Origin of the sequence: Paraburkholderia sp. Ac-20342, from assembly GCF_017104985.1 — a bacterium.
GTDB lineage: Bacteria > Pseudomonadota > Gammaproteobacteria > Burkholderiales > Burkholderiaceae > Paraburkholderia.
In genome coordinates, this window is the sequence record NZ_JAAGPQ010000018.1 from 57,260 (window position 1) to 110,859 (window position 53,600).

49 protein-coding genes, 1 tRNA gene, 1 pseudogene and 1 riboswitch are annotated in these 53,600 nt (G+C 63.3%); of the genes and pseudogenes, 24 read left to right on the forward strand and 27 right to left on the reverse strand.

What is annotated here, in order from left to right; genetic code table 11:
• Window positions 1-162: 162 nt before the first annotated feature.
• Window positions 163-846 (reverse strand): annotated as a pseudogene (gene hda, locus G3N58_RS10080) (DnaA regulatory inactivator Hda); the annotation flags it as partial.
• 311 nt (window positions 847-1,157) lie between these two features.
• Here hda and purM point away from each other — a divergent pair.
• Complete coding sequence (gene purM / locus G3N58_RS10085) at window positions 1,158-2,225, forward strand: phosphoribosylformylglycinamidine cyclo-ligase (protein WP_167036058.1); 1,068 nt, start codon at window positions 1,158-1,160, stop codon at window positions 2,223-2,225.
• A gap of 165 nt (window positions 2,226-2,390) precedes the next feature.
• On the opposite strand, the gene miaA is transcribed toward purM, so the two are convergent.
• Window positions 2,391-3,335, reverse strand: coding sequence for a tRNA (adenosine(37)-N6)-dimethylallyltransferase MiaA (gene miaA, locus G3N58_RS10090; protein ID WP_205999080.1), 945 nt, complete (start codon window positions 3,333-3,335; stop codon window positions 2,391-2,393).
• A gap of 45 nt (window positions 3,336-3,380) precedes the next feature.
• Window positions 3,381-5,510: a DNA mismatch repair endonuclease MutL gene (gene mutL / locus G3N58_RS10095; protein WP_205999081.1), complete on the reverse strand. Its 2,130-nt coding sequence runs from the start codon at window positions 5,508-5,510 to the stop codon at window positions 3,381-3,383.
• Between the two features lie 218 nt (window positions 5,511-5,728).
• Here mutL and G3N58_RS10100 point away from each other — a divergent pair, with 218 nt between their 5' ends.
• Window positions 5,729-6,400 carry a VTT domain-containing protein gene (locus tag G3N58_RS10100; RefSeq protein ID WP_205999082.1) on the forward strand — a complete coding sequence of 224 codons (672 nt, stop codon included), beginning with the start codon at window positions 5,729-5,731 and terminating at the stop codon, window positions 6,398-6,400.
• A gap of 189 nt (window positions 6,401-6,589) precedes the next feature.
• Here the strand turns inward: G3N58_RS10100 and G3N58_RS10105 are convergent, their stop codons facing one another.
• Both G3N58_RS10105 and G3N58_RS10110 read right to left on the reverse strand, forming a co-directional pair.
• Window positions 6,590-7,408 (reverse strand): mechanosensitive ion channel family protein, encoded by an 819-nt coding sequence (locus G3N58_RS10105; protein WP_167036072.1) that lies wholly within the window; start codon window positions 7,406-7,408, stop codon window positions 6,590-6,592.
• 193 nt (window positions 7,409-7,601) lie between these two features.
• Window positions 7,602-7,976 (reverse strand): hypothetical protein, encoded by a 375-nt coding sequence (locus tag G3N58_RS10110; RefSeq protein WP_167036075.1) that lies wholly within the window; start codon window positions 7,974-7,976, stop codon window positions 7,602-7,604.
• Window positions 7,977-7,996: 20 nt separating this feature from the next.
• On the opposite strand from G3N58_RS10110, the gene G3N58_RS10115 reads away from it, so the two are divergent.
• From G3N58_RS10115 to G3N58_RS10145, 7 genes are all read left to right on the forward strand, one after another.
• Window positions 7,997-8,248 (forward strand): hypothetical protein, encoded by a 252-nt coding sequence (locus tag G3N58_RS10115; RefSeq protein WP_167036078.1) that lies wholly within the window; start codon window positions 7,997-7,999, stop codon window positions 8,246-8,248.
• A 392-nt stretch (window positions 8,249-8,640) separates the two neighbouring features.
• A complete protein-coding gene (gene katG, locus G3N58_RS10120) occupies window positions 8,641-10,857 on the forward strand; it encodes a catalase/peroxidase HPI (RefSeq protein WP_205999083.1) in 2,217 nt (738 codons plus the stop codon).
• Between the two features lie 411 nt (window positions 10,858-11,268).
• Window positions 11,269-12,405: a muconate/chloromuconate family cycloisomerase gene (locus tag G3N58_RS10125; RefSeq protein WP_205989660.1), complete on the forward strand. Its 1,137-nt coding sequence runs from the start codon at window positions 11,269-11,271 to the stop codon at window positions 12,403-12,405.
• 29 nt (window positions 12,406-12,434) lie between these two features.
• Complete coding sequence (gene catC, locus G3N58_RS10130; protein WP_167036084.1) at window positions 12,435-12,725, forward strand: muconolactone Delta-isomerase; 291 nt, start codon at window positions 12,435-12,437, stop codon at window positions 12,723-12,725.
• 77 nt (window positions 12,726-12,802) lie between these two features.
• Window positions 12,803-13,738: a catechol 1,2-dioxygenase gene (gene catA / locus G3N58_RS10135; RefSeq protein ID WP_167036086.1), complete on the forward strand. Its 936-nt coding sequence runs from the start codon at window positions 12,803-12,805 to the stop codon at window positions 13,736-13,738.
• A 243-nt stretch (window positions 13,739-13,981) separates the two neighbouring features.
• Complete coding sequence (locus G3N58_RS10140) at window positions 13,982-15,238, forward strand: GTPase (protein WP_167284237.1); 1,257 nt, start codon at window positions 13,982-13,984, stop codon at window positions 15,236-15,238.
• Entirely contained in the window at window positions 15,235-16,815 is a 1,581-nt protein-coding gene (locus tag G3N58_RS10145) for a dynamin family protein (RefSeq protein WP_205999084.1), read from the forward strand. Before G3N58_RS10140 ends, G3N58_RS10145 begins: the two co-directional genes overlap by 4 nt.
• A 48-nt stretch (window positions 16,816-16,863) precedes the next feature.
• On the opposite strand, the gene G3N58_RS10150 is transcribed toward G3N58_RS10145, so the two are convergent.
• Together G3N58_RS10150 and G3N58_RS10155 are read right to left on the reverse strand one after the other, a co-directional pair.
• The gene (locus G3N58_RS10150) at window positions 16,864-18,261 is read right to left on the reverse strand and encodes an ATP-binding protein (protein ID WP_205999085.1); all 1,398 of its coding nucleotides are present in this window, start codon (window positions 18,259-18,261) and stop codon (window positions 16,864-16,866) included.
• Entirely contained in the window at window positions 18,248-18,955 is a 708-nt protein-coding gene (locus G3N58_RS10155) for a response regulator transcription factor (protein WP_167036097.1), read from the reverse strand. Before G3N58_RS10155 ends, G3N58_RS10150 begins: the two co-directional genes overlap by 14 nt.
• A gap of 854 nt (window positions 18,956-19,809) precedes the next feature.
• Here G3N58_RS10155 and G3N58_RS10160 point away from each other — a divergent pair.
• The gene (locus G3N58_RS10160; protein WP_167036100.1) at window positions 19,810-21,573 is read left to right on the forward strand and encodes a hypothetical protein; all 1,764 of its coding nucleotides are present in this window, start codon (window positions 19,810-19,812) and stop codon (window positions 21,571-21,573) included.
• Window positions 21,574-21,655: 82 nt separating this feature from the next.
• Here G3N58_RS10160 and G3N58_RS10165 read toward each other — a convergent pair whose 3' ends face one another.
• Window positions 21,656-22,684: an alcohol dehydrogenase catalytic domain-containing protein gene (locus G3N58_RS10165; RefSeq protein WP_205999086.1), complete on the reverse strand. Its 1,029-nt coding sequence runs from the start codon at window positions 22,682-22,684 to the stop codon at window positions 21,656-21,658.
• A 534-nt stretch (window positions 22,685-23,218) separates the two neighbouring features.
• Between G3N58_RS10165 and G3N58_RS10170 the strand changes: the two genes are divergently transcribed.
• Window positions 23,219-25,024 carry a hypothetical protein gene (locus tag G3N58_RS10170; protein WP_205299337.1) on the forward strand — a complete coding sequence of 602 codons (1,806 nt, stop codon included), beginning with the start codon at window positions 23,219-23,221 and terminating at the stop codon, window positions 25,022-25,024.
• Window positions 25,025-25,174: 150 nt separating this feature from the next.
• Here the strand turns inward: G3N58_RS10170 and G3N58_RS10175 are convergent, their stop codons facing one another.
• Window positions 25,175-25,801, reverse strand: a complete 627-nt coding sequence (locus tag G3N58_RS10175; RefSeq protein WP_167036106.1) for an alpha/beta fold hydrolase — start codon at window positions 25,799-25,801, stop codon at window positions 25,175-25,177.
• Between the two features lie 402 nt (window positions 25,802-26,203).
• Here G3N58_RS10175 and G3N58_RS10180 point away from each other — a divergent pair, with 402 nt between their 5' ends.
• Window positions 26,204-26,560, forward strand: a complete 357-nt coding sequence (locus G3N58_RS10180; RefSeq protein ID WP_167036109.1) for an STAS/SEC14 domain-containing protein — start codon at window positions 26,204-26,206, stop codon at window positions 26,558-26,560.
• A 56-nt stretch (window positions 26,561-26,616) separates the two neighbouring features.
• Here the strand turns inward: G3N58_RS10180 and G3N58_RS10185 are convergent, their stop codons facing one another.
• A complete protein-coding gene (locus G3N58_RS10185; RefSeq protein ID WP_167284233.1) occupies window positions 26,617-27,921 on the reverse strand; it encodes an amino acid permease in 1,305 nt (434 codons plus the stop codon).
• Window positions 27,922-28,479: 558 nt separating this feature from the next.
• Between G3N58_RS10185 and G3N58_RS10190 the strand changes: the two genes are divergently transcribed.
• The gene (locus G3N58_RS10190; RefSeq protein WP_345889901.1) at window positions 28,480-29,178 is read left to right on the forward strand and encodes a helix-turn-helix domain-containing protein; all 699 of its coding nucleotides are present in this window, start codon (window positions 28,480-28,482) and stop codon (window positions 29,176-29,178) included.
• Between the two features lie 7 nt (window positions 29,179-29,185).
• Here G3N58_RS10190 and G3N58_RS10195 read toward each other — a convergent pair whose 3' ends face one another.
• The 10 genes from G3N58_RS10195 to ydfG all read right to left on the reverse strand — a co-directional run bounded on the left by G3N58_RS10195 (window position 29,186) and on the right by ydfG (window position 37,180).
• A complete protein-coding gene (locus G3N58_RS10195; protein WP_167284231.1) occupies window positions 29,186-29,533 on the reverse strand; it encodes a DUF4188 domain-containing protein in 348 nt (115 codons plus the stop codon).
• 800 nt (window positions 29,534-30,333) lie between these two features.
• A tRNA-Lys gene (locus G3N58_RS10200) sits at window positions 30,334-30,409 on the reverse strand.
• 210 nt (window positions 30,410-30,619) lie between these two features.
• Complete coding sequence (ybgF, locus tag G3N58_RS10205; RefSeq protein ID WP_205999087.1) at window positions 30,620-31,369, reverse strand: tol-pal system protein YbgF; 750 nt, start codon at window positions 31,367-31,369, stop codon at window positions 30,620-30,622.
• Between the two features lie 20 nt (window positions 31,370-31,389).
• Window positions 31,390-31,896 (reverse strand): peptidoglycan-associated lipoprotein Pal, encoded by a 507-nt coding sequence (gene pal, locus G3N58_RS10210; RefSeq protein WP_167036121.1) that lies wholly within the window; start codon window positions 31,894-31,896, stop codon window positions 31,390-31,392.
• Window positions 31,897-31,928: 32 nt separating this feature from the next.
• Window positions 31,929-33,221, reverse strand: a complete 1,293-nt coding sequence (gene tolB, locus G3N58_RS10215; protein ID WP_205999088.1) for a Tol-Pal system beta propeller repeat protein TolB — start codon at window positions 33,219-33,221, stop codon at window positions 31,929-31,931.
• A gap of 182 nt (window positions 33,222-33,403) precedes the next feature.
• Window positions 33,404-34,456 (reverse strand): cell envelope integrity protein TolA, encoded by a 1,053-nt coding sequence (gene tolA, locus G3N58_RS10220; protein ID WP_205999089.1) that lies wholly within the window; start codon window positions 34,454-34,456, stop codon window positions 33,404-33,406.
• Complete coding sequence (gene tolR / locus G3N58_RS10225; RefSeq protein WP_167036130.1) at window positions 34,453-34,899, reverse strand: protein TolR; 447 nt, start codon at window positions 34,897-34,899, stop codon at window positions 34,453-34,455. Before tolR ends, tolA begins: the two co-directional genes overlap by 4 nt.
• Window positions 34,900-34,909: 10 nt before the next feature.
• The gene (gene tolQ / locus G3N58_RS10230; RefSeq protein ID WP_007179119.1) at window positions 34,910-35,587 is read right to left on the reverse strand and encodes a protein TolQ; all 678 of its coding nucleotides are present in this window, start codon (window positions 35,585-35,587) and stop codon (window positions 34,910-34,912) included.
• Between the two features lie 187 nt (window positions 35,588-35,774).
• Window positions 35,775-36,227, reverse strand: a complete 453-nt coding sequence (ybgC, locus tag G3N58_RS10235) for a tol-pal system-associated acyl-CoA thioesterase (RefSeq protein WP_167284251.1) — start codon at window positions 36,225-36,227, stop codon at window positions 35,775-35,777.
• Window positions 36,228-36,433: 206 nt separating this feature from the next.
• Window positions 36,434-37,180 carry a bifunctional NADP-dependent 3-hydroxy acid dehydrogenase/3-hydroxypropionate dehydrogenase YdfG gene (gene ydfG / locus G3N58_RS10240; RefSeq protein WP_205999090.1) on the reverse strand — a complete coding sequence of 249 codons (747 nt, stop codon included), beginning with the start codon at window positions 37,178-37,180 and terminating at the stop codon, window positions 36,434-36,436.
• Between the two features lie 247 nt (window positions 37,181-37,427).
• Window positions 37,428-37,554, forward strand: a riboswitch (ZMP/ZTP riboswitch).
• A gap of 166 nt (window positions 37,555-37,720) precedes the next feature.
• On the opposite strand from ydfG, the gene glyA reads away from it, so the two are divergent.
• From glyA to G3N58_RS10275, 7 genes are all read left to right on the forward strand, one after another.
• A complete protein-coding gene (gene glyA / locus G3N58_RS10245; protein WP_205999091.1) occupies window positions 37,721-38,968 on the forward strand; it encodes a serine hydroxymethyltransferase in 1,248 nt (415 codons plus the stop codon).
• Between the two features lie 6 nt (window positions 38,969-38,974).
• Window positions 38,975-39,457, forward strand: a complete 483-nt coding sequence (nrdR, locus tag G3N58_RS10250) for a transcriptional regulator NrdR (protein ID WP_027799387.1) — start codon at window positions 38,975-38,977, stop codon at window positions 39,455-39,457.
• Between the two features lie 223 nt (window positions 39,458-39,680).
• Complete coding sequence (locus G3N58_RS10255) at window positions 39,681-40,247, forward strand: GspH/FimT family pseudopilin (RefSeq protein WP_167036139.1); 567 nt, start codon at window positions 39,681-39,683, stop codon at window positions 40,245-40,247.
• Entirely contained in the window at window positions 40,244-40,696 is a 453-nt protein-coding gene (locus tag G3N58_RS10260) for a hypothetical protein (RefSeq protein ID WP_167036142.1), read from the forward strand. Before G3N58_RS10255 ends, G3N58_RS10260 begins: the two co-directional genes overlap by 4 nt.
• A complete protein-coding gene (locus tag G3N58_RS10265) occupies window positions 40,693-41,505 on the forward strand; it encodes a PilW family protein (RefSeq protein WP_167036145.1) in 813 nt (270 codons plus the stop codon). Before G3N58_RS10260 ends, G3N58_RS10265 begins: the two co-directional genes overlap by 4 nt.
• A gap of 179 nt (window positions 41,506-41,684) precedes the next feature.
• Window positions 41,685-42,125, forward strand: coding sequence for a hypothetical protein (locus G3N58_RS10270; RefSeq protein WP_167036912.1), 441 nt, complete (start codon window positions 41,685-41,687; stop codon window positions 42,123-42,125).
• A 10-nt stretch (window positions 42,126-42,135) separates the two neighbouring features.
• Window positions 42,136-42,567: a type IV pilin protein gene (locus G3N58_RS10275; protein WP_205999092.1), complete on the forward strand. Its 432-nt coding sequence runs from the start codon at window positions 42,136-42,138 to the stop codon at window positions 42,565-42,567.
• Between the two features lie 169 nt (window positions 42,568-42,736).
• On the opposite strand, the gene G3N58_RS10280 is transcribed toward G3N58_RS10275, so the two are convergent.
• The 3 genes from G3N58_RS10280 to G3N58_RS10290 form a co-directional block, all read right to left on the reverse strand.
• Window positions 42,737-43,255 (reverse strand): DUF3318 domain-containing protein, encoded by a 519-nt coding sequence (locus tag G3N58_RS10280; protein ID WP_167036151.1) that lies wholly within the window; start codon window positions 43,253-43,255, stop codon window positions 42,737-42,739.
• Between the two features lie 61 nt (window positions 43,256-43,316).
• On the reverse strand, window positions 43,317-43,703 hold the full coding sequence (locus tag G3N58_RS10285; RefSeq protein WP_167036154.1) for a phage holin family protein: 387 nt from the start codon (window positions 43,701-43,703) through the stop codon (window positions 43,317-43,319).
• A 132-nt stretch (window positions 43,704-43,835) separates the two neighbouring features.
• Complete coding sequence (locus G3N58_RS10290; protein ID WP_007584918.1) at window positions 43,836-44,138, reverse strand: DUF883 family protein; 303 nt, start codon at window positions 44,136-44,138, stop codon at window positions 43,836-43,838.
• A 353-nt stretch (window positions 44,139-44,491) separates the two neighbouring features.
• Between G3N58_RS10290 and G3N58_RS10295 the strand changes: the two genes are divergently transcribed.
• Entirely contained in the window at window positions 44,492-45,130 is a 639-nt protein-coding gene (locus G3N58_RS10295) for a peroxiredoxin (protein WP_167036157.1), read from the forward strand.
• Between the two features lie 206 nt (window positions 45,131-45,336).
• On the opposite strand, the gene G3N58_RS10300 is transcribed toward G3N58_RS10295, so the two are convergent.
• Window positions 45,337-46,527 (reverse strand): acyl-CoA dehydrogenase, encoded by a 1,191-nt coding sequence (locus G3N58_RS10300; RefSeq protein WP_205999093.1) that lies wholly within the window; start codon window positions 46,525-46,527, stop codon window positions 45,337-45,339.
• A 94-nt stretch (window positions 46,528-46,621) separates the two neighbouring features.
• Between G3N58_RS10300 and G3N58_RS10305 the strand changes: the two genes are divergently transcribed.
• Entirely contained in the window at window positions 46,622-47,407 is a 786-nt protein-coding gene (locus tag G3N58_RS10305; protein ID WP_167036163.1) for an IclR family transcriptional regulator, read from the forward strand.
• Window positions 47,408-47,512: 105 nt separating this feature from the next.
• On the opposite strand, the gene G3N58_RS10310 is transcribed toward G3N58_RS10305, so the two are convergent.
• Entirely contained in the window at window positions 47,513-48,346 is an 834-nt protein-coding gene (locus G3N58_RS10310; RefSeq protein ID WP_205989674.1) for an EAL domain-containing protein, read from the reverse strand.
• Between the two features lie 539 nt (window positions 48,347-48,885).
• Between G3N58_RS10310 and hmgA the strand changes: the two genes are divergently transcribed.
• Window positions 48,886-50,232: a homogentisate 1,2-dioxygenase gene (gene hmgA / locus G3N58_RS10315; RefSeq protein WP_167036169.1), complete on the forward strand. Its 1,347-nt coding sequence runs from the start codon at window positions 48,886-48,888 to the stop codon at window positions 50,230-50,232.
• Window positions 50,229-51,527: a fumarylacetoacetase gene (gene fahA / locus G3N58_RS10320; protein ID WP_205999094.1), complete on the forward strand. Its 1,299-nt coding sequence runs from the start codon at window positions 50,229-50,231 to the stop codon at window positions 51,525-51,527. The genes hmgA and fahA overlap by 4 nt, the downstream gene beginning before the upstream one ends.
• Window positions 51,528-51,545: 18 nt before the next feature.
• On the opposite strand, the gene G3N58_RS10325 is transcribed toward fahA, so the two are convergent.
• Together G3N58_RS10325 and G3N58_RS10330 are read right to left on the reverse strand one after the other, a co-directional pair.
• Window positions 51,546-52,703 (reverse strand): MFS transporter, encoded by a 1,158-nt coding sequence (locus G3N58_RS10325; protein ID WP_205999095.1) that lies wholly within the window; start codon window positions 52,701-52,703, stop codon window positions 51,546-51,548.
• 258 nt (window positions 52,704-52,961) lie between these two features.
• The coding region (locus G3N58_RS10330; protein WP_205999096.1) for a crotonase/enoyl-CoA hydratase family protein at window positions 52,962-53,600 on the reverse strand (639 nt) is incomplete at its 5' end.

The window sequence follows — 53,600 nt, forward strand, 5'->3', positions numbered from 1 at the left end:
GACGGCGTATGAACCTGCCGGGTCGGCCAGGGACGCGCCGGTGCCCGGGCCTTCGTGCGCGGCGGCCGGGCCGGATGCGGATGAGGCTGGCGCAGCGGATGCCCCCCCTGCGGCCGGGCCGGTAATGGAGCCCGTGGAACCGCCGCGCCGCTCGTCCGCGCCGGGCGATGCGAGCATCGTGCGCAACAGCGGCAGCGTGACCGCGCGCTTCTGTTCGAGCGAGAAGCGGTCGAGCGCGTCGAGCAGCGCCATCAGGCTCGGCATGTCGCGGCGAAAATGCGTGAGCAGGTAGGCCGGCACGTCGTCGGCGAGCATGATGCCGCGCTCGCGCGCCGCGCGTTTGAGCACCGCGGCCTTGGCGTCGTCGGGCAGCGGCGCGAGATGAAACACGAGACCCCAGCCGAGCCGCGTGCGCAGATCCTCGCGCACGGTCATGCCGATCGGTGGCGCGTTGCCCGCGGCGACCAGCGCACTGGTCGGGTGCGCGCGTACTTCGTTGAAGAGGTTGAACACGGCGATCTGCTGCGCGGCCGACAGCGCATCGCAGTCGTCGATCGCATAGAGCGCGACGCGCGGATCGAAGCCGAACGCGGCGAGGCTGCTCTGCGGGCCGGCGAAGCGCGCATGGCCCGGCGGCGCTTCGTGCACGAGCGCCTGCAGCAGGTGCGTGCGGCCGCTGCCGGCTTCGCCCCAGACGTAGAAGGTGCGATCGGCGACCGGCCCGGCGGCGAGCGCGTTGTCGAGCTCGCGCAGACGCGTGACCAGCTCGGCGTTCGCGCCGGCGAAAAAATTGTCGAATGTCGAGGGCGGCGGGGTGCCGAGATCGAGCGTCAGTTGACGAAGCACAGTAGGTTAATGCCGAATTAATGCCGAAAATAAGGCTCGGGCCGCACCGGGCCCGAACCTCGGGGCCTGAAGCGTCAAGCAAGCCGATCAATCAAGCGGGTCAATCAGCGCTCAGTGGTTGCAGGGCGTGCTCGCCGGGTTGCCGGGCCGCGCGTCGCGCGAACGCGGCGGATGGAATCGCGCGTGGTGGCGGCACGGGAATCGGAGTGTCGTAGGACAAACTCGTTTCCGGCTGGGTCGAACGCGCGAATTCCAGCCAGGCGGCCGGCATCGGGTAAAATCGCATTTTACCGACCTTCGAGCTCTTCCCCATGAATCAACCGAAATCCACCCCGTCTTCAACCGATTCGGCCCAAGGTTTGTCGTATCGCGACGCCGGCGTGGACATCGATGCGGGCGACGCCCTCGTCGACGCCATCAAGCCCTTTGCCAGGAAGACTCTGCGCGACGGCGTGCTGGGCGGCATCGGCGGATTCGGCGCGCTGTTCGAAGTGCCGAAGAAGTACAAGGAGCCGGTGCTCGTGTCCGGCACCGACGGCGTCGGTACCAAGCTGCGCCTCGCGTTCCAGCTGAACCGCCACGACACGGTCGGTCAGGACCTCGTCGCGATGAGCGTCAACGACATCCTCGTGCAGGGCGCCGAGCCGCTGTTCTTTCTCGACTACTTCGCCTGCGGCAAGCTCGAAGTCGGCACGGCGGCCACCGTCGTCAAAGGCATCGCGCACGGTTGCGAACTGTCGGGCTGCGCGCTGATCGGCGGCGAAACGGCGGAAATGCCCGGCATGTACCCGGACGGCGAGTACGACCTGGCCGGTTTCGCGGTCGGCGCGGTGGAAAAGAGCAAGATCATCGACGGCAGCAAGATCGCTCCGGGCGACGTGGTGCTCGGTCTCGCGTCGAGCGGCATTCATTCGAACGGTTTCTCGCTGGTGCGCAAGATCATCGAGCGCGCCAATCCCGATCTGAACGCAGAGTTCGACGGCCGCACGCTGGCCGACGCGCTGATGGCGCCGACGCGCATCTACGTGAAGCCGCTGCTCGCGCTGATGCAGCAGATCGAGGTCAAGGGCATGGCGCACATTACGGGCGGCGGCCTCGTCGAGAACATTCCGCGCGTGCTGCGCGACGGTCTGACGGCCGAGCTCGATCAGCGCGCATGGCCGCTGCCGCCGCTGTTCTCGTGGCTGCAGAAGCACGGCGGTGTCGCCGATGCGGAAATGCACCGTGTGTTCAACTGCGGTATCGGCATGGCGGTGATCGTGGCGGCGGCGGATGCCGAGGCGGCGATCGGTTCGCTGTCCGCGGCGGGCGAGCAGGTCTGGAAGATCGGCACGGTTCGCGCAAGCGCGGCCGGCGAAGCGCAGACGGTGGTGGTCTAAGGGTTTAAGGTTTGAGCGGTTCGCGCGGCTTCCTCAGGGCGTCGCGCGGGCCGCGGTGGTTCAAGGTTGTTCAGGTCGGTTCGAATGTGCTTGAACTATTTGTTTGAACTTCGAAGAGCCGGTTCCGGATTCTTCAGATTCGCGTTTTCCTTCTCTCCCGGCTGTTCAGGCCAGTGCCTCGATCAACTCCACCACCCGCGCCGTTGCGTGCGGATCGCAGCAATCCACCACATTTCGCTCCGTCATGCTGCGCAGCCACGTAAGCTGGCGCTTGCATAGCTGACGCGTCGCGAAGACTCCCTTGTCGCGCATGGTTGGGTAATCGACCGCGCCGTCGAGGTATTCCCACACCTGCCGATAGCCGACACAACGCATCGACGGCATCTCGGGCAGCAGATCGCCGCGCGCGCGCAGCTTCGCGACTTCATCGACGAAACCGTGCGCAAGCATCGCGTCGAAGCGCTGCTCGATACGCTGGTGCAGTACGCCGCGCTCGGAGGGCTCCAGCGCGATCGGCACGAAGCGCCAGGCCGACGCGGCAGCGTCGACGCGCGCGGGCGCAGCAAGCAGCGTCGCCATCGGCTGGCCGGTCAGCATGAACACTTCGAGCGCGCGCTGGATGCGCTGCGAATCGTTCGGCGCGAGGCGCGCGGCCGTGACCGGATCGACCGCGGCGAGCCGCGCGTGCAGCGCAGGCCAGCCGTCGCGCGCGGCGTCGGCGTCGAGTGCTGCGCGCACGTCGGCATCGGCGGCGGGCAAATCGTTGAGCCCCTGCGTGAGCGCCTTGTAGTACAGCATCGTGCCGCCGACCAGCAGCGGTAGCCGGCCGCGCGCATGAATCTCGCCGACGAGCCGCAGCGTGTCGGCGCGAAACTGCGCGGCCGAATACGAGTCGGCCGGATCGACGATATCGATCAGATGATGCGGCGTGGCCGCGCGTTCTGCGGCGGTCGGCTTGGCGGTGCCGATGTCCATCTCGCGATAGACGAGCGCCGAATCGACGCTGATGATCTCGACCGGCCGCCGCGCGGCCAGCGCGAGCGCGGCGGCGGTTTTGCCGGACGCGGTCGGGCCGAGCAGGCAGGGGATCGGAGCAGGGTGTGACGTCATGGGCAAGCGGGCGCGCGTCGCAACGGTTTCATTCAACGCAGCGCGTTATTGCCCGCGCATGAACAGCCGATCGAGATCGGCGAGCGTCAGCTGATACCAGGTCGGCCGCCCGTGGTTGCATTGGTCGGCGCGTTCGGTTGCTTCCATCTGGCGCAACAGCGCGTTCATTTCGTCGAGCGTCAGACGCCGGTTCGCGCGTACCGCGTGATGGCAGGCGAGCGTGCCGAGCAGTTCGTGCTGGCGCTCGGTCAGCACGCGCGAGCCACCGAACGCGTGCAGGTCGGACAGTACCGCGCGCGCGAGCGCCTGCAGATCGGCGTCTTTCAGCAGCGCGGGCACCGCGCGGATCGCGAGCGTGGTTGGCGAGAGCACCGCGAGGTCGAAGCCGAGCGCGTCGAGCGTGTCGCGCTCTTCCTCGACCGTGCCGATTTCGACCGGGTCGGCCTGCATCGTCTGCGGGATCAGCAGCGGCTGCACGGCAATTGCGCGATCGGCGAGCGCGTTCTTGAACTGCTCGTAGAGGATGCGTTCGTGCGCGGCGTGCATGTCGACGATCACGAGCCCGTGGCGATTCTGCGCGAGCACATAGATGCCGTGAACCTGGCCGAGCGCGAAGCCGAGCGGCTGGTCGTCGGCGGCGTCGAACGTGCTTGCGCCGAACGGTGCGGCGGAAAACGGCGCGGCGGGCGCCGCTGTGCCATAGGGCGCGGTCGTTTCGGCGGCCGAATCGCGCGCCTCGAACAGCGAGGCCCCTTCGACCCGCCCGGCAAGCGGGTCCTTGCGGCCGAACAGCGCGTCGTAGCCCGCGAGCGGTTGCGCGACCGGCAGCGTGCCTTGCGTCATGCGCGCCTGGCGCATCCAGGTGTTGCCGGGCTGCGAGCCGCCGAATCCGCCGGAGCCGGTGCGGGCGCCGGTGCCGAAACCGGCTCCCGAAGCGCCGCCTGACATACCGGCACCCGAGCCGAAGCCGCCGCCCGCGCTGCCGGCACCGCCTGCGCTACTTGCACCACTTGCACCGCCCAACGGCGTCGCCCCAAACGAAGCCGGCTCACCCGCTGTCGGCTCCAGGTGTGCCGCATGTCCGCCCGCCGTCGTTTCCGGCGACGCGCCCGCGTGCCGCGCAAGCGCGCGCTGCACCGCGTGGAACACGAACTGGTGGATCGAGCGCGAATCGCGGAAACGCACTTCGATCTTCGACGGATGCACGTTCACGTCGACGCCTTCGGGCGGCAGATCGAGGAACAGCACGTAGGACGGAAAGCGCTCGCCGTGCAGCACGTCTTCATAAGCGGCGCGCACCGCGTGGGTGAGCAGCTTGTCGCGCACGAAGCGGCCGTTGACGAAGAAATACTGCTGGTCGGCGCGGCCGCGGCTCGCGGTCGGCAGACCGGCGCAGCCGTAGATCGCAAGCGGACCGGCGGCTTCGTCGAGCGGCAGATGGGCGGTCGCGAATGTGTCGCCGAGAATCTTCGCGACGCGCACGGGCGGCTCGCTCGCGTTCCAGTGCTCGACGGCCTTGCCGTTATGCAGCACCGAAATCGCGACGTCGGGACGCGCGAGCGCGGCGCGGCGAATCTGTTCGAGGCAATGGCCGAGTTCGGTCTGTTCGCTTTTCAGGAATTTGCGGCGCGCGGGCGTGTTGAAGTACAGCTCGCGGACTTCGATCGTCGTGCCTTGCGTGCCGGCCGCGGGACTCAGCACGCCGGTTTCCGCGTCGATGCGCACCGCGTGCGGCGCGTCGGCCGTGCGGCTCGTGATGCTCATCTGCGCGACCGATGCGATCGACGCCAGCGCTTCGCCGCGGAACCCGAGCGTCGCGACCGCTTCGAGTTCGGCGAGCGAGCGGATCTTGCTGGTCGCGTGGCGCGTCAGGGCGAGCGCGAGTTCGTTTTCGGGGATGCCGCAGCCGTCATCGGTAATCGAAATGCGTTTGACGCCGCCTTCGTCGAGCAGGATGCGCAGCGTTTGCGCGCCCGCGTCGAGCGCATTTTCGAGCAGTTCCTTGACCACCGAGGCCGGCCGTTCGACCACTTCGCCGGCGGCGATCTGGCTGATCAGTTGATCGGGCAGGGGCTGGATCGCGCGCAACGGACGCGGCGCGGGCGCGGTGCCGGACGTGTCGGGGTGCGCGGCCGAGGCGGGGGCGCCGGCAGGCGTTTCGGAAAATTCTGACATGGCGAAATTATAGCGACTCGGCGCCAGGGGCTCGCGGGCATGCCTCATGCGTGCCGATCGTACGGCCCGGTGCGGCAGATTTTTAATCGCGCCGAGGCACTTTATGTATCATGTCGCGGTCAATTCGCAACGGTTTGCGATACTGCATGCCGGCTCTCTCCGCAGGCCGCGCGGCGGCCGTTTTTCCACGCTCATATTCGCTCGATAAAGGACGTTCCTTGGATACGTTGCTACATTTCGTCAACCTTGTCCTGCACATCGACAAGTTTCTCGGGGACTTCATTCACGTGTACGGCGCCTGGGTCTATGCGGTGCTGTTCCTGATCGTGTTCGCCGAAACCGGGCTCGTCGTTCTGCCGTTTCTGCCGGGCGATTCGCTGCTGTTCATCGGCGGCGCTTTCTGCGCGACCGGGCAGATGAACCTCGGCGCGCTGATCCTGCTGCTGCTGATCGCGGCGGTCACCGGCAATACCACCAACTATCTGATCGGGCGCGCCATCGGGCCGCGCGTGTTCAATTCGCATATTCCGGTGCTCGAGCGCTTTCTCGATCGCGCCGCGCTGCAGAGGACGCACAACTTCTACGAGAAGCACGGCGGCAAGACCATCGTGCTCGCACGCTTCATCCCGGTCGTGCGGACCTTTGCGCCGTTCGTCGCGGGCGCCTCGACGATGACGTGGAGCCGGTTCCAGTTCTTCAACGTCATCGGTGCGCTGTCGTGGGTGCTGCTGCTCGTGCTGCTCGGCTACTTCTTCGGCAACATCCCGTTCATCCGTCAGTATCTGAACGTGATCGTGCTCGTCGGTATCGGCGCGGCGATCGTGCCGGTCGTGCTCGGCGGCCTGTGGAAGATGCTGCGCAAGAATGGCGCGAATGCGAGTAACCGCTGAGGTGAGGCGATATCCGCATACCGGTATCGGGTGATAGTGCCGGCCCGTTTCGGGGTACGGATCGGGGCATGAAAATCGGGGCATGAATCAGAGCATGAAAAAGGGGGCGCTAGTTTAGCGACCCCTTTTTCATGGTGCCTGCTGTACTGAAGCCGTATTTCCTGTCTGCGCGCCCGTCGCCTTTTCCGATCAATCGCGTGTGACTGCGCGCGGCGCCAGCGGCGTTTCCGGCGTCGGATAACCGGCTTCCTTGAAGGTCTCTATGATCGCGCGATTCGTGTCGAAATAGACCTGCCAGTAGTTCTGGTTCGACGTATAAGGGCGCACGCACAGCAAAGGCCCTTCCGGCGTGAAGCTCAATACCTCGATATCCGGCGCGGGGCTCTCGACGACATTGGGAATTTTCGTCACGGCCGCTTTGAGGCGCGCCATCGCATCGGCCGGGTCGACGCCATTGGCGATCTTCGCCGTCAGCTCGACCCGGCGCACCGGCAAGACGCTGTAGTTCGAGATCGTATCGGAGAAGATCTTGTTGTTGCCGACGATCGTCGTGACGTTGTCGGGCGTCACGATCGTGGTGCCGAACAGACCCAGTTCCGTGACCGTGCCGGTGACGCCGGCCGCGGTGACGAAATCGCCGACCTTGAACGGCCGCAGCACCTGCATGAATATGCCGGCCGCGAAGTGCGCGAGCAGACCGCCCCATGCCGTGCCGATCGCGAGACCGAGACCGGCGAGCAAGGCCGCGAACGAAGTGGTCTGTACGCCGAAGATCTGCAGGATCGCAAGAACGAGCAGCAGGTTCAGCAAGGCGCCGACAATCGAGCTGAGATAGTGAGCGAGAGTGGGATCGACACGGCCGTTGCGCACGACCAGCTTGCGCAGCAGCCCGGTGATGAGGCCGATGATCCAGCGGCCGACGATCCACAGGACGATTGCCCCGACGACCTTGGTGCCGAGGTCGATGCCTCGGGTCATGATGAAGACACGTACGGTTTCAAGATCCAAGATGTACCTCGTTGGATAAGTTGCCATGAACTGATTGAACGGCGCTGGTGCAATACAGCGGCAAATGCTTAGGCGACGGGCGCGACCGGCGAAACCCGGTCCTCGGGAGTTATAGCCGACCGCGCCCGCATGCGCAAGGACCGTTCCTGCTCGTGGCGAAGGCGCTCGGCGTGCGTCGGGCCGGCGCGTCGGCTCAGATACGCAGACGCGATTCCGAATACGGCGACGTGGAGATCACGATCGTCTTGCAGGCGTCGAGCTTCGTCGAGCGTCGGCGGCGTGCCACGTAGTGCCATGCGAACGCGACCATGATCGCCAGCACATAGGCGCCCGAGCGCTGGAAAAATGTTGCCGTTCGTGAAAATTGCCCGTAGCGGCTCTGCGCATCGGCGAACACGACGAAGGTCAGCACGATATCGAGGACAAGTGCGATCGCGGCGAGTGCGGCGAACACGCGCGGACCACTCAGCGTGGCGCCGGCGCCGAGCCGGTTGTACAGGCCGCACGCGAGCGACACGCCCGCAAGCAGGGCGAGATTGACAAGGATGTCTAACAGAAAGTGGGTCATATCGATCCAATGAAAGCGTAGTGCGCCGTGGCGTCGCCGAAACGTCCGCTTGTGCAACGTATCGGGCATGCCGTGTTGATCTGGCGGCGGCGATCATTACATATCTTCCTGTCTCGATAAATAAGCACGCGATGTCGATCGAGCACAAACCGCAACGCGGCTATGCAACGGACATTGGCAAAAATTTTGCGTCTGCAACATTTTTTGTCGCCCGTCTTTGTCGCCAATCATCACGTATGAAAACCGGACGTGAATTAACCGTCTACGGCTGATGTCCACGAAGCACTTCCATCGAGCTCTATGCGTACGGGCTATTTGAATTGAATGCCTCGGCTGCGAACCTGACACATCGCTGTCGCTCGTGCGCAGTAATCTCTTTCCTATACTGGCCCGGGATTGCGCATGGAAAGCCGCGCCCGATTGCTGCCTCTCGACGTATTCGCAACACGATCGGCCAATTGCGCGTAGAGTCAACGCCTGCGCATGATGTCGAGGTGTGATCGACGGCAGCGCAGCGAGCTATACGGCGTTAGTTTTTTTCTCTCGCCCGAATCGAATAAGTCAATTTCCGTTGCCGACCCGAAGCCAATATTATGTCTAAGGTACCCGGAGTTTGGCCGAGGCCGGGTAGGTAATCATTGAACACGGTTGAAGGAGATAACGCATGTCAAGCGAAGCAAAATGCCCATTCAAGCATACTGCCGGGAGTGGCACGACCAACCGCGACTGGTGGCCGAAGCAGTTGCGACTGGACCTGCTCAGCCAACATTCCACCAAGTCCAATCCGCTGGACAAGGACTTCAACTACGCTGAAGCATTCAAGAGTCTCGATCTGGCTGCCGTCAAGAAGGATCTCGCGGCGCTGATGACCGACTCGCAGGAGTGGTGGCCGGCCGACTTTGGTCACTATGGGCCGCTGTTTATCCGTATGGCATGGCATAGCGCCGGCACGTACCGCACCGGCGATGGCCGTGGAGGTGGCGGCCGCGGTCAGCAGCGGTTCGCGCCGCTCAACAGCTGGCCCGATAACGTCAGCCTCGACAAGGCCCGTCGTCTGCTGTGGCCGATCAAGCAAAAATATGGCCAGAAGATTTCCTGGGCCGATCTGCTGATCCTCACCGGCAACGTCGCGCTCGAAACCATGGGCTTCAAGACTTTCGGTTTCGCCGGCGGTCGCGAGGACACGTGGGAGCCGGACCACGACGTCTATTGGGGCGCGGAAACGACCTGGCTCGGTGGCGATCTGCGCTATGGCAAGGGTGCGGCTGCCGACCCGCAGACACAGAGCGCCGAGGCAGGCCGCAATCTCGAGAATCCGCTCGGCGCGGTGCAGATGGGTCTCATCTACGTGAACCCCGAAGGGCCGGATGGCAATCCCGATCCGCTCGCGGCGGCTTTCGACATTCGCGATACGTTCGGGCGCATGGCGATGAACGACGAGGAAACCGTTGCGCTGATCGCCGGCGGCCACACGTTCGGCAAGACGCACGGCGCTGGTCCGGCCAGCAACGTCGGCCCTGAACCCGAAGCGGCCGACCTCGAGAACCAGGGGCTCGGCTGGCGCAACAGCTTCGGCACCGGCAGTGGCCGCGACGCGATCACGAGCGGTCTCGAAGTGACGTGGACTACCACGCCGACGAAGTGGGGCATGGGCTTCTTCGAAAACCTGTTCGGCTACGAATGGGAACTGACGAAGAGCCCGGCCGGCGCGCATCAATGGGTCGCGAAGAACGCGGGCGAAACCATTCCGCATGCCTATGACGCGTCGAAAAAGCTGCTGCCGACGATGCTCACGACCGATCTCTCGCTGCGCTTCGATCCGGCCTACGAAAAAATCTCGCGCCACTTCATGGCGAATCCGGATGCGTTCGCCGATGCGTTCGCGCGTGCATGGTTCAAGCTGACGCACCGCGACATGGGTCCGCGCTCGCGCTACCTCGGCCCGGAAGTGCCGGCTGAAGAACTGCTCTGGCAAGACCCGATTCCGGCCGTGAATCATCCGCTCGTCGACGCGCAGGACATTGCCGCGCTCAAGCAGAAAATCCAGGCATCGGGCCTTAGCGTCGCGCAACTGGTGTCGACCGCGTGGGCCTCGGCTTCGACCTTCCGCGGCTCGGATATGCGCGGCGGCGCCAACGGTGCGCGTATCCGTCTTGCACCGCAAAAGGACTGGGACGCCAACCAGCCCGCGGAACTGGCGAAGGTGCTGAAGGTGCTCGAAGGCATCCAGAGCGAGTTCAACGGCGGCGCAGCGGGCGGCAAGAAGGTCTCGCTCGCGGACCTGATCGTGCTGGCGGGCGGCGTCGGTATCGAGCAGGCGGCACAGAAGGCCGGCCAGAGTGTCGAAGTGCCGTTCTCGCCGGGCCGCATGGATGCCTCGCAGGAGCAGACCGACGTGGAATCGGTCGGCATGCTCGAACCGGTTGCCGATGGTTTCCGCAACTACCTGAAGGGCAAGTTCGCGTTGCCGGCCGAAGCGCTGCTGATCGACAAGGCGCAACTGCTGACGCTGAGCGCGCCGGAAATGACGGCACTGGTCGGCGGTCTGCGCGTGCTGAACGTCAATGCCGGCAAGCATGCGCAGGGCGTCTTCACCGATCGTCCCGAAACGCTGAGCAACGACTTCTTCCGCAACCTGCTCGATATGAACACAGAGTGGAAGCCGCTCTCCGAGGAGCGGGATGCGTTCGAGGGACGTGATCGCAAGACCGGTCAGGTGAAGTGGACCGGTTCGCGCGTCGATCTGGTGTTCGGTTCGAACTCCGTGTTGCGCTCTCTCTCTGAAGTCTATGCAAGCGGAGACGGGCAGCAGAAGTTCCTTCGCGACTTTGTCGCCGCATGGGTCAAGGTGATGAACCTCGACCGGTTCGATCTCGCCTGAGCGGGCCCATGACCTCGCCGGGACGAAGCGTTCCGGCGAGGTCGGCAAGTACGCGAATCGACGCGAGTCCGACATGAAGCCGTGATGCCTTGCGGCACTTTGCTTCGGAAAACCACCAAGGGTTACAGCGCTTCATGCCTGTAACCCTTTGTTGTTCGTGGCGAGCGGTATGGATTCGACGACCCGCACTCAGCCTGTCGGAGAAGGGGGGAAGCCACTGGAACGGCTGCGAAAAGTCGTCCGGATCTCGATACCCGAAATATATGATCGATCTCGAAACCCCAGAGTAGCAGGCGTTCCGGCCCATACCATGCTTTCAAGGTATGAAAAACGACTGGAACAGTATTGGACGCTCTCAGTACGCCGCGTGTATAAAACACACACTGTGACCGCACTGAAGCAGCCTCCGCCATGACCACTCCGACGATCGAACGTATCGAAACCTGCCTCGTCGATTTGCCGACGATTCGCCCTCACAAGCTCTCGGTTGCCACGATGCACGGGCAAACGCTGATGCTCGTGAAGGTCTATTGCAGCGACGGCATCGTCGGCATCGGCGAAGGCACCACGATCGCCGGCATGGCCTACGGCCCGGAAAGCCCGGAAGCGATGAAGCTTGCCATCGACACCTACTTCGCACCGGCCATGCTCGGCCAGGACGCGACGCGCATCCAGGCGTTGATGGCGCATCTCGGCAAGCTGGTCAAGGTCAATCACTTCTCGAAGAGCGCGCTCGAAACCGCGCTGCTCGACGCACACGGCAAACGCCTCGGCGTGCCGGTCAGCGAACTGCTCGGCGGCCGCCGCCGCGAGCGCCTGCCGGTCGCATGGACGCTCGCTTCGGGCGATACCGCGAAAGATATCGCCGAGGCCGAGCATATGCTCGACATTCGCCGCCATCGGATCTTCAAGCTGAAGATCGGCGCGAAAGAACTCAAGACCGACATCAAGCACGTTGCCGACATCAAGAAGGCGGTGGGCGAGCGCGCCGCGGTGCGTGTCGACGTCAACATGGCCTGGAGCTCGACCCAGGCGGCATGGGCGATTCCCGCGCTGGCCGATGCCGGCTGCGAACTGGTGGAGCAGCCGGTTGCGTCCGTCGTGGCGCTGGCGCGCCTGATGCGCCGTTTCCCGGTCGCGCTGATGGCCGACGAAATCCTGCAAGGCCCGGAAAGCGCATTCGAGATCGCGAAGAGCGGTGCGGCCGACGTGTTCGCGATCAAGATCGAGCAGAGCGGCGGTCTGTTCGCCGCGCAGCGCGTCGCCGCGATTGCCGACGCCGCCGGTATCGAACTGTACGGCGGCACGATGCTGGAAGGCGCGTTCAGCACGATCGCCTCGGCGCATCTGTTCGCGAGCTTTGCGAACCTGCAGTGGGGCACCGAACTGTTCGGGCCGCTGCTGATTACCGAAGAAATTCTGACCACACCGCTGGATTACAGCGACTTCGAGTTGACCGTGCCGAATGGCCCGGGTCTGGGCATCGAACTGGACGAAGCGAAGCTCAGGCGTTTCACCCGCGACGGGCTGCTGAAAGTCACTCGATAACCCCGACAACCACCGATAGGGTGCCGACCATGCTTTACCACGTACGAATGGATGTGAATATTCCGGCCGACATGCCGGCCGATGTCGCCAATGAAATCAAGGCGCGCGAAAAGGCCTATTCGCAGGACCTGCAGCGCAGCGGCAAGTGGCGCCATATCTGGCGTCTTGCCGGCGAGTACGCGAACTACAGCATTTTCGATGTAGAGAGCAATGCCGAGCTGCACGACATTCTGACCGGCTTGCCGCTATTTCCGTACATGAAAATTTCGGTGACGCCGCTGTGCCGTCACCCGTCGTCGATTCGCGACGGCGACGCCTGAGCCAGCGGAGCAGGCCGCTCCTCCGGGCGCGGACCCGCACTGAGCCATTTCCCCTGATACACATGGAGACTGTCATCATGAACGTCAAAGTATTCCAGAGCAAGGAAGCGCAGGACCTGTTGAAGGCCGCATCGAATATCGACGGCAGCAACGGCAATGTACGTTTTCAACAGATCATTCATCGTCTGCTCGGCGATCTGTTCAAAGCCGTCGACGATCTCGACATCACGCCCGACGAAGTCTGGGCCGGCGTCAACTACCTGAACAAACTCGGTCAGGATGGCGAAGCGGCGCTGCTCGCCGCGGGCCTCGGCCTCGAGAAGTATCTCGACATCCGTATGGATGCCGCCGACAAACAGGACGGTCTCGACGGCGGCACGCCGCGCACCATCGAAGGCCCGCTCTATGTCGCGGGCGCGCCGGTGCGCGATGGCATGTCGAAGCTCGACATCAACCCCGACGAGGACGCCGGCCCGCTCGTGATTCACGGCACGGTCACGGGTCCGGACGGCAAGCCGGTTGCGGGTGCGGTCGTCGAATGCTGGCACGCGAATTCGAAGGGCTTCTATTCGCACTTCGACCCGACGGGCGCGCAGAGCGAGTTCAATCTGCGTGGCGCGGTGAAAACCGGCGCCGACGGCAAATACGAATTCCGTACGCTGATGCCGGTCGGTTACGGCTGCCCGCCGCATGGCGCCACCCAGCAGTTGCTGAACGGGCTCGGCCGTCACGGTAACCGCCCCGCTCACGTGCACATCTTCGTCACCGACGACAAGCACCGCAAGCTGACGACGCAGTTCAACATCGAAGGCGATCCGCTGATCTGGGACGACTTCGCCTACGCGACGCGTGAAGAACTGATTCCGCCTGTTGTCGAGAAGACTGGTGGTGAAGCGCTGGGTCTGAAGGGCGATGCATACAAGTCGATTCAGTTCGACGTCAGGCTGACGCCGCTGGTCCAGGGTAAGGACAACCAGGTCGTCAACCGGCGGCGTGCTTCGGCTGCGGCTTAACGCGGGACATAGCGGCGGCGCGTGAGCGTCGCCGCTTGTTTTTCCGGCGTAGCGAAGTTCGCACTGCGTTTGCAGCCATGTTTGCAGCCACATTCGCAGCCACGTTCGCTTCAACGCTTGCATTACCCGGCGCGCGCGAGTTCATTGCCTCGTGCGCGGCCGCTGTCAGATTACTATCGAAAAATCGGTGCCGGCATGCCACGCCATGCCGCCCGACGTTCAATAAAGAGGTGGGAGCCAACAGTGTCCAGTGAAATGCGTGAGCAGGCAGCACGCGATGTCCTTGCCGTACTGCCCGATCGAGCCAACGATCTGGCGCGGCTGCGCATCCTTGTCGATGGCGACGAGCCCGTCGTGACCGTCATTGGCAAATACAACCACGGCAAGAGCAGTCTGCTCAACGAATTGATCGGCCGCGATACCTTTGCGGTTTCCGACCGGCGTGAAACGGTGAGCCTCGCGGATAACGTGCATCGAGGCGTGCGCTGGCTCGACGCGCCGGGGCTCGACGCCGACGTGGGTACCGCCGACGATCGCCATGCGCTGCAAGCGGTATGGCTCAGGTCGGACATTCGTCTCTTCGTGCATGCCGCCAAGGAAGGCGAACTCGACGAAAAGGAAACGGCGCTCTTCGCCGAATTGAATGCCGACGGCGCGAGAACGCGGCGTCAAACGTTTTTCGTGCTCTCGCAAGCCGACCAGCTGGCCGACGAGGTCGAACTCGACAAAGTCTGCACGGCGATCGGCAAGCAGGCGCCGGGCACGGAGCTGAACGTCGTTTCGTCGATGCGCAATCGCAAAGCGCTCGAAGGCGGCAAGCAGCTTCTGCTTGAGAAAAGCGGCATTCCCGCGCTGCGCGCCGCGTTGCACTCGGCGCTCGAGCGCGTGCCGCAGGCGCGGGCACATGAAGTCGCGCTCGTGTTCGACGACATCCGCGAAGAATGTCGCGCGCTGCGTGCCGGGCACGAGACAACGCTCGCTGCGCTGCGCGAAACGCAGCAGCGTCAGGCGCTCGAATTTCGTCAGGGCCTGAAGGCGGTCATCGAGAAGGTGAGCGGCGACATCGAGGCGATGTTGAATGCGCTCGGCACCGATCACGCGGCGATACCGGATTCCGCGCAGGACGCTTATGCGATCACCGCCGGAAAGGTGGAGCGCGGGCACATTCAGATTGCCTACTCGCGTGCCTGCATCGAAATGGATGGTTTTCTGGTCGGGCACGGCGTGGATGGTTTGCCGCCGGAACAGGAAACGAGCTCACGCCGCATGAATTCGGTGATGATCGCCGTGATGGGCGTGTCCGTGAAATTCCGCAAGGACTTGCGCAGGATGTTCTGCGAAGCGGCGGGGCGTGAACGCATGCAGCGCGAGTTCACGCACTACTACGAGCTATCCGACGACCGGCGCGCATTAGCCGGGCGGATCGCGCAAACGCAAGCCGCGATCGTCGCCGCGGAACAGGCATCGGCCGCGTTGCGCACACTGGAAGCGCGCGCATGAAAGCGGACGTGAGCAACGAACTGCGCTTTATCGCCGAAGTCGACGGGTTCGAATTCGTCGAGCGCGATATCGGCAAGATTCTGCACTCGCTGGATGCCTGGCTGGCGAAGCTGAACGCCGATCTGCACGACCATCTTCTCGCCGGCGATGGTTTGAAAGAGCAGAGCGCATTGGCCGCTCAGGCGGCTGCCATCAACGCCGTACTGCAAAACAATTCGCAGGCGTGTGCCCGGCAATGGGCCGATCTGGAATCCGCCCAGGCGCTGGCCGACTCCTTCGATGAGAACGCCTTGCTGCTCGTATTCGGCAAGTTCAACGCCGGCAAAAGTTCGTTCTGCAATTTTCTCGCGGACCGCTTCGTTGCGCACGGCAAGGCCGTGCAGTATTTCCATGTCGATGCGGGCCGCGTCGTCGAGACGGCGGAGCGCTTCAGCGAAGGCGCGACCGAAACGACGTCGCGTCTGCAAGGCGTGCGTCTCGGCGAAAAGCTCGTCTTGCTGGACACGCCCGGCTTGCACTCGGTGACGCCGGACAATGCGGCGCTGACGCAGCGCTTTATCGACAGTGCCGATGCGGTGATCTGGCTGACCAGTTCGACGTCGCCGGGGCAAGTGCAGGAGCTCGACGAGTTGGGCCGCGAACTGCATCGCAACAAGCCGCTGCTGCCGGTCGTGACACGCAGTGACGTGTACGAGGAAGACGAAGTCGACGGCGAGATCGTTAAGCTTCTGTGCAACAAGACGGCGCAGGGCCGTGCGCTGCAGGAGGCCGACGTCGAAGCGCGCGCGCGGCAAAAGCTCGTGGAAATGGACGTGGATGCCGCGTTGCTGAAGCGGCCCGTGTCGATCTCCGCGTACACGGCACGCATGCAGGGCGAGACGCCGCCGGCCTTGAGCGAAGCGGGATTCGAACGGCTGTACGCGGCGTTGCTTTCCATCACCGAGCCGGCGCTCGTCTACAAGCGGCGCAAGCGGGCGGAGATAGTGCTGCACCATCTGGAAGAGAACGTGCTCGGCAAGTTATGCGGCGAAGTGCTGCCGCTGCTCGCGGAGCTGGATGCGGCATCGCAGGCGGCGCGCGATCTGCTCGAGCGACAGCAGGAGCGGATCGTCAACGCCGTATGGCGCGGCATTCTGCCGACGTTGCCGGCATTGCTCGAACAGCATGCTGAGGAACGTGACGTGCCGGCGATCCGCGAGAGCCTGTCGCGTGCGATTCACGAGGCGTTTTCGCGCGAGGCGAACACGCAGTTCGCCGATTACATCATCGCAAACGAGGCAACGGTCGTGACCCTCGATCTCGATCAGGCGGTGGGTTTCGAGAGCATCGTGCTCGCGTATCCCGAGACGGACGGAAGCCTGCGCGAAGTCGTGGCCGTCGATTATCAGAAGCTGCACGCCGCGCTGAAACAGGCGATTCATACGAGCGTGCTGCGCCTTGCCCGCAAGGCCGGCAAACAGTGCAATGCTTCGCTCGAGCGCCTGATCGAACTTACAGGACGACTGAAGAATGCGTTGGGTCTTCACGCCCAGGGCTTGTTGGCGCTGAAAAGCGAATTGCGCGCGGAGTTCGATTGAAGGAACGCGCTTCGGTGTTGCCGGTATGCGGCAATGCCTGAGGGCGATTCAATCAACGGCGACGGCAACCGGCATGACAGGACACGGTTGAGACGGGAAGCGCAGCACCATGCGGCAGCCCGGCGCGTTGTCGTGTATTTCGAGCGAGGCGTCGTGTAGCCGCGCAATCGCCGCCACGAGACTGAGGCCGAGGCCGTGCCCCGGCGTCGAGCGGGTGGCCGCCGCGCCGCTGCGGTAAAACGGCCTGAGCACCGCGCGATGCTCGGCGGCCGCGATGCCCGGTCCGTTGTCGGCGATCTGCAATACCGCCTGCGTGCCATGCATGCGCACGTCCGCGGTCACGGCGCCGCCGTGCGGCGTAAATTTCAGCGCATTGTCGAGCAGGTTTTCGATCGCACCGAACAGGAGATCGTAATCGCCGCTCACTTCCACGCGTGCCGAAGCGCTCAGTGCCAGCGAGAGCCGACGGTGTTCGGCCAGCGGCTCGTAGAGTTCCGCCGCGTCGCGCAGGACCGCGTCGAGCGAGATCGTACGGAAGCTCGAACGCCGGCTGCCGGATTCGATTTCCGCGATTCTCAGCAGGGCTGAAAACCGCGCCAGCACGACGTCGGACTGCGCGATGGCTCCATCGATCGCCTGCGCGTAATCGGCTGTCGTCCTGGACCGGTGGCTCGCGCGTTCGAGCCCCGCGCGCAGATGCGTCATCGGCGTGCGCAGATCGTGGGCGACGCCCGCGCACACGCTGCGTACCTCGTCCACGAGGTGCTCGATTTCGTCGAGCATGGTGTTGACGATCATGCTGAGCCGGTCGAGGTCGTCGTGCGTGCCGTGTGTCGGCAGCCGCCGCCCGAGCTGGCCGGCCATGATTTCCCGAGCCGTTTCGCCGACCGCGCGAATACGGCGGTTCGCGAGGCTATTGAGCATCGCGCCGCAGGCAAGCGTGAGCAGGATCGATAGCGTCACGCCCGCGCATAGCGTTTTGACGAGCGTCTGGTCGAAGCGCAGCACGCTGTCGATCGAATGGCCGACCACGATGCGCAGTCCGTCGTCTGTCGGGATGATGATGCCGCGAAAGTGCGCCGTCGATACGCCGGTCCCGTCGTCCACCGTCTGCGTATAGTTGAACGGCACGCGCTCCGGTTCGTGCGGAAGCGTCGGCACGTTGCCGGCGAGGCGGGTACCGTCCGCGTCGAAGATGCCGTAGGGCAGCGTGTCCGCGATATCGCGGCGGCTTAGTGTCGCGATGCGCGAGATGGCCTTGTCGCGACTGATCGCGTGGAATTCGGAGAACTTGCCCTTCAGCCGGTGATCGACTTCGCGCATCAGGTAGCTGCTCGTCAGCCAGTACAGTGACACGAACAGCACCAGCGACGAGACGGCGAATACCAGCAGCAGCCAGCCGGTGCCGCCAGGCTGCACCGGGCAGGTACGTCTAGCCGAACGCATGAAGGATGTAGCCCGTATTGCGCACCGTGACGATCATCGGCGAGAGCCGGCCCTCGAGGCTGATCTTGCGGCGCAGGCTGCAGATATGCATGTCGATCACGTTGGTCTGTGTGCTGGAGTGGTAATGCCATACCGACTCCAGCAGCATCCTGCGCGTGACGACGTCGCCCGCGTGACGCATCAGGAACAGGAGCAGGCTGTATTCGCGCGGTTTCAGTTCGACCGGATGACCGGCGCGCCGCACCGTGCCGGCCGCCGGATCGACGGTCAGATCGTCGACCCGAAGCGCCGATCCGGCGACGGCGGTGTCGTCGCTCATGCGGCGGCGCCGTAGCAGCGCGTTGAGTCGCGCGGTCAGTTCCAGCCAGTTGAACGGCTTGACCATGTAATCGTCGCCGCCGGTGCGCAGCCCGCGCACGCGCTCGTCGACCGCGTCGAGCGCGCTCAGGATCAGCACCGGCATCTGTTTGCCGATGTTGCGCAGCGTCGCGAGAATCGACAGACCGTCGACGTCGGGCAGCATGCGGTCGAGCACGATCGCGTCGAATTTGCCGTTGGTGGCTTGCAGCAGGCCCTCAAAGCCCGTTGCGACCCATTCGACCTGGAAGCCGTGGTCTTCGAGTGCGGCCGTAATTTCGAGTGCCGCGCCGTCGTCGTCTTCGACGACCAGAATACGTGACTTGCCTGTGGACATGTCGCTTACCGGTTGCCTCGCGGGTTTGTCCACCGGGGACGAAGCGCGTGGCCGGCCACTTCGTTCGTATGCATCGAGTGCCCGGTTTCGCTGAACGCGAAGCCGGGAGAAGAGGCGTGGACGGGGCGGCGTGTTGGCGCCCATTTCGGTTCAGGAGTGCGGTCTATGCCACCTGATATGAGGTGCCTGGAAACGACGTAATAATCCACGGTGCTCCGGCGATATTATTTTCAGAACATTTTCTATATTCATTCATTTAGCCTTCAATAGCGAGAAATTGGGGCTGGGAATGAACGCTGTAAATAAACACTACAAATTTTTTGCGCGACGATGTTATCCGCGATTCCTTATCAATACCTTAAGGGTGTCGAAGAATCGAAGCGGCAGGACTACTGAGGACGACGGATGGCCGCCAGTCTTCCCCGCTGGTCCGGGCAGATGGGTCCGGTAGCGGACGCTGACCCATCAGTTTCATCGACGGACCACATGATTGACGTCACGGCGCCGCGCCCGCCGCGCCGAGGTCGCCTCCGAGGTTACCTCTATACGTCACGCACGGTACAGGCCCGCACGCTACGGGGAAATCGCGCCCGGCGTTTATAAATGCAAGGCTGACGTAATAGCGATGCCATGCGTCCTGACTAAAGTCCCACCGCAGTTTTTCTGCGCGGTAAATCGTGTAGGTGACCTTTCGGCTCGGCAGCGGCATGGGTAAATCAAGCTAGCCGGTTTAGCCATTCATATACGTTTCCGGCATGGCCTGCTTTTGCTATGCGATGGGACTTATTCCAAATCCAAAATTGATAGAGGTTTGAATGAAAAGTACCGCACTTCGCCTGCTGCCGATTGCAGCAATGACGTCCATGCTTTGGGCTTGCGGCGGTAGCAGCACACCGGGGCAAAGCGGTCCGAACCCGTCGTCGACGCCTTCCGCGCCGAACCCTGCCTCGGGCACCACGCCGACCCCGACCCCGACCGCACAGGCGAGCCTGCTGGTTTCGCGCGGCGTCTATGACCCGAGCTTCACGGTCACGGGCACGCTGCCGTACAACGCCACGCCGGAAACGACCAACGCTTCGCCGGTGAGCGCCGTGACGCCGGGCACCTATCCGAACGTGTTCACGACGGAAGGGACGACCCCCGACGGCAATTTCGGCGTGACCGCCGATATTGTGATCGATCAATGGGCCGCCGGCGCCACCAGTCCGACCACCTATCTCGACGTGACGGCCGCGGCCAAGAAGGGCGGTTTCGATTTCACGACGAGCTTCGCATCGAAGTCGGAACTCGCGATGAACCTGTCGCAGGACGGCACCGCGATTACGTTCAACGGCTATAACGCACCGATCGACTCGATCGATCTCTCGAACTCGAACACGCCGGGCGTGATCGATCCGACCAACCCCGACGTTGCCACGCCGACGTACCGCACGGTCGCCCAGCTCAACCTGGCAACCAAGGCCGTGACGTTCACGAACACCAACGCTTACTCGGGCAACAACGGCCGCGCCTCGGTGCTGGTCGGCGGTCAGTACTACATCGTCGGCAACGCCGGCAACTCGGGTTCGTCGCCGAACCCGACCTATGGCCAGCTCGACATGCTGACCATGAACACGGGCGTGCAGACGCTCGCGGCAGGCAGCAGCTGCGCATTCTCGCAGCCGGTCGGCACGTTCTTCTCGGGCAACAGCAGCACCTACGCGGCACCGACGTCGTGCGGTCTGGGCACGATCACCGACGCGCTGTCGAGCACTACGTTCGCCAAGAAGACCAACGCCGGCGGCAACCAGTTCGGCTTCTCGCTGACCTCGCTCAGCCAGCCGTTCGACAAGACCGGCAAGGATGCCAACTTCCGCGGTCTGTTCCTCGCGCCGGACGGCACCCTGTACGCGTCGAAGGGCAGCGGTGGCAACGGCGTGAACACGGTCTTCCAGGTCGGCGCAACGGGCGCGCTCGCGAACGGCGCGAAGTTCAGCAACCTGCAGAACGTCGCCATCACGCCGCTCTTCACCACGCCGACGACCGCATGGTCGGGCGCGCCGGGCGCCGCCAACGAACCGACGTCGAACGCCACGCTGACCACGGCGCTGACGGCCGCCAGCGTGACGTCGTGGCCGATGAGCTGGAATACGGGCTTCCCGTTCGGCATGTGGATGCCGAAGACCAACACGAACCTGATGTTCGTGGCTGACGAAGGCGACGGCGATCCGGCCGACATGACGATCGGCAGCGGCGGTCTGTGGGTCTATCAGAAGTCGGGCAGCACGTGGACGGCGATCGCCCACCTCACCCAGGGTCTGAATCTCGGCCAGGCGTACACCGTGACCGACACCGCCGGCACGTACGGCACGGCGGGCGCGAAGTACACGACCTCGGCCGACGGTCTGCGCAACATCACCGGCCAGGTCAACAGCGACGGCTCGTACACGATCTACGCGATCACGTCGACGGCCAACAACAGCCTCGGTACGACGTTCGACGCGGGTGCCGATTCGAACCAGCTCGTGAAGATCACGCTGAGCGTGAGCGGCACGACCGTGACGACCTCGGGCTTCTCCGTGATGCAGACGGCGCCGTACGGCCAGGTTCTGCGCGGCGTGACGATGACGAGCCGCTAAGCGGCAACGCTGGCAGGCACCGGACAGGGTCCGGTGCGTTTCGGATGGCCCGCATTCTTCGGAGTGCGGGCCATTTGTCTGGTCAGGCGCGAATCTGTACCTTGATCGAATGCGCGCTTTTGTCCGCGGCGATCCTGAAGGCCTCGTCGATCTCGGCCAGATCCATCTCGTGCGTGACCATCGTCCGAAGCACGTTGCCCTTGCGCGCCAGCAGATCGATCGCGACCTCGAAGTCGTGCTTGCCGTCGATGACGCTATAGCAGTTCGGCAGATGGATGGTGAGCTCGCGTTCGAGGGCCTCGATGATTTCGAGTCCGCGGAAGCCGCGATCGAACGCGCCGAGGACACCCAGCATGCCGAGGTGGCGCACGAGCTTGCACGAGAAGTCGAGCGTGTCGGCCGAGCCGCCCACGGTCTCGATCGCATAGTCGGCGCCGAGGCCATCCGTCACCTGATTGATCTCGCCGGCGGCCGTCGGCAGGTCTAACGAAAGAACCCCCGCCGCGCCCATCTTCAGGGCGGCCTTCGCCTGGACCTCGTGCTTGGCGACCACATAAACCTTCTCGCTGCCGGCGTCGAGTGCCGCCGCCAACGCGGAGAGGCCGATGGTTCCCGCGCCCACGATCACGCCCGTCATGCCCGGACCGATCCCCATGCGCCGCGCCGCATGCACGCCGACGGCGACAGGCTCGACGATGGCGCCGAGCTGATCGTTGACCGCATCCGGAAGCGGAAACACGCCAACGGCCTTCGTCCTCACGAACTCGGCAAAACCGCCGCCGAACGGAAACTCGCGTGCCTGGCAGTGCAGCGCATAGCCGCGCTTGCAAAAAGCACATTTCCCGCACGCGGTGCCGAGCACCATGTCGACGGTGACGCGCCGGCCGAGCAAGGTGTTCGTCACGCCTTCGCCGACCGCAACCACGACGCCGCTCAGTTCGTGGCCCATGGGAAAGCCGGAGCGGCCGGCAAACGTTCGATAGGGATGCAGATCGCTGCCGCAGATGCCGATATTGGCGACCTTCAGAACAACCGTTCCCGGGATGGCCTCGGGTCGCTCCATTTCAATCAGTTCGAGCTTGCGCAGGCCGGTCTGCAGCGCCGCTTTCATGGCACCTCCAGCCGAATAGCATTCCTGATTCAATTGACTGTCCCTCCAGGTTCGTTAGGCAACCCGATTATGGCACGGCACCACCGGACGACCGCCGCCCGCACGGACCGCCGTGCTTTTTCCCGCGACAGCCGCACACATTCCTTTCCTTACACGGGTATCGAATTAATTAAACAGGAACGTAAGTTTTCCGCCACGGCTGTTTCATCATTGAGAACGAGAATCTGCTGCCGCGGTGGGTTGCCAGTAAGTACTGAATGGCTTTTGCCCGCGCGAACGGGGAGTGCTGGCGGCATTGGTACGCCATCGCTGCACGCTGCACGACAGCGGACGCCACTTCACCTCGGCCGCAGCGTGGCTGGATATCAAATCGCACAAAGCCAGCGCTGCCGCTCTGTTACCTGACATTCTGATTTCGACATGGGTCCGTGCCTTGAGCAGATCAGGACGCATCGAATCGAGCGTTGCCGGCACGGACAGGCAATGGACTGATCCATGACAAGTTTAATGAAATTTTTCTGAGGGGATGTGTCAATGAAATTGAAAGCAATACTAAAGAAAGAAATCCTGATCCTGGGCTGCCTCGCGCTTGCCGCGTGCGGCGGTGGCGGGAATTCCGGCGCGTCCGCACCGTCGGGTGCTTCCACGCCGTCAGGTGCGTCTACCCCGTCGGGTGCTTCCACGCCGACGGGCGCCTCCGCACCGACGGGCGCTTCCACGCCGGTCGTAACCCCGGCCAGCCTGACGTGGTCGGTCGACTCCGGTACGACCGTGACGCAGGCACAGATCGCCGTGAGCCCGTCCATCGGCTCGGGTGCAGGCGGTACGCCGTTCACGCTGGCGGCTCTCGCGGCCGACCCCAACAACACGCAGACCGTCGTGAGCGCGTCCAACCCGTTCCAGGCCAACGGCAACGTGCCGGATACGGCTTATGGGCTTTGCAACTACACGGCCTCGGCGGCACGCCTGTACTACGGCGGCACGACCGCCACCACGAACCCACTGAACAGCTCGACGACGCCGTTCAATACGCCGACCGCCAAATCGGCCTTCAGCACGAGCGCGACCTATCCGTTCGTGAACATGGCGCCGTTCTATTTCCCGCTGACGTACACGTCGAACGTGACGTCGACCGGCAACGTCAACGCCTCGGCAACGCCGATCATCGGCCTGTTCGACTGGCGTCCCGAGTACATGGACGAAGGCCTGGTGGCGGCCGAATCCGACGACAACGGCAAGACGTGGTACTTCATGCAGAACACGCTGGAGCTGGCCGCGGGCAATAACGTTTGCCCCGCCACGCTGCAAAGCGACAACTCCGCGACGACGGCCGGCGACGGCTGGGGCCACGCCACGATCGTGCAGTTGCCGGGCTCGAATGCGAAGACCGGCGGCCAGATGCTGTACATGCTCAATCGTGCTCCGGCAGCTGTGGACGTTGCGCCGCTCAACGTGATCCAGCTGACCAACGTATCGCCGAAATTCCCGATTCAGAACACGAACGCCACGACGGTCGGCTCGCAGGACATCAACGCGATTCAAACCGCGCTGACGAATACGCCGGGCACGACGTCTCCGGTCGTCGTGCAGCAGACGGTCGGTCTCCTGAACCCCGACGGCATTCTGGCCGTGGTTCCGAATACCACGCCGGGCACGCCCACCACGGTTCTGTACGTGCAGAAGATCCTGAACGGCGACAACACCGGAAGCACCGCTCTGCCGGCTGTGCAGCAGTGCGCCAAGGCCCCGTTCAGCGGCAAGACCAACCATGACATCACGTATGTTCGGCTTGCCACGACGACAGACGGCGTTCACTTCACCGATGAAGGTGCGGTCAATGGCCTGAACGACCCGACCACGGTTGACTACAACGGAACCCGTTGGGTGACGCCGCGCGGCACGCTGATCGACATCAACGGTGACGGCAGCCGCTGGGGCCTGCTGTTCTCGGCAGGCAACTGTCTCGATGCGGACTCCGATGCGTTCCACTACATCGGGTACGCGGAATCGAGCGACCTGAAGAACTGGACCGTCTATAACGACATCAACCATCCGATCGCGTCGATCAACACGATCACTGCGAAGAACCAGGGTGGCAATCAGTCGACGGTGACAATTCCGGCCAATCCGCCGCTGATCCCGACGCAGTCGTGGTTTGCCCAACGCGTGTACGCACCGTCGGGCATCCAGATCGATCCGACGCACCTGAGCGTGACCTTTGCGGGTTATGGCGTGCAGTCGCCGAAGACCGACCTGCTGAACTACCGTCAGATCGGCAACATCGTGCTGACGGCCAGCAAGGCGCTGCCGAAGGCGCCGAACAACATCAATAACCAGTAAGCGTTGATCTTGCGTAGTACAGACGGTATGCGGTAGCCGTCTGCGGTTTCTCCCGAGCCGTACGTGCTTGAGGGAGCCGAAAGCAGAACCTGAGCGCCACCTGCCTTGACCGGCCAGGTGGCGCTTTGCTTTATGCGTATGGTTGGTGGTTCATGTTTGCGATAGGTGGGCGTCGACAAGAGGGGCCAACTGCGGCGCGTACTCATGTGCCAGATCGTGGTTGCCACCTGCGACGACATGCAAGCGTGCGTCAGGAAGCAGTTCGAGAAGCCGCCGGCCAACCGCGACTGGACTGATTGGATCGGCATCTCCCCAAAGCAGAAGAACCGGCTGCGCGATGCGGCGCAGTTCGTGCGTCAGGTCGGCCTTGAACGATGTGAACCAGTCGGGGAAAGGCGGATTTGCATTGCTCAATCCACTTCGCCAATCCGTGGCGCCCAGTGCCTGGGTGTCGATTCCGCCAGAAGTTACCGTCAGAACCAGATGAGTGACCAGGTCGGGCTTGGCCAGCGCCGCGCGGATTGCGATCACACCACCCATCGATTGGGCGATCAGGGCGGTGGGTTGGTCGATCTGGTCGACGACCATCCGAAGCAGGTCGTCGATGTCGTTGACGTCGGGCGCAGCGGGCTCCTGGCCGAACCCGGGATACGCGACGATGACTTTTCTGGCGGGGTTCGTCAGGCGATTCGCGAGTGGCTGCCAGAATGCGGTGTTGCCGGATGCGCCTGGCAGGAAGAGTAATTTTGAGGGGGTGCGCGTGTACTGATTCTTCATTGCTTATGGGATGCCGATTGCGCGTATGGACGTTGTGGATGTTGCCAGCGCGAGGAGAACGATTGTCGATGATCCCGATGTTGATGTCGACCGGTCGCTCCTCGCCGACAATACGCTTTCACTAACCGTTCGCACGTTTGTTCGGCGTCAACGGCGGTTATGTCGCTTCATATTTCGATAGGTACGACCGACCATGACGCGACGCTCGACGTGCGGCACCCAATGTCCGCAAGCGTGTGTGCAAGGGGTGTTTGCAACGCACACGCGCCGACAGGCGTCGGAGCGACACGTCGTGCTCGCAGCCTAACCGGTCGCATGGAAAGGGGTACCATGAGGAAGTTATCGAACGCCAGGTTCATCCGTACCTGAGCGTATAACGTCTCCCTGACCAGGAGTCCTGCCATGATCCTCTATCACACCGTACCCGATTCCCCGGTTATCGAAATCTCAGTCGAAGGCAAAATCACCGACCACGAACTGCGCGAAGCCATCGAGCGCATGCGTGGTGATCTTGAACTGAACGGTAAGACCCGCGTGCTCGAACGCATTGAGCATTTCAGTGGCATCGAGCCGAAGGCGCTATGGACCGATATGACGCTCGGTGTCTCCGTTGCCCGCAAGGTCACGCGTGCCGCCGTGGTGGCCGATGCGGGCTGGATTCGCGCTGCGATGCATCTGGCGCGGTTTTTTACGAAGGCTGAAATCAAGGCATTTCACGTCAACGAACTGGAGCAGGCGCGGGCCTGGATCAACGCCTGAACGTCGTTGACAACCGATCGCATCGACGAATGAAGACGACAGTGAATCAATGAGACTTACCGTTCGAGCAGTTTGAAGAACGGCGACGCGATAATGAGTAGTCCAAACGCGAAAACTATCCACCAGGCCGGTGTTCTGAGGTGTGCGAGAGCAGGAACGCGACGCACGAGATAGCACGGAATCAGACAGGCTACGATGCCAAACACCGGCACAGTAAGCTGCATCAGCATCATCGTCGAAATATTGAGCTTTACCCAGAAGGTCAGAAAGCAGACCGTACCGATAGCAATCGCAAACGGCACTAACCGGTTGAAACGGTCACTACGGACCATGAATCTATCGACGATGTTGGTGACAATGCCACGCACGGCGTCGTGGAAACCGAGGTAGATCCCGAAGAAGGCCGTGAAGATTGCCAGAACATTCAGAATCGTAGCCAGAATCCGGACTGTTTCACCTCTCATGACTCTGGCGGCAAGCGCCAGTGAAGAGATGTTGTGCGTCATCGCGTAGACCGCATCCTCGTGGTGTGTCGCCAGCATAAAGGACAGCGCAAAAAACACCACGCAAGTTACGAGGATAAAGTAGGCATATCGGCATGCACGAAGCGACCGATAGTTGGCAATTTCACGCTTTCCTTCCAGTTTCCGGTACGCGACGTTCATCGGATTCAACACATGAACGTAGATGATCGAGAGCATGGCCCAAGGCAAGGTGAGCAGCACGTCAACCATGAACGACGAAATCTCCGGAAAGTGACCGAGTGCGAGGTGAGACACATTCCAGTAAGGCATCATCGACAAACCGAGAAACACAATGATGCCCAGCTTCGAAACAATCATAGGCCCGGAGATACGGAACAGGAGTCGCTCTCCGCGCGACGCGATCAACACAAGCGTAATGATGATCGCACCGATGTACCACGTATGATCGCCGAGTGACGCGGCCGTCAGCTTGTATGTCTGAAGATAGGATGCGCTATCTCTTGTGATAGCCGAGGAATACGCGAGCATTCCCTTCAGCAGCATCAGAAAATAGGCAACGCCCATGAAGCCAGCCCAGTTTTTGCCGAGGTATTGCGTGATGATGTCGTTGTAATCGTCGCACGCTTCGGTATGCGCCAGCGACTGAAGGTACAGTCGAGCCTGAAGGTACGTCGCAGGATAAGCGATCACCAACGCCGTCAAAGACACCCAGAATCCTTTGACGCCCATCTGGATCGGCAGAAAAATGATCCCAGACCCGATCGCCATCCCGATGCACATCACAACCCAGCCGGCGTCATATCGCGTGAAGGGGACCGTGGGCTGCCCGGTTGCTTCGGGCAGGCAAGTTGGCAGCGTGTCGGCAGCGTTTTTCATCGAATCTCCCGGATTTTTTTCTCTTCAATATCGTTCGCCACGCGGCTCATCACATAAAAGCTTCGCGCCACGTCGATACGCCACGGCGCCGCGACTGCATTGTCTGGGGGGCAACACGGAGTCGTGTCGTTCCTTATGCCAGTTAGCTTCCCGAAAAGAACCGTCGAGTTGATGCATCTCCTGGCTCGCATTATCGGAGCGCGAGCGGCTCCAAAAAAAGTGTTTCGCTGATTGGAACGTGCAAATGGTTGGGGCCGATTGGCAGGCAGTAGCCGGCAGATTCGTGTGCGGGTATCCGGAGCACCGGTCTCTCGGGATGGTCACGACGAACCATATAGCAGTGGGCGGTGATGACAATTCAGAGTAGAGTGGGCAGCTATCGAAATCGGTCCACCTGTCCGAATCGCTTCCATACCCAAATTGTCCTCAAAGCCAAATTCCCAGAGCCCTCGGCTCGCAGGACCGGATGGTCTCGCGGACGCCTTAAGCGACCGACAGTTCTCGACAAACCTTGCCCGAGGTCTCGATGTACTGCGAGCTTTCACTGCCGCCGAGCCCGTGCTGACCAACCGGGCGCTTTCTGATCGTACCGGGCTACCGAAAGCGACTGTTTCGCGACTCACGTACACGCTCACGCTGTACGGATATCTGGTTCAGGAGGAGTCCGGAGCTTACCGCCTGGGAACAGGTTTCCTCGCACTCAGTCATCCCATTCTGGCGAGCTTGCCGGTACGACAACTCGCGCGCCCATTCCTGCAGGCACTCGCCGATCAAACAGGATTTACTGTAAATCTCGCTATGCGCGAGCGTGTGAAGGCAATCTACATCGATACTGTTCGCGCTGATCTTTTCAATCCCTACCTTCCCGATATCGGACGCGTCAGCCCTCTTCTGCAGAGTGCAATCGGACGCGCACTCATATTCGGTCATCCTTCGGCGGAAAAAGAACGTCTGCTCAATCGGATCAAGGTGGGCGACCCAGAGAACTTCGAGGCAGGCCTTTCACTTCTCAAGGATGACGAAGCATTGTTCGCCAGGACTGGTTATTGTCGCGCACGAGGACCGTGGCTTTCCGATATCGATGCGATAGCCGTGCCACTTCCACTGCCGGGCCGGATGAGCCCTGTCGCGATCAATTGTTCGGTTGCGATGTCCGCACCTCACGTCGCGCGACTGGTTGAGGCTGTCGATGCGCTCAAGGACACCGCACGGCAAATCGGCGATGCTTGCAGCCGCGCGAGACCTGAAAGACTCTGATCTTTCCCTAGCCTGCTTGCGACGCAACCTGCTCCAGGATCGAACCGCTCGAAACCTGAACCTCGAAGTATTCGACCTTTGGATCGAAGGAGTCGAGAAGCTTTTGGGTGCTCTCTTTTACGACTGCCTCGTGAATGTCGTCGCGGCGCGCAAACTGACGTACCGCATCCATATCGCGCCAGTAGCTCATGAACAGGATTTCGTATTTCTCGCCGATCTGTTTGGCCGACATGCTCGCGCCGATGTGACCGTCGAGCTTTTTCATTTCCTGGAACGTGTTGCGCGCGAGGTGTGCTCCGTATGTGTCGACAACCTGCTGGTTAGCGGCAATGGCGCGCCAGGTTCGGATAATCATGATCGGTCCTTTCTGGTGTGGTTGCGGAGAAATCTTGATCGATTGATGCCGTCGATCAGGGCTTATGCGGTCGTCGGAAGCAACATTCTCTCGTTCATCGCCTGGCGTATTTCTACGTCAAACATATCCGGCGCTGGATTTCCGTGGATGAATCCAATGATCGTCGGATTTTGAGTAGTGGAAGCGGGCCGATGATCGGCGATCTTTCAGGCGACTGGAAGCGGTCTGCGAAGCATTTCATTTCTCCGAATGTCTCGCAAAGCAACCGTGATACAGGATGATAAGTCCCGGTTCACCTCGTAGATTTTTTGATTCGCAGAGTGAAACGGTGAGCCGTTCCAACCTGATTAGACACTCTGTATCAGGACCAACATCTACTGCCTGTCGATACCCGGGCTGAATTGCGGTTACGACAGGCGCGATTACGCGAAGATTTACCAACGCTATAAGTCTTGAGTTTGCATGCGAATCCTCGTGATCCGGAAAACCCACTTGGGAAAATCTGCATGACAGAGGGGGCTGCGGCGCCAGATTATCCGTCTGCTATAACGGGCTTCGTCGTTCCGATCAGGTACTTGCAGACGCCGTCGAACCTTTGAGGGAAGCCTCACGGAAAGCGAGCGGCATGATTGTCGTCGGCCTGCCACGGAAATCTGGGGTGCGGTAAATGGGCGAGCTAGCCGTTTGATTGCAGATTGCTCTGTTGCACCCAAAGGGAAGGAGGGTAGACCTTGTGTAGACCAAGGGCAGACTACAAAAGGAAAGGGGCTACGCCAGATGACGTAACCCCTTGATTTCTTTGGTAGGCCGTACGGGATTCGAACCTGTGACCAACGGATTAAAAGTCCGCTGCTCTACCAGCTGAGCTAACGACCCAAAAGAGAAACGGGATTATATCGGCGAGCCTATAACCTGTCAACCCGACATACCCGTCACGTTATCGGCGTTTCCCTGAAGAACGGGAAATCGCGAACGTCAAAATGAAAGGCCCGGATATCGCTATCTGGGCCTTTCAGCAAGAGGCGCGCGTGGCTATGACATCGGACACTGCGCGTACTGCCAACGACTCAATCAGTTCCGCTGCCGCTACTTGATCTGCGACAGCTTGCTCTGCGCCGACTGCGCGACGTCCGAGCCGCCGTATTGCGCGACGATCTGCTCGAGGGTCTTCCTGGCCGCGGCCTTCTGACCTTGTTCGAGCTGATTGTTCGCAATCGCGAGCAGCGCTTCAGGCGCACGCGGATGCTGCGGGTAATTCTTCACCACACCTTGCCAGACGGCCGTCGAACCCTTGTAATCGCGCAGCGCATACAGCGCATTGCCGAGCCAGTACTGCGCGGTCGGCTGATAGGGGCTCGACGGATATTTGGAGATGAAGCTGCGGAACGACGCGGCCGCATTCTTGAAATCGCCGCTGCGGAATTGCTGTGAAGCCGCGTTGAACGCATCGGTTTCACCCGGCTGAACTTCGCCCTGGACGCCGTCCACCGTCTGTTGCTGCGGCTCGAATTTCTTCAGGCGCGTGTCGAGATCGGTGTAGTAGTCCTTCTGCTGTTTTTGCAGCATGCCGAGCTGGTTCGCCATGTCCTCGTTCTGCCCGCGCAGCGTCGCGACCTGCTGGTTCAACTGGTCGAGACGGTTGGACTGATCGAGGATCGTGCGCTGCGCCGCCGACAGCTGACTCGACAGGCTATCGGTCTTCGAGCGCAGATCGAGAATGGCCTGGCGGGCCTGATCGTCGTCGAAGATGCCCGCATGAGCGGGCACGGCCGCGAAGGCCGTGCCTGCGACGCAGGCCGCTGCGGCAAGCCGCAGCCAGGAGAAACGATGCGTCATTCGGCTCATTACCTGTTGACTTACTGTTGATACACGAGGTCGGCGCGGCGGTTCTGTGCCCACGACGCTTCGTCATGACCCGTTGCCATCGGCTTTTCCTTGCCGAGGCTCACGGCTTCCATTTGCGAATCCGCGACGCCCATCAGCGACAGCGAACGGCGCACGGCTTCAGCACGCTTCTGGCCGAGTGCCAGGTTGTACTCGCTCGTGCCGCGCTCGTCGGTGTTGCCCTGGATCAGCACGTGACGTTGCGGATGGCTCTTCAGGTACTGAGCGTGTTGCTGAAGCAGCGTCTGATAGTCGTCCTTGACCGAGTAGCTGTCGAAGTCGAAGTAGATGCTGCGCTTGGCGAGCGGGCTGTTCGGATCGTTGAGCGGATCGACGTTGACGGTTGCAACGTCGTTCGGGTTCGGCTGAGCCGAGCCCGCACCCTTGTTGGCGTTTTCGTCGAGCTTGACGCCCGAGTGACACGCGGCCAGCGCGCCGACCATGACGACGGCGAATGCGAAACGAAGTTTGGACATCATTTGATTACTCTCCTTGTGTTATTGCATCAACGTTATTGCATAAACGGGCCCCAGGACGGTTCGCGTACGCTACCACCCTGAACGGACAGGACCTGCCGGGTACGACCGTCGGTCGATACTGCGGCCAACACGCCACGGCCGTTCACCTGAGTGGCGTAAAGAATGTACTGACCGTTCGCCGCGAAGCTCGGCGATTCGTCATGTGTCGTGTCCGTCAGGCCCGTGGCGGTTCCGCCTTGCAGGTCCTGGAGATACAGCTTGAATGCACCGCCGACGCGCGAGATGTAGGCAAGCTGCTTGCCGTCAGGACTCACTCGCGGGCTGGTGTTGTAGCTGCCCGTAAACGTGACGCGTTGCGCGGAGCCCGCGCTTTCGCCTTGTGCCGGCATCTTGTAGATCTGCGGCGAGCCGCCGCGGTCGCTCGTGAAATAGATCCACTGGCCGTCAGGAGAGTAGGTCGGCTCGGTGTCGATCGAGCTGCCTTGCGTGAGACGCCGCAGGCCACTGCCATCGGCATTGACCGCGAAAATCTGCGTATTGCCGGTGCGCGACAGCGCGACGGCGAGCGTGCGCCCGTCCGGCGACCAGGCCGGCGCGCTGTTGTTGCCCTTCTGGTCCGATACGACGATACGCCGGCCCGTGGGCAGGTCGTGGATGTAGACGATCGGCTTTTTCTTTTCGAACGACACGTAGGCGACCTTGGTGCCGTCCGGCGACCAGGCCGGCGAGATGATCGGCTCGGGGCTCGACAGCGCGATATGCGCGTCCTGGCCGTCCGAATCGGAAATCTGCAACTGGTAGCGGTTGCCCGACTTGATGACGTACGACAGGCGCGTCGCGAACACGCCGCGATTGCCCATCAGCTTCGCGTAGATGTAGTCGGCGACCTTGTGCGCGCTCATGCGCAGACCGCTTGCCGGGCTTACGAGCACGAGGCCGCCGAGGCTTTCGCCCTTGACCGTGTCGTACAGCTTGAAGCGCACTTCGTACTGACCGTTCGGCAGGCGGTTCACGCTGCCCGCGACGAACGCGTTGGCGCCCTTGGCCTTCCAGGCGCCGAGATCGACCGAATCGGTCTCCGACACCGGCGTCGAGCCTGCGTCGACATTCGTGAATTTGCCGCTGCGTTGCAGGTCCTGGCGCACGATTGCGCTGACCTGCTGCGGGGAGTTCGCTTCATTGGCGAAATTCGCCGTTGCGATCGGAAACTGGGTGGATCCGACGCCCGTCACGAGGACGTTGAGTTGTGCATTGGCGGCGCCGCCGACGGTGATCAGGCACGTTGCCACGAGCGTTCGCAGGCCTAGCTTGGTCATCAAACTCATGCTGTATGGATTCCTCAAAACGGTTTTACTAATACTTCACGACAGCAGACAGACCGGAAAACAGCTAATTCGTTCCCGAGGTGGCCGTGCGCCATAGCACGGCTTTTGTCCTCAATTGACTGCAACTTAGCCGTAAATCGACTGCTAGCCAGCTGTCAAACTTCTGCGAATCGACCCGCAAGTCAGCCCGCAGGGCGCAACGTTATCAGGAAGCTTTCCGGCGTTTTGCCGTTGACGTCCAGAGGCATCGGATCCGAGCGCTGCACGGCCCGCAACGCGGCGGCGTCCCATGCGGCGTTGCCGCTACTGCGCGAGACCGTCGCGCTTAGCAAGGTGCCGGTCGGCGAACAGCGCACGGAGATGACGGTTTCGAGGCCTTCCGTTTCGCCGCCCCACGAAATGTTCGGGCGCACGACGCGGCGGACCTTGTCCGCATAACCCGGCGATGCCGCATTGCCTCCCGAGCCGCTGCCAGTACCGCTCTTGCCGAGCCCGTTGCCCGACGAACCCGTGGGGCCCGCCATGCCCTGCATCTGCGCAAGTCGCGCGCGTCGTTCCGAGTCGAGCTGTTTCTTCGCCTGCGCGGCGGCATCGGCCTGCGCCTTGGCCTTCGCCGCTTTCTCGGCGTCAGCCTTCTTCTGCGCCTCCGCCTGAGCCTGCTTCTGTTGCTGCTCCTGCTGTTCTTTCAGTTGCTGCTGCTTTTGCTGCTCGGCGAGCTGCTGTTGCTTGAGCCTGTCGGCCTGCTGCTGCTGCTGCTGCTGTTGCTTGAGCCTGTCGGCCTGCTGCTGCTGCTGTTGCTGCTTGAGCTTCGCGGCCTTCTGGGCGGCGAGTTGAGCGGCCTGCTCGGCCGCCAGTTCCTGCTGGCGTTTCGCGTCCGCTTCCTGCTGCTCTTTCAGCTTCTGCTGACGCTGCTGCTCGGCCAGTTGCGCCGCGCGCGCTGCTTCCTGCTGCTGGCGTTTCTTTTCCTGCAGGGCGATGTCGGCCTGCTCGTCGCGCACGGGCGGGGCAGGGGCGACCGGCGCGGGCGGCGGCGGAACGGGACGCGGAATCGCCGAGTCCGGCACCTCGGTCCACAGTTCCGCTTCCGCGCCTTCGGGCGTGCTGTTCTGCCACTGGATGCCGTGGTACAGGAAGAACCCGAGCAGCGCATGCATCACCAGCGCGAACGCAAAGGCTCGCCCGGTGCCGCGTTCACGCGGTGGCTGGAGCGGGTATTCGGAATTCTTGCGGATCATTGCGATTTGACGAGCAATCCAACGCGCTTGACGCCCTGAGCCTTTAGCTCGGACATCACGTTCATCACGGCTTCATACTTCACGGTTTTGTCGGCGGCGATCACGACGGGCTGGTCCGGGTGCGATTGCGCGCGATCGGCGATGAAGCCGTTGAGGCCGGCCTTCGTCATGTCTTCCTGCTGCTGCGTGCCGGCGTCGTCCTTGTACTTGACGCTCATGTTGCCGTCCGCGCGGATGTTGACGATCACGGGCGGGGTTTGCTGCTGCGGCGCGGCGCCGCCGACGGTCGGCAGATTGACGATCGACGGCGCGACGAGCGGTGCCGTGACCATGAAGATCACGAGCAGCACGAGCATCACGTCGATGTACGGCACGACGTTGATGTCGGCCATCGCGCGGCGCTGACGCGAGCCGCGCATGCTGGAGGAGCGGGAGCCTGCCATCGTGGCCTCCTTACTGTGCCTGGCGCTGCAGAATGTTCGAGAACTCTTCGATGAAGGTTTCGAAACGGATCGCCAGACGGTCGATGTCGTGCGCGTAGCGGTTGTAGGCAACCACGGCCGGAATTGCGGCGAACAGGCCGATCGCGGTGGCGGTCAGCGCCTCGGCGATGCCCGGCGCGACGTTCGCGAGCGTGGCCTGCTGCACGTTGGCGAGGCCGCGGAACGCATTCATGATCCCCCACACCGTACCGAACAGACCGATATACGGGCTGACCGAACCGACCGAGGCGAGGAACGCGAGGTTCGCCTCGAGCACGTCCATTTCGCGCTGGAACGCCGCGCGCATCGCGCGCCGGGCGCCGTCGAGAATCGCGCCCGGATCGTTCAGGCGTTTTTCCTTGCCCTTCAGGAATTCGCGCATGCCGGACTCGAAAATCCGCTCGAGCGCACCGATCGTGTGACGGTTGTTCGCGGCGCTCTGATACAGCGCCTGCAGGTCGCCGCCCGACCAGAAATCGCGCTCGAAGCGTTCAGTTTGCGCGCGCGCCCGGCGAATCGCAAACCACTTGCGGAAGATGAAAGTCCATGACAGCAGCGAGAGCAACAGCAGCAGGGCCATGACCGCCTGGGCCAGCAGGCTCGCGTTGAGTACGAGTGAAACGATCGACAGATCTTGTGTAGTGTTCATAAAGGTTCGTTTTAACGTCCCGGGAAGGGGGCGTCCGGCTGCAAGGCCGCCTCAAGCTTGCCGTGAACAGAACGGAAGCTTCGGCGATATCGAAGCCGAACCATGCTTTGTGTTGCCTGATCGGTATGAGTTCACTGGCCCCGTATCAACGAGGCTCGGTCATCGTCCGTTGACACGCCGGCGCTGCTCAATGCATATCTGGCCCGCGCCGCAGCGCGGCGAGAACCGGGGCGGGGATCGCCGCCGGCCGCAGCGCGTCGCGGTCCACGCAGCCGATCCGGATCGAACCGGCGGCTAGCAGCGTGCTTTCGCGCCATGCTTCCTGCGCGAAATCCACCGAAGCTCTGCCAAGACGCTCGATCCGGCTGACAATTTTCACGATGTCGTCGAGCCGGGCCGGAGCCCGGTAGTCGACTGCGGTGCTGCGCACGATGAAAATCGCCCCCGTTTCTTCCGCAAGCCGATGCTGGTCGACGCCGCACGCGCGCAGCCATTCGGTGCGCGCCCGTTCGAAAAATTTCAGGTAATTGGCGTAAAACACGATGCCGCCCGCATCGGTATCTTCGTAGTACACGCGGATGGGCCATGTGTAGCCGCTTTCCATGCCAGGCTGGCTGGTCGACATATTCATGCGGCGCATTTTACCGGAACGCATACTGCGGGTCTGTTTCAAAATGTGCGTTTTGTCCGGCGTGCTCCGGCCGCGCGTGCGGCCGGGTTTGGCGCACGCCCGAGCGAGGGCGAGCCAAGGGTAGCCGAGGGGCCACTCAGGGACCACCCAGGAACCCGACGGGACCACCGGGCGCGGTTTGCCCACCGCTCGCCGGGCCGACCCTCGCGGCGCGGTCAGCCGCGATGCACGGTCAGTCCGCCGAACGACTGCGCGACCGGCATCAGCTCGATCGTATTGATGTTGACGTGGGCGGGGCGCGTGGCGATCCAGTAGATCGAATCGGCGATGTCCTCGGCGGTCAGCGGCTGGACGTTTTCGTAGACCTTGGCGGCCTTGTCGTCGTCGCCGCGATAGCGCACGTTCGAGAATTCGGTGCCGCCGCACAGGCCCGGTTCGATGTCGGTCACGCGCAGCGCGGTGCCGGCGAGATCGGCGCGCAGGTTCAGGCTGAACTGGCGCACGAACGCCTTGGTCGCGCCGTAGACGTTGCCGCCCGCGTACGGCCAGCGGCCCGCGATCGAGCCCAGATTGAAGATATGGCCGCGATTGCGCTCGACCATGCCGGGCAGGAGCGCATGCGTAACCTGCACGAGGCCCGTGCAGTTGGTCTCGATCATGGTGTTCCATTCGTCGAGGCTGGCCTTGTGCGCGGGCTCGGTGCCGAGCGCGAGGCCGGCGTTGTTGACGAGCACGTCGAGCGCGGCGAATTCGGCCGGCAGCGAGGCGGGCACGGCTTCGACGGCGGCGCGGTCGCGCACGTCGAGTTCATATGGCAGCAGCGCGTCGCCGAGTTCGGCGGCGAGTGCCTGCAGACGGTCTTTGCGGCGAGCGGTAGCGACGACGCGATGGCCGCCCTTGACGAAGGCACGAGCGATGGCGGCGCCGAAGCCTGCCGACGCACCGGTAACGAACACGATCATTGCAATTCCCTGGTCGATAAGAGACAAAGGCCCCAAGCCTACTTGCAATGCGGCGCTGCGGCAAGGATGAACGAGCCGCATCGGCGGCCGTGGCGACGGCGTTTGGCGGATATTCGGCGCGGCTGCCCGGCTTTCGTCAGACCTGTGCGCGAGACGCGGCGCGGGGCGCCCGAAAGCCCCGCCGGCGGGCGCTGGAGCGCCGGAAAGCCGGTTGCCTATTCGGGCCTCTTCCAATACACTAACGCGCTCGACCCTGCGTGACTGGCGATAGAACCGAGTCAGCCGACTCAGCCGATTCAACCAATCGGGTTCAAGGTGGAACAACCCACCGTGAAGCGCAGGGTGCCGTTTTGCCGTTCGCCTGGGCAGCCGTGATCCGCGCGCATCGATTTGCGCTGACGGTGGTTGGCCTGCCTCGCGTGTGCGGCGACTCCCCCCTCGCCACGTCTGGGCTGGCATGGCCGCCAGCAGCGCTGCGTACCCTCTACGCAAGATTCGGCGCACGATCCGGTCAACCTGAACACACTCAACGGAATCCGTATGTTTGACAGAGCCCAAAGCACCATCGCCAACGTCGATCCTGAACTCTGGAAGGTCATCGAGCAGGAAAACCGCCGCCAGGAAGAACACATCGAACTGATCGCGTCGGAAAACTACACCTCGCCCGCGGTCATGGCCGCACAGGGCTCGCAACTCACGAACAAGTACGCCGAAGGGTATCCGGGCAAGCGCTACTACGGCGGCTGCGAATATGTGGACGTGGTGGAGCAACTGGCGATCGACCGCGTGAAGCAGCTGTTCGGCGCCGAAGCCGCCAACGTGCAGCCGAACTCCGGTTCGCAGGCCAACCAGGGCGTGTTCTTCGCCATGCTCAAGCCGGGCGACACGATCATGGGCATGAGCCTCGCGCATGGTGGCCACCTCACGCACGGCTCGCCCGTCAACATGTCGGGCAAGTGGTTCAACGTGGTCAGCTACGGCCTGAACGAAGCCGAAGACATCGACTACGACGCGGCCGAAAAGCTCGCGCAGGAACACAAGCCGAAGATCATCGTGGCGGGCGCGTCCGCGTTCGCGCTGCGCATCGACTTCGAGCGCCTCGCGAAGATCGCGAAGTCGGTCGGCGCGTACCTGATGGTCGACATGGCGCACTACGCAGGCCTGATCGCTGCGGGCGTCTACCCGAACCCGGTGCCGCACGCCGACTTCGTCACGACCACCACGCACAAGAGCCTGCGCGGCCCGCGCGGCGGCGTGATCCTGATGAAGGCCGAGTTCGAGAAGCAGATCAACTCGGCCATCTTCCCGGGCATCCAGGGCGGTCCGCTCATGCACGTGATCGCCGCCAAGGCCGTCGCGTTCAAGGAAGCGCTGTCGCCGGAGTTCAAGGCGTATCAGCAGCAGGTCGTCGAGAACGCGCGCGTGCTCGCTGAAACGCTGGTCAGGCGCGGTCTGCGTATCGTCTCGGGTCGCACCGAAAGCCACGTGATGCTGGTCGACCTGCGCGCGAAGAAGATCACCGGCAAGGCGGCGGAAGCGGCGCTCGGTGCCGCGCATATCACGGTCAACAAGAACGCGATCCCGAACGATCCGGAAAAGCCGTTCGTGACCTCGGGCGTGCGCCTCGGTTCGCCGGCGATGACCACGCGCGGCTTCGGCGTGAAGGAAGCCGAGCAGGTCGGCAACCTGATCGCCGACGTGCTGGACAACCCGGAAGACGCCGCGACGATCGAGCGCGTGCGCGGGCAGGTCGCCGAGTTGACCCAGCGTTTCCCGGTCTACCGCTAAGCCGCCATGCATTGCCCCTTCTGCCGCCACGCCGATACGCAGGTCGTCGACTCGCGCGTATCCGAAGACGGCGCGACGATTCGCCGGCGCCGCCGCTGCCCGGCCTGCGACAAGCGTTTTACGACGTATGAGCGAGTCGAGCTGGCGTTGCCGTCGGTCGTCAAGAAGGATGGCAGCCGCACGGAGTTCGATCGCCGCAAGATCGTCGCGAGCATGCAACTGGCGCTGCGCAAGCGCCCGGTTGCGGCGGACGCGATCGACGCGGCGGTCGCCCGCATCGAGTATCAACTGCTCGGCAGCGGCGAGCGCGAGGTGCGCAGCGAGCGTCTCGGCGAACTCGTGATGAACGAGTTGCGTGCGCTCGACACGATCGCCTATGTCCGTTTTGCTTCGGTGTACCGGCGCTTCGAAGACGTCTCCGAATTCGAGGACGTGATCGAGGAATTCCGCCGCGCCTCTTCTCCTCCCAAGCCTTCCCGCAAGCGCTGAGCGCAGGCGTGCCGCGCGTTGTTCGCGGGCATTCGCACCGGTATTCGCATTCATTGTTTCGCGCTTTTCGCGCGTCTTTTCACGCATCGCTACCTCGCTCGATGATGGTTCGTCGCGGGTATTGTTGTCTGCCATAGCGTCCGAATACCACCTGGCCATTCGGCCGATTGCTGGGCGCTCGGCAAATCGCTAGATTGGCTGCATCCGTTCGAAACGCTCAGGGATGCAGATGAAATGCAATGCGATTTGCCGGCCGTCGCGCGCCGGTTTCACACTCGTCGAAACGCTGGCCGTGATAGCGCTGCTGGCCGTCATCGCGGTGATGGCGACGCCAGCGTTCGTTGCGTGGCATGTGCGCGATCAGGTCGACGCCCGCGCCCGGGCTTTGCTGTCGACCTTCGCCTATGCACGCAGCGAGGCGTTGCGCCGCGGTACGCGCGTGACCGTCTGCAGGACCAATGCGGCGCGCGCCTGCCTTGCCGCCGGGCAACCATGCGGCGACGCGATTGCCGACTGGGCCTGCGGCTGGGCCGTGCTCGCCGAGCGTGGCGGCAAGCTCTCGCTGCTGCGAGCGCAACCGTCGCTTGCGGCAGTGAGCATCACGGGCGTGCAAACGGACCTGACGTTCACGCCACCCGCCGGCCAACTGATCGGCGCATTCCGAAACTTCGATATTGCGCCGCGAAGTCCATCCAAAGCGATGCAGGGGACTATGTGGCGACGCTGCATCCGCATTGCGTCGGGCGGTCGCGCGCGGATTTCCGAAGGCGCGTGTGGAGCGACGTCATGATGCGAAGCGCGCCGAATACCCGTTTGCGTCGATTTGTGCCGGCTTGCGCAGGTAGTTCGCTAATCGAAGTGATGCTGGCGGTCGCATTGATCGCGGTGAGCGCATTGGGTTTGATCGCGGGTCAGCTGTGGATCGCGCGCGAAGCCCGCGCGATGACGATGCGAGAAAACGCTGCATGGATCGCCGATTCGGTCGTCGAAGCGTTGGCGGTGCCCCCGGCAAGCGATGCCGCGCTAAACCAATGGAGCGCCCGTGCAGGCGTTGTCTTGCCGCATGGCGAAGCGTCGCTGGCAGAGAATGGTGCAGTTGCGGCGGCGCGCGTGACCTGGGGCGCCGTGCACGACATGCCCGGCGCGGGTGACGTCGACGTGATCGACAAACCGGAGTCTTGCGGTGGCGTGGCGGTTCCCGCAGGCACTTCCTGCGTTGCATTGGCGTTCGTGAAATGAGGCGGCGACTTGTAGCTCGTGGTCACACGCTTATCGAGTTCGTGATTGCGATGGCACTCGGATTGATCGTGACTGCGGGCGCCGTTTCGCTCTACACGACGCAGCGCAATGCGTTCGAGCGCGCGAGCAATGCGATGCGGATTCGCGAAGCCGGTTTGACCACGCTGATGCTGATTGGCCAGCAATTGCAGATAGCCGGTTTCGTTCCCGCGGACGTCGTCGGCTACGCGGCGCCGCCTGCATTGTTCGGCTGCTCGGGAGGTCGTCCGACGGGTGCCGACAACAGTCCCGGCTGCACGACATTGAGCACGGGTTCGGACGGCGTTGCGATCCGTTACGTTGGCGATGCCGTGTCCACGTGGCCGTCTTCGAGCGGAGAGATAACCGATTGCGTGGGGCAAGCGGTAAAGAGCAGCGATGCGGCGCTCGGCACTCAGGGTGTGCCGGTCGTCAATCGCTACTTTGCCAACGTCAGTGGCTCGACCGGCGAGCCGGAGCTTTACTGCGAGGGCAATGGCAATGCGGGCACCGCGCAGCCGCTGGTGGAAGGCGTCGAGCGCGTGCGGTTGCGCTACTGGCTGGCCGGCGCGCTGGATGCGATCAATGCGTCGGCGGTGCCGGCGGATCAATGGGGCAACGTCGTCGCGGTGGATCTTTGCGTGCTCGTGCGTGGTGCGCCGCAAGGGCAGCGTGCGCGCTATGTCGATTGCGACGGCGTGAGCACGCTCGGCGCCGATTTGCGGCCGCGACAGGCGTTTTCGCGTCGCGTTGCGCTACGCAATCGCGTGGAGGCGGGGGCTGCATCGTGATGGTCCACGAGAAATCGACGTGGTCGAGTGATGGCCCTGGCTGGCACCGCCAGTGCCGCATGCAGTGCATGAAGTTGGGATACCCAGGCAAATTCAATGGTCCGTCCGGTTGGCTCGCCCATGCATCGTGCGTTCGCCAACGCGGCGTCGTCTTGCCGATCGTGCTGCTGATTGCCGCGATGATGCTGGCCACGTCCGCAATCTGGTTCGAAACATCGCTCGCGTCGGCGCGTGCGGCGACCAATGTACGCGATTATTTGCAGGCTTTTCATGCGGCGGATTCGGCGTTGACTTTGTGTGAGCGCAACGTCCTTGCAATGGGTGTCGATGCGAACATACCGCCGCCGCTCGCGGCGGGCGAGCCGGTCCAATGGAAGCTTGCAACCGCGTTCGAAGCCGGCGCTGTGACGCCTGTCGCGCAATGGCCGGAGGCGCAGGCGCCGCAGTGTCTCGTCGAGGCCTGGCGTCTTGCCAGCCGGGCGAATGCCACCGCGTATCTGCTGAGCGCGCGTGGCTTCGGCCACACGAGTGAATCGCAGGTCTGGCTGCAACTGGAACTGGTGGTCGAGGACGGCGCTATCGAGCGTCATTGGCGGCGTGTTGCCGCGAGGCCATTCTGATGGGAGGTGCATGACGAAATCGACTGCATCGGCATTCACGCTGCTCGAACTGATGATCGCGCTGGCGATAACCGCGACGCTCGCCGTGTTTGCGATTCCTTCGTACCGCAGCCATATTGCGCGAACGCATCGGGTCGATGCGGCGTCCGCGTTGTATCGCGCGGCGCAATTCGTCGAGGGCGCGGCGAGCGACAGCGTGCCGACATTGCCCGCGGGATTCGATCAGGCGCCGCAATCCGGCACGGCGATCTATCGCCTGCACGTATTGCCTGGGGACGACACGAACGGCGGCTATGCGATCGAAGCGGCACCGGTGGATGCCGGGCCGATGCGTGACGATCCCTGCGGCACGTTCACGCTCGATGCGACGGGGCAGCGCGGCAACAGAAACGAGGCGGGCGGTTCGACGCCGGCCAATAGCGAGTGCTGGAATACGTCGTAGCCTGGCGTGAGGCGGATATGCGGTGCGACGCAAAGCGCGCTTTGCTCGATACTCGCCATGCAGCCGCACGAACGCGAACTAGCGCAAACACACGCGGAAAAACTCGCGTTCAACGCATCGCAACGCACTACAACGTATTCGCATTGCAACGCATCCGCATTACACCGTATCAATACCCGCTTTCGGCCGAATCGGCCTTCTCCGCAGCAGACTCTCCCGTCGCTGCCGTAGCCGTCTGGGCCGCCGCCTTCGCCGACGAATCGTTCTTCATCTGCTGCCAGATGCGAAACGCTTCCCACGCGGCGAGCGCCACGCCGCCCCATTTGAGCGCGGGTTTGGCGCTTGCCATGACGGTCGCGCGCAGCGGCTTGGCGAGCAGCATCGAGATGATCGAGCTGACGAACGGGTACTGCTTCAGAAGCGCGCCGAGGGTGCCCGCGTTGAGCACGCTCCCCTTCGATCCACGGCCCATGCGCGCGCCGCCGAAGCCCGGAACGATGAACTTGAGCCAACTGAAGTGCGTGACCGCCTGGCGCAATTCGATGGTGGCCTGCGCGAGTTCGACGCGCTCCACGTCTGCGCGCACGAGCAGCAGTTCCTTGCGCAGCGCGCGCAGATGCGGCGCGCTCAAGTCCTTCGACGGATGGCGCGGGTGACGGAATGCGGTATCGGGACGGGGCTGGTTCATGGCGTGTCGGGGCGTGACGGCGGCAGTGAGGGAGAGGGCGATCGGCGTCAGGCGAACGACGTCACGGCTTGCGAAACGCGTCGCGGTCTTTTTCGAACTCTGCGAGGGTGGCTTCGAACACCATGGGCGCGTTGCGCAAACCGCTGCGTGCTTTCAGCGCGCATACGAGGCCGGCAATCGCGTAAACCGCGGTGATGCCGCCGAGCGCCTGCAGGCGGTAGGTGTCCCAGAAGGCGATGGCGATCAGCGCGGTCAGGGCGATCAGTGCCATCGTGGCGAGCATCATCGCGGCAAGGCCGAGAAACAGCACGCCTAGCAGACGGTCTTTTTCCTCGGCGAGTTCGATGCCCACCAGTTCGAGCCGCGTCTGCAGAATGGTAAACACGGAACTGAGAATGCGGCGCAACGGACTATGCTCTGCGCGCTGCGATTGGGTTTCGGTCGTCATGGCTGTGGGCGTTGCTGGTGAGGGCCTCGCTGGCGCGCACGCGCGCCAGAACAAGCGGACCGGCGAGGCTTGCGCCGGTCCGCCCGGTTTGCCGGTGCGCCGGACGTGCCTGCTCCGGCGGCCGCACCGGGCTTACTTGCGATTGATCAGCAAGCCGACCAGCACGCCGACACCGGCTGCGATGCCGATGGACGCCCACGGATGCTCGTGCACGTAGTCGTCGGTGGCGCGCGCGGCTTTCTTGCCTTTTTCGACCACGACGACCTGTACGTCGGCCGCCTTTTCCTTGGCCTGCTTCAGGCGCGACAGCGCGGTTTCGCGCAGTTCCGAAGCGCGCTCGCCAGTGGCGCTCGCAGCCTGCTTCAGCAGGTCCTCAGCGTCCGCGAGGACGGTTTTGATATCCGACATCAATCTCTCCTTGTTGACTTCCGACATTGACAGCTCCCCTTTGTCTCACGCCACGCGTGAATCGTAACCAAAGAAACGGCCGCTGGCGAGCGCAGTGCCCGGTTGTTCCAGGCCGACGCATGAACCGTTCCCGATACCGCAAAGCACAATGACACTCGTTTGAGGGCAGTCTGCTCCAGATCGGCATCAGATGGAGTTGATCTGTCCCGCAAAGTTTCCCTGAAATAGGAGAAAATTACAAAAATGCATAAAGTAGTGACGCGATGTTGGTTCGTCATATACCGTCGCTGCCGTATGCTTTAACGTTGCGGGGCGCCGCGGGCAACGGCTTGCGTGCAACACGTCCGGATACTTTCCGAAAACCTATGAGGAGATGCACTATGAGTCTACGTCTTGGCGACATCGCGCCCGATTTCGAGCAGGAGTCGAGTGTCGGCCGGATCCGGTTTCATGAATGGCTCGGCAATAGCTGGGGCGTGCTGTTTTCGCACCCGGCCGATTTCACGCCGGTCTGCACGACCGAACTGGGCCTGACCGCGAAGCTCGCGAGCGAGTTCGAAAAGCGCGATGTGAAGACGATCGCGTTGTCGGTCGACAGCGCGGAGTCGCACAAGGAGTGGATCAAGGACATCAACGAGACGCAGGCGGCGAGCGTCGGCTTTCCGATTCTCGCGGACGGCGATCGCAAGGTTGCCGAGCTGTACGACATGATCCACCCGAACGCGAACGAAACGCTCACGGTCCGCTCGCTCTTCGTGATCGATCCGAAAAAGAAGGTGCGTCTCATCATCACGTACCCGGCGAGCACCGGCCGCAATTTCGACGAAGTGCTGCGCGTGATCGACTCGCTGCAACTGACCGACAGTCACTCGGTGGCGACGCCGGGCAACTGGAAGCAGGGCGATGACGTCGTGATCGTCCCGTCGCTGAAGGACGAGGAAGTCATCAAGCAGAAATTCCCGAAGGGCTACAAGGCGTTGCGTCCGTATCTGCGCATGACGCCGCAGCCGGACCGGTAAGCGGTGGGCTGAAGCATAGTGAGGCGGGCTCGACGCGCGCTTCGCTATGTCTTGAGTAGCACGCGCTTGAGGCCGCACAAAAACAGAAAGCCGGTTCGTAAGAACCGGCTTTCTGTTTTGGGCGATGGATCGTGGATCGCCACCCACCGCGCGAGTCAACACAACACACCCGGGACACGCCCGGTACATCGACCGGGCAGCGAAAATCAGAAAAACGCCTGAATACCCGTTTGCGCGCGGCCGAGAATCAGCGCGTGCACATCGTGCGTGCCTTCATAGGTGTTCACGACTTCGAGGTTCACGAGGTGGCGCGCGATGCCGAACTCGTCCGAGATGCCATTGCCGCCAAGCATGTCGCGGGCGAGGCGGGCGATATCGAGCGCCTTGCCGCACGAATTGCGCTTCATGATCGAGGTGATTTCGACGGCCGCCGTGCCTTCGTCCTTCATGCGGCCAAGGCGCAGCACGCCTTGCAGGCCGAGCGTGATTTCGGTCTGCATGTCGGCGAGCTTTTTCTGGATCAGCTGGTTCGCGGCGAGCGGCCGGCCGAACTGCTTGCGATCGAGCACGTATTGACGCGCGGTGTGCCAGCACGCTTCAGCCGCGCCGAGCGCTCCCCAGGCGATGCCGTAGCGCGCCGAATTCAGGCACGTGAACGGGCCACGCAGGCCGCTCACACCGGGCATGATGTTCTCTTCCGGCACGAACACTTCGTCGAGCACGATTTCGCCGGTGATCGAGGCGCGCAAGCCTACCTTGCCGTGGATCGCCGGTGCCGACAGACCTTTCCAGCCCTTCTCGAGAATGAAGCCGCGGATGCTGTCCTTGCCGTTTTCCTCGAGCTTCGCCCATACGACGAACACGTCGGCGATCGGCGAATTGGTGATCCACATCTTCGAGCCCGACAGCGAATAGCCGCCGTCGACCTTCTTCGCGCGCGTGACCATGCTGCCCGGATCGGAGCCGTGATTCGGCTCGGTCAGCCCGAAGCAGCCGATCCACTCGCCGCGCGCGAGCTTCGGCAGATATTTTTCCTTCTGCGCGTCCGAGCCGAATTCGTAGATCGGCACCATTACGAGCGACGATTGCACCGACATCATCGAGCGGTAGCCGGAATCGACGCGCTCCACTTCGCGCGCGATCAGGCCGTACGCGACGTAGTTCAGGCCGGGGCCGCCGTATTGCTCGGGGATCGTCGGGCCGAGCAGACCGAGTTCGCCCATTTCGCGAAAGATCTCGACATCGGTCTTCTCGTGGCGGAACGCTTCGAGCACGCGCGGCAGCAGCTTGTCCTGCGAGTACGCCGCGGCGGCATCGCGCACCATGCGTTCGTCTTCGGTGAGCTGCTGATCCAGCAGCAACGGGTCTTCCCAGTGAAACTGCGCGGCGACGGCCATGACGTATCTCCTGATTTTTCGCCCGGAACGAGCTTGACTCAAGTTCCGCCTTGCGAAACAATGTTTTGCAAACGACGCCCGAGTGTATCACCCTATGACGCTGCCTTCCACTTTCTCCGCACCGCTCGACGAGCGCAAATTCGTCGTGGCGCTGGCGCGCGGGCTCGACCTGCTGCGCGCGTTCCGGCCTGGCGAGACGATGCTCGGCAACCGCGATTTCGTCGAACGCACGGGGTTGCCGAAGGCGACCGTCAATCGCCTTGCGTACACGCTGACCGTGCTCGGCTATTTGCGGCTCGACGAAACGCACGGCAAATATGCGCTCGACGCCGGCGTGCTGTCACTCGGTTTTGCGCTGCTGGCGAGCACCGATACGCTCGAACTCGCGCGCCCGCATATGCGCGCGTTCGCGCGCGAGGTCGGCGCGGCGGTGTCGCTCGGTTGCCGCGACGGGCTCGACATGATCTATCTCGAGACGATCCGCAGCGAGACCGCGCTGACGCTCGGGCTTGCCTCGGGCTCGAAGCTGTCGATGCTGACGAGCTCGATGGGCCGCGCCTATCTCGCCGTGCAGCCGCCCGACGCACGCAGGGCGCTGATCGCCGAACTGAGGAAGGCGGCGGGCAAGGCCGGTGCGCTGCGGGTTGCCGAGGCCGAAAAGGAAATCGCCGCGTTCGCGGCCGAGCGCTGCTGCTATTCGTTTCGCGCGTGGCACGACGACGTCAACGCGGTCGCGGTGCCGTTTCGCGAGCCGCGCGAGGGGCGCTGGCTCGTGCTCAGTTGCAGCGGGCCGGCTTCGTCGATGGGGGAGGAGGTGTTTCGCGAGAACGTCGCGCCGCGCCTGAAGGCGCTTGCGCGGCGACTAGGCGAGCCGGGCTGAAAAAGGGCTGACGAGGCGATGGGCCTATGGACCGTTGGACCAATGAGGCAATAGGTCAATAGCGCAGCGGCGCGAACCCGCGCCGCATGAACGCGCCGGAAAAACTCACGCCGCCCGGTCGTGATAATGCGCGTTGAACAACGGCCCCTGCACGAAGCGCACGTCGTACTGCTGCAACGCGACGAACTGCGCTTCATCCACCACACGATTGAAAATCAGCGGCACATGCAGGCGGTTCGCATAGCCGACCAGCGGCTTGACCGTCGCATCGCGCAACGCGACGCCCGCATCCATCTTGATGAAGTCGAGCCGCGCCGTTTCCGACACCGACAGAATCTGCCCCGCGTTCGACAGATTGCCCGCCACCTTGAAACCGTAATGCTGATAGCTGCGCGTCAGGTAGCCGAGGAAGGTCTTGTGTGCGACCGCGGCCGCCGGCAACTCGATCACGATGCGCGCCGGACTCAATCCGAACGACGTCAGCACGTTCGAAAAATGCTGGCCGTGATCGTATTTCACGCTCTTGAGCAGCCGCTCGTGCACGCGCAGAAACAGCAGCCCATGCCGTTGGGCGCCAAAGAAATTGATCGCATGCAGCGCGCGCGACATGCGATCGAGCGCGACCAGTTGCTGATCGTCGGCGATCCGGTCGAAGGGATCGAAGACGTCGGACGGCGGCGTGTCGAGCCGGTGCGTGACGGCCTGAAAGCCGAGTTCGTCGCCGAAGCGGTCGACGCCTTCCGCTCCGCATGACAGCGACTGCGCGAGCGCATGCACGCTGATGTCGAAGATCGGCTCGTAGGCGCTCGCGAGTTCGAGGCCGTCGCAGCGTGCGAGCGCGATGCCGTCGTGCGCGCCGTCCCCCATCGCCAGATACTTGCCGAGAAACGGATGGTGGGCGGCGCGGGCGACGAGATCGGGGATGGTCGGCGGAATCATGAAATGGGATCAAGGGCAACGATGGATGCCGCGCCCGCCGCGTGGCGATGCGAAGCGCGACACAAAACGCGACGCAATGGGCGCATGGTTCGATGGTAGCAGTCCGCGCCGCGCGCACATGAACAAAATGCTCATAACGATATTGGCCGGACGCCTGTCCGCGCGGGCTTCGCCGGGCGGCACGGCGCGCGGGAAGCGGCTCTGGCGCCAGTTCGGGGACAGATTGCCCGATCGGCCTCCAGGGTATACGTTATTTTCACTATTCATAATTCGTTTTACTATTCGTAAATTAAAGGGCGGCTGCGACGGTCGGGAACGTTGACACCGAGCCGGGTCGAGCCGGGCTGTCGGCCGCGCGGCGTAGCAGGTCCGGCCCGCCATGCCGGCCGCGCAGTACGAAAATGGATGCGGAAACAAGCGGGCTGAATGCGGAAACAAGCGGGTGCGACACGGCAACACGGCCGCGCATCCGCAGCGAATGCCGGCCTGATCGCTTGACCGCCTGACTGGAAAGATCGCGTATTAACGGAGAACCTCGTATGGACACCTCATCGCGCACGCCGGCCGCCGGACGCCTGCGGCCGGAAATCGAGCCGGGCTATCAGTCGGGTTTTGCGAACGAGTTCGCGACCGAGGCCTTGCCGGGCGCGCTGCCGAGCGGGCGCAATTCGCCGCAGCGCGCGGCCTACGGGCTGTACGCCGAACAGCTGTCGGGCACCGCGTTCACGGCGCCGCGCGGCCACAACCGCCGCTCCTGGCTGTACCGGATTCGCCCGGCGGCCATGCACCAGCCGTTCACCTTGATGCCCTCGGAGCGGCTCGTCGCCAATTTCGCGGCGATGCCGCCGACGCCGCCGAACCAGTTGCGCTGGGATCCGCTGCCGATGCCTGCCGAGCCGACCGATTTCATCGACGGTTGGGTGACGATGGCCGGCAACGGCGCGGCCGAAGCGATGAGCGGCTGCGCGATTCACCTGTACGCGGCGAACCGCTCGATGCAGGAGCGCTTCTTCTATAGCGCCGACGGCGAATTGCTGATCGTGCCGCAACAAGGGCGCCTGCATATCGCGACCGAATTGGGCCGGCTCGATATCGAGCCGTTCGAGATCGCGGTGATTCCGCGCGGCGTGCGTTTCGCGGTGAGCCTGCCGGACGGCAGCGCGCGCGGCTATATCTGCGAGAACTTCGGTGCGCTGCTGCGCCTGCCGGAACTCGGGCCGATCGGCTCGAACGGGCTCGCCAATCCGCGCGACTTCCTCACGCCGCATGCCGCATACGAAGACCGCGAAGGCGCGTTCGAACTGGTCGCGAAGATGAACGGCCATCTGTGGCGCGCGGACATCGATCATTCGCCGCTCGACGTGGTCGCGTGGCACGGCAACTACGCGCCGTACAAATACGACCTGCGCCGCTTCAACACGATCGGCTCGATCAGCTACGACCATCCGGACCCGTCGATCTTCCTCGTGCTGCAATCGCAAAGCGATACCCCCGGCGTCGATACGGTCGACTTCGTGATCTTCCCGCCGCGCTGGCTCGCCGCCGAAGATACGTTCCGCCCGCCGTGGTTCCATCGCAATGTCGCGAGCGAGTTCATGGGCCTCGTGCATGGCGTCTACGACGCGAAGGCCGAGGGCTTCGTGCCGGGTGGCGCGAGCCTGCACAACTGCATGACGGGCCACGGCCCCGACGCGGATACGTTCGAGAAGGCATCGCAGATCGATACGTCGGTGCCGAAGAAGGTTGGCGACACGATGGCCTTCATGTTCGAGACGCGCACGCTGATCCGGCCGACCCGTTTCGCGCTCGAAACCGCGCAATTGCAGGCGCATTACTACGAGTGCTGGCAAGGCCTCAAGAAACACTTCAATCCGGAGCAACGATGAACGCGGTAAACGATTTTCAGGCGACGCTCGATCCGTCGCGCAAAAGCTGGGTCGAGTCGGCCAACGATCCGGCCAGCGACTTCCCGATCCAGAACCTGCCGTTCGGCATTTTCAGCGACCGTGGCAACGACGTGCCGCGCGTGGGCGTCGCGATCGGCGACACGATCGTCGATCTCGCCGCGTTGCAGGCGGCGAGCCTGCTGAACGTACCCGCGCAGGGCGTGTTCGCGCGCGATGCGCTCAACGACTTCATCGCGCTTGGCCGCGATGCGTGGCGTAGCGTGCGCATCCAGCTGAGCCAGTTGCTCGCGCGCGAGTGCGCCACCCTGCGCGACGATGCCGCGTTGCGCGCGAAGGCGCTCGTGAGCCAGGCCGAGGCGCGCCTCCATCTGCCGGTGCGGATTCCGGGCTACACCGATTTCTATTCCTCGAAGGAGCACGCGACCAACGTCGGTTCGATGTTTCGCGATCCGAAGAATGCGCTGCTGCCGAACTGGTCGGAAATGCCGATCGGCTACAACGGACGGGCGTCGTCGGTGGTCGTGAGCGGCACGCCGGTGCGGCGTCCGAACGGTCAGCTGAAGCTGCCCGAGCAGGAGCGGCCGGTGTTCGGCGCATGCCGCAAGCTCGATATCGAGCTGGAGATGGGTTTTATCGTCGGCGGCGGTAATGCGTTGGGCGAGCCGATCGCCTGCGAGGATGCCGAGGCGCATATCTTCGGCATGGTGCTGTTGAACGACTGGAGCGCGCGCGACATCCAGCAATGGGAATACGTGCCGCTCGGCCCGTTCAACTCGAAGACCTTCGCGACGACGATCTCGCCGTGGATCGTCACGCTCGACGCGCTCGAACCGTTCCGCGTCGCGCAGCCGCAGCAGGAACCGCAGCCGCTCGACTATCTGCGGCACGACGGCCAGCATGCGTTCGATATCCATCTCGAAGTCACCTTGCGCGCGCAGCACGCGCGCGAGGCAAACACGATCTCGCGGACCAACTTCAGGCACATGTACTGGACGATGGCGCAACAGCTCGCGCATCACACGGTGTCGGGCTGCAATACGCGCGTCGGCGATCTGATGGGCTCGGGCACGATCAGCGGACCGACCGAGGATTCCTACGGCAGCCTGCTCGAACTGACGTGGAACGGCAAGAGGCCGCTCGAACTGAAGGAGGGCGGCACGCGCACGTTCATCGAGGATGGCGACGAGCTGACGCTGGCCGGATGGTGCCAGGGCGAGGGGTATCGCGTCGGGTTTGGCGTGTGCGCGGGCGAGATTCTGCCGGCGCTGCGCTGAGGCGCACGCCGCTCGCCGTCAGCCCGCCATCGCCATGCGCCGCTCGATCGACACCGACCACAGCGTGAGCAGCAGCGCACCGAACGAGGTCGCGACGCCGACCCACGGCAGCGTCGTGAGCGGTGCGCCCGCACCGATCGCCATGCCGCCGAGCCAGGCGCCAGTCGCGTTGCCGAGATTGAAGGCGCCCTGGTTCAGCGTCGAGGCGAGGTTCGGCGCATGGCTCGCGCGGTCGACGATCAGCATCTGCAGCGGCGGCACGATCGCGAACGCGAGCACGCCCCACACGAAGACCGTCAGCATCGCCGGAATGCGCGCGTGCATCGTGCCCGCGAACACGCACAGGATCACGACGATCGCGAGCAGGAACGCGATCAGCGAGGGCAGCAGTCGCCAGTCGGCGAGCTTGCCGCCGAGCGTGCTGCCGACCGTCAGGCCGAGGCCGAACAGCAGCAGCACGAGCGTGACCGCGTGCGGCGTGAAGCCGGTCACGTCTTCGAGAATCGGCGTGATGTAGGTGAAGGTGGAAAACAGGCTGGCCGAGGCGAGCACGCTGATGCCGAGCACCATCAGCACCTGCGGGTTCTTCAACACGCTGAATTCGCGCACGAGGCTCGCCCTCTGCATCTCGATCTTCGCGGGCAGGCATACCGCGAGCGCGGCCGCCGCCAGCACGCCGATGCCGGTCACGGCCCAGAACGTCGCGCGCCAGCCGACCGCCTGGCCAAGCGCGGTGCCGAGCGGCACGCCAAGCACGTTGGCGAGCGTGAGGCCGGTGAACATCAGGGCGATGGCCTGCGCGCGGCGATTCGGTGCGACGAGCCCCGCCGCGACCACCGAGCCGATGCCGAAGAACGCGCCATGACAGAACGCGGTGACGATGCGCGCGGCCATCAGCACCGCGTAGCCCGGCGCGACCGCGCACAGCAGATTGCCGACGATGAACACGCCGATCAGGCTCATCAGTGCTTTCTTGCGCGGCATGTTGGCGACGGCGATCGCGACGATCGGCGCGCCGATCGTGACGCCGAGCGCATATGCCGACACGAGCATGCCCGCGGCCGGGATCGAGACGGACAGATCGCGCGCGACGTCGGGCAACAGCCCCATGATGACGAACTCGGTGGTACCGATCCCAAAGGCGGCAACGGCGAGGGCAAGCAGGGGCAAGGGCATGATGACGGGATACGAGGCGTGAAGCGGCGCGCCGGATACGCGCCGGACGGCGGACGTTGTCGGGGCGAGAACGCCGGCGCCGGGTCGGGTAAAACAGTAGGGGATTCTACCTAAGTCAAAACAGGCGTGCTCGCAGCCGGGACGGCTGTTGTTTTGTGCGGAATGTGCCGTAAAACAGGCTGTGGTTGCCAGGTTGCGGTTGTCCGGTTGTTGCCGTGCAGCGGCGAGTTCGCCTCATTATCGCCTTACTCTATCGCCTCATTGACCGTGACCGAACGTTTCCCCATGACGCCCCGCCCCCGAGACAAAGCGCGCCGCGCCCGCGACACCTTCGGCGAACACCGCCTGATATCCGCCCGCGCCTTCGCGCCGCAGCGCCTCGGCGAGATCGTCGAGCGCACTGTTTTCCAATGCCGAGCGGCGGTCGGCCAGCAGGGCGGCCTGCGGCAACGCGGCAAGCTCGGCGGCCAGTTGCTCGGCCGCCGCGCGGGCCGTGCCGTGCGGCACCACGCGGTTGGCAAGACCGATCGCGAGCGCTTCGCGGGCATCGACCGCGCGGCCGGTCAGGATCAGATCGAGCGCGCGCGACAAGCCGATCAGCCGCGGCAGGCGGATCGTGCCGCCGTCGATCAGCGGAATCCCGACGCGCCGGCAGAACACGCCCAGCACCGCATCGTCCTCGACCACCCGCAGATCGCACATGGCCGCAAGCTCCAACCCGCCCGCCACCGCATGGCCCGCTATCGCCGCGATCACCGGCTTGCTGAAGTGCATGCGCGTCGGTCCCATCGGACCGGGGCCGCTGCCGTCGGCGCGCAGTTCGTTGCGGCGCGTGTCGTCGCCAAGCGCGCTCAGGTCCGCGCCCGCGCAAAACGTGCCGCCCGCGCCGAACAGCAC

Bases quoted from the DNA above. Each gene is read 5' to 3' on its own strand.
- G3N58_RS10150 (WP_205999085.1), bottom strand. From the start codon at position 18,261: ATGCGTTCGGCTAGACGTACCTGCCCGGTGCAGCCTGGCGGCACCGGC.
- miaA (WP_205999080.1), bottom strand. From the start codon at position 3,335: ATGACGTCACACCCTGCTCCGATCCCCTGCCTGCTCGGCCCGACCGCG.
- G3N58_RS10160 (WP_167036100.1), top strand. From the start codon at position 19,810: ATGACGTCCATGCTTTGGGCTTGCGGCGGTAGCAGCACACCGGGGCAA.
- catA (WP_167036086.1), top strand. From the start codon at position 12,803: ATGAACGTCAAAGTATTCCAGAGCAAGGAAGCGCAGGACCTGTTGAAG.
- G3N58_RS10165 (WP_205999086.1), bottom strand. From the start codon at position 22,684: ATGAAAGCGGCGCTGCAGACCGGCCTGCGCAAGCTCGAACTGATTGAA.
- G3N58_RS10255 (WP_167036139.1), top strand. From the start codon at position 39,681: ATGCAGATGAAATGCAATGCGATTTGCCGGCCGTCGCGCGCCGGTTTC.
- catC (WP_167036084.1), top strand. From the start codon at position 12,435: ATGCTTTACCACGTACGAATGGATGTGAATATTCCGGCCGACATGCCG.
- tolR (WP_167036130.1), bottom strand. From the start codon at position 34,899: ATGGCAGGCTCCCGCTCCTCCAGCATGCGCGGCTCGCGTCAGCGCCGC.
- G3N58_RS10285 (WP_167036154.1), bottom strand. From the start codon at position 43,703: ATGACGACCGAAACCCAATCGCAGCGCGCAGAGCATAGTCCGTTGCGC.
- G3N58_RS10110 (WP_167036075.1), bottom strand. From the start codon at position 7,976: ATGACCCACTTTCTGTTAGACATCCTTGTCAATCTCGCCCTGCTTGCG.
- tolQ (WP_007179119.1), bottom strand. From the start codon at position 35,587: ATGAACACTACACAAGATCTGTCGATCGTTTCACTCGTACTCAACGCG.
- G3N58_RS10325 (WP_205999095.1), bottom strand. From the start codon at position 52,703: ATGCCCTTGCCCCTGCTTGCCCTCGCCGTTGCCGCCTTTGGGATCGGT.
- G3N58_RS10145 (WP_205999084.1), top strand. From the start codon at position 15,235: ATGAAAGCGGACGTGAGCAACGAACTGCGCTTTATCGCCGAAGTCGAC.
- glyA (WP_205999091.1), top strand. From the start codon at position 37,721: ATGTTTGACAGAGCCCAAAGCACCATCGCCAACGTCGATCCTGAACTC.
- G3N58_RS10260 (WP_167036142.1), top strand. From the start codon at position 40,244: ATGATGCGAAGCGCGCCGAATACCCGTTTGCGTCGATTTGTGCCGGCT.
- mutL (WP_205999081.1), bottom strand. From the start codon at position 5,510: ATGTCAGAATTTTCCGAAACGCCTGCCGGCGCCCCCGCCTCGGCCGCG.
- fahA (WP_205999094.1), top strand. From the start codon at position 50,229: ATGAACGCGGTAAACGATTTTCAGGCGACGCTCGATCCGTCGCGCAAA.
- G3N58_RS10280 (WP_167036151.1), bottom strand. From the start codon at position 43,255: ATGAACCAGCCCCGTCCCGATACCGCATTCCGTCACCCGCGCCATCCG.
- G3N58_RS10290 (WP_007584918.1), bottom strand. From the start codon at position 44,138: ATGTCGGAAGTCAACAAGGAGAGATTGATGTCGGATATCAAAACCGTC.
- G3N58_RS10180 (WP_167036109.1), top strand. From the start codon at position 26,204: ATGATCCTCTATCACACCGTACCCGATTCCCCGGTTATCGAAATCTCA.
- ybgF (WP_205999087.1), bottom strand. From the start codon at position 31,369: ATGACGCATCGTTTCTCCTGGCTGCGGCTTGCCGCAGCGGCCTGCGTC.
- G3N58_RS10170 (WP_205299337.1), top strand. From the start codon at position 23,219: ATGAAATTGAAAGCAATACTAAAGAAAGAAATCCTGATCCTGGGCTGC.
- G3N58_RS10270 (WP_167036912.1), top strand. From the start codon at position 41,685: ATGATGCTGGCCACGTCCGCAATCTGGTTCGAAACATCGCTCGCGTCG.
- G3N58_RS10295 (WP_167036157.1), top strand. From the start codon at position 44,492: ATGAGTCTACGTCTTGGCGACATCGCGCCCGATTTCGAGCAGGAGTCG.
- tolA (WP_205999089.1), bottom strand. From the start codon at position 34,456: ATGATCCGCAAGAATTCCGAATACCCGCTCCAGCCACCGCGTGAACGC.
- G3N58_RS10265 (WP_167036145.1), top strand. From the start codon at position 40,693: ATGAGGCGGCGACTTGTAGCTCGTGGTCACACGCTTATCGAGTTCGTG.
- ydfG (WP_205999090.1), bottom strand. From the start codon at position 37,180: ATGATCGTGTTCGTTACCGGTGCGTCGGCAGGCTTCGGCGCCGCCATC.
- purM (WP_167036058.1), top strand. From the start codon at position 1,158: ATGAATCAACCGAAATCCACCCCGTCTTCAACCGATTCGGCCCAAGGT.
- G3N58_RS10185 (WP_167284233.1), bottom strand. From the start codon at position 27,921: ATGAAAAACGCTGCCGACACGCTGCCAACTTGCCTGCCCGAAGCAACC.
- G3N58_RS10195 (WP_167284231.1), bottom strand. From the start codon at position 29,533: ATGATTATCCGAACCTGGCGCGCCATTGCCGCTAACCAGCAGGTTGTC.
- G3N58_RS10125 (WP_205989660.1), top strand. From the start codon at position 11,269: ATGACCACTCCGACGATCGAACGTATCGAAACCTGCCTCGTCGATTTG.
- G3N58_RS10310 (WP_205989674.1), bottom strand. From the start codon at position 48,346: ATGATTCCGCCGACCATCCCCGATCTCGTCGCCCGCGCCGCCCACCAT.
- G3N58_RS10300 (WP_205999093.1), bottom strand. From the start codon at position 46,527: ATGGCCGTCGCCGCGCAGTTTCACTGGGAAGACCCGTTGCTGCTGGAT.
- G3N58_RS10275 (WP_205999092.1), top strand. From the start codon at position 42,136: ATGACGAAATCGACTGCATCGGCATTCACGCTGCTCGAACTGATGATC.
- G3N58_RS10305 (WP_167036163.1), top strand. From the start codon at position 46,622: ATGACGCTGCCTTCCACTTTCTCCGCACCGCTCGACGAGCGCAAATTC.
- pal (WP_167036121.1), bottom strand. From the start codon at position 31,896: ATGATGTCCAAACTTCGTTTCGCATTCGCCGTCGTCATGGTCGGCGCG.
- G3N58_RS10155 (WP_167036097.1), bottom strand. From the start codon at position 18,955: ATGTCCACAGGCAAGTCACGTATTCTGGTCGTCGAAGACGACGACGGC.
- nrdR (WP_027799387.1), top strand. From the start codon at position 38,975: ATGCATTGCCCCTTCTGCCGCCACGCCGATACGCAGGTCGTCGACTCG.
- ybgC (WP_167284251.1), bottom strand. From the start codon at position 36,227: ATGCGCCGCATGAATATGTCGACCAGCCAGCCTGGCATGGAAAGCGGC.
- hmgA (WP_167036169.1), top strand. From the start codon at position 48,886: ATGGACACCTCATCGCGCACGCCGGCCGCCGGACGCCTGCGGCCGGAA.
- katG (WP_205999083.1), top strand. From the start codon at position 8,641: ATGTCAAGCGAAGCAAAATGCCCATTCAAGCATACTGCCGGGAGTGGC.
- G3N58_RS10175 (WP_167036106.1), bottom strand. From the start codon at position 25,801: ATGAAGAATCAGTACACGCGCACCCCCTCAAAATTACTCTTCCTGCCA.
- tolB (WP_205999088.1), bottom strand. From the start codon at position 33,221: ATGAGTTTGATGACCAAGCTAGGCCTGCGAACGCTCGTGGCAACGTGC.